This is a genomic window from Mucilaginibacter sp. KACC 22063 (assembly GCF_028736115.1).
Taxonomy (GTDB): Bacteria; Bacteroidota; Bacteroidia; order Sphingobacteriales; family Sphingobacteriaceae; genus Mucilaginibacter.
This window is the reverse complement of record NZ_CP117877.1, coordinates 4,208,361-4,266,031: the sequence shown is the minus strand read 5'-3', so window position 1 is coordinate 4,266,031 and position 57,671 is coordinate 4,208,361. Positions and strand designations below refer to the sequence as shown.

Below are 57,671 nucleotides of genomic sequence, written 5' to 3'. Positions count from 1 at the left end.
GCCCGTCGCAGCCACTTAAAGGTGCGCGTATTGCAGGCTGTTTGCACATGACCATCCAAACCGCGGTACTTATTGAAACCCTGATTGCATTAGGTGCAGAAGTTACCTGGTCATCATGTAATATTTTCTCAACCCAGGATCATGCTGCTGCTGCTATTGCAGCTGCGGGTATTTCAGTTTATGCCTGGAAAGGTATGAATGCTGAAGAGTTTGACTGGTGCATTGAGCAAACTTTATTCTTTGGCGAAGACCGCCAGCCGCTTAACATGATCCTTGATGATGGTGGCGATTTAACCAACATGGTATTTGATAAATACCCTGAACTGGTTTCTGGTATCAAAGGCCTTTCAGAAGAAACTACTACTGGTGTTCACCGTTTATACGAGCGCATGAAAAACGGCTCATTGCCAATTCCTGCTATCAACATTAACGATTCGGTAACCAAATCGAAATTTGATAATAAATATGGTTGCCGCGAATCATTGGTTGACGCGATCCGTCGCGCTACCGACGTAATGATGGCCGGTAAAGTTGGTGTTGTTTGCGGTTACGGCGACGTTGGTAAAGGTTCGGCAGATTCTTTACGTAATGCAGGTGTACGTGTTATTGTAACTGAAATTGACCCAATCTGTGCATTACAGGCAGCAATGGAAGGCTACGAAGTGAAAAAACTTTCAACCGCTATACAAGAAGCTGATATTGTAGTAACAGCTACAGGTAACTGCGATATTGTACGTGAGCAACATTTCCGTGCTTTAAAAGATAAAGCCATTGTTTGTAACATCGGCCACTTTGATAACGAGATCGATATGGCATGGTTAAACGGAACTTATGGCAACACCAAAGTTGAAATTAAACCACAGGTTGATAAATATACCATCGACGGTAAAGACGTTATCGTATTGGCAGAAGGCCGCCTGGTTAACTTAGGTTGTGCAACCGGCCACCCAAGCTTTGTAATGTCAAACTCTTTCACCAACCAAACATTGGCACAGTTAGAGCTTTGGACCAACTCAGATAAATATGAGAACAAAGTTTATACCCTGCCTAAACACCTTGACGAAAAAGTAGCGCGTTTACACTTAGCTAAAATTGGTGTGGAACTTGAAACCCTTGAGCAGCACCAGGCTGATTATATCGGCGTAGCTGTTGAGGGCCCATTCAAGCCAGAATATTATCGCTATTAATAAGCAATAATTGATACAGTAAAAAAGCGTGAAATTTTTTCACGCTTTTTTTGTTTCGGGCTGTAGCGGATGGTACTTAGCTTACGTATTGGATAATAGTTTAGTATGAAGTCCTAAAACCTTACACAATCCTGTCAATGATAAAAGGCATGCCTCCCATGTATGCCTTTTATCTTTTTTATACTTTTCAGCCGGGTTTATTAATCTGTAGCTGTCAACTTCACATTTTAATTGTAGCCCAAAATTTAAAGTTCTATCTTGCTCAGGTAACCGCTCTGACTAAAAACTTTATAAATCTGCATTAAATGAAAAAACGTTTTATCAATCGCCTGTCTTTAGCGATTATTTGTGCCGCGCCTTTGTTTTCGCAAAGATCCGATGCACAGGTAAGCAAAATGCCTGCTTATCCTTTAATTACACACAATACTTATTTCAGTATCTGGTCAAATACAGATAAGTTAAATGAATCTGTAACGCATCACTGGACGGGGAAAGACCAACCATTATTAGGCATGATAAAAGTGGATAACAAATATTACCGATTTATGGGCGAGCCGGAAAAGCAATATGAAACGATTTTAAAAGCCGGTGATGAGCAGCCTTATACCTGTAAGTTTACCAATAAAGAGCCTGAAAAGGGTTGGGAAGATCTATCATACGACGATAAGAACTGGCAGACCGGGGCCGCACCTTTTGGGGATGAGCGTGCGCTGAAAGGGACTAAGTGGACAGCAGAAAATATCTGGGTACGCCGCACTTTTAACTTGACCAAAGTCCCGCAGGATGCCATATTGCTAAAGCTTTTTTATGATGATAATGTTGAAGTTTACATTAACGGTAAAGAGGCTTTCAGCCGTGTTGGCTGGAATAACGATTATCAGAACATTCCGGTAAAGGGCAATAATCTTAAATTCGGCGAGAATGTTATTGCCATCCATTGTAAAAATACAGGCGGAGGTGCTTACATCGATGCAGGTATTGAAGCTGAAATTAAAGATCAAAAAACAGATAATGTTGAACTTGCCCAGCAAACCAGCCGTTGGGTAACAGCCACACAAACTGTTTATGGCTTTAAATGCGGCCCGGTGAATCTTAAGGTCACCTTTACGTCTCCTTTGGTGCTTAATAATCTCGATCTGTTATCCATGCCGGTATCTTACATTACTTATAATGTTAAATCGGCAGATAGCAAAAAGCATGAGGTAAGCATATTGCAAGGCGTATCGGCAAATGCGGCTGTTAACAATGCGGTGCAAACAGTAAATGTTAACGGCTACAACAAAAATGGCTTAAGCGTATTAAAGGCAGGTACTGTAGAGCAGCCTGTTCTGCAAAAACGCGGCGATGACCTGCGGATAGACTGGGGCTATTTGTATGTAGCTTCTCCATCAAATAATGGCGCCAAGCAATATATTACTACCAACGCGGGTGCCGAGCAGTCGTTTTTAAGTTATACTAAAGAAAATACTATTAGCAAAACCGGTACCCGTTTAATGCTTAATACAGTGCTGCCATTTGGTATGGTAAGCAATACTGCTGTATCTAAACATTTAATGGTGGGTTATGATGAGCTGTATTCGGTGCAGTATTTTAAAGCTAACCTTCGCCCGTGGTGGCGTAATACGCCGGGTGCAACTATGGACGGCCTACTTAAAAAAGCCGCTACCAACTACGCTGTCTATCTGGCTAAAAGTAACGCGACTGACAAAAAAATTTATAATGATGCCTTAAAGGCTGGCGGTGAAAATTACGCCCGTTTATGCGTAATGGCTTATCGCCAGGGGATAGCTGCTCACGCTTTGGTAAAAAGCCCGCAGGGTGATCTATTATTCCTGTCGAAAGAAAACTTCAGCAATGGTTCTATCAATACTGTTGATATTACTTATCCATGCGCACCGATGTACCTGGTCTACAATCCTGAATTGCTTAAAGGGATGATGAACGGTATTTTCTATTATAGTGAAAGCGGTAAATGGAAAAAGCCTTTTGCAGCGCATGATCTGGGTACATACCCTTTGGCTAATGGCCAAACTTATGGAGAGGATATGCCGGTAGAAGAAAGCGGCAACATGATTATTTTAACCGCTGCAATAACAAAGGCGCAGCACAATGCTGCCTATGCTAAAAAGCACTGGAAAACTTTAACCACTTGGGTAAACTATCTTGCTGAGGCAGGCTTTGATCCGGGTAATCAATTATGTACCGATGATTTTGCAGGTCACCTGGCGCATAATGCCAATCTTTCGGTTAAGGCTATTGTGGCTATAGGCGCTTATGCACAAATGGCACAGCAGTTGGGCGAAGCAGCTACTGCAAAAAAATATAGTGCAATGGCTGCTGATATGGCAAAAAAATGGGTAGCTAAAGATAATGCAGGCGACCATTATGCGCTGGTATTTGATAACAAAGACACCTGGAGCCAAAAGTATAATATGGTTTGGGATAAAGTTTTAGGATTGAACCTGTTTCCTAAACATGTATATGATACGGAGATCAAATACTATCTCGGTCACCAGAATGAATTTGGCTTACCGCTTGACAGCCGTAAAACCTACACCAAATCAGACTGGATATTATGGACAGCCGCCATGACGGACCAGCAAGCAGATTTTGATAAACTGGTAAATCCGGTATATAAATATGCTACGGAAACATCATCAAGGGTGCCATTAAGCGACTGGCACGAAACAACCGATGGTAAAATGGTGGGTTTCCAGGCGCGCAGCGTAATCGGGGGCTATTGGATGAAACTTTTGAGAGATAAAATGTCGACTGCCAAATAAAAGCAGTGATATGATAGTAAAAAAAGGGTTGCCCAAACGGGCAACCCTTTTCTATTTATATACTCGCAATACAATCAATTACTTAACCGGAGTTGTCGGTGTTGTAGTAGGTGTTGTTGTTGGCGGAGTGGTTGGTGATGTAGGTGATGGCGAAGGCTGCGGTGATGTTGGCACCGGGTTTGGTGATGTTGGATTCATCGGCGTTGTAGGCGATGGATTTGTTGGTGTCGTCGGCATAGGGTTAGTAGGCGACGGGTTAGTTGGCGATGTTGGCATCGGGTTGGTAGGGGTTGGCGTTGTAGGAGTTGTCGGTGTTTTTCTTGTACGTTTTTGTGGTACCGTATCCGCTACTGCTACTTTCCCATTCTCTGCTTTTACTGCATGATTACTTGCTGATGCATATTCAAAGGCACAGGCAACTGCCAGTGCGGTGATCATTAAACTTGCCTTTTTCATAACGAAATTATTTTATGGTTTATTAATTTAACCATAGAGATAACGTATTAAATGAAACGCAGGTTTTAAAAAAATGAAATTAGGTGAATAAGTAACTCATATAGGCTCTAAAGCTATTTATTTTCTGTCTCAAATTCCTGATCTATACTCTCGCGCAGGTCATAAAGCAGCCATTGCTTTTTCGTAATAGCTTGTGATTTTGTTCGAAGCAGGTTGATAAAATCATTTACACCAACAGGTTCGTTGCCGTTGCCATGTATCAGTACAATACTGCCGGCCTGTGGTTGCTGCCCTTTAGCCAGCCATGCATCGGTACCAATAGGGATCAAACCAAAATTGGTGATATCGTAAACCAATTGCTGGTCAGAAACCAGCCCCGGGAAGCGAAAGAACACAGAAGGCAGCAGCCCATTTTTAAGCATCGCTTTCTCTGTTTCCAAAACTTCATAACTGATATTGGTTCCGGGTTCTAACAAAAAGTTTTCCTTTAAAGGTTTGGTTGCGCTTACCCGATGCGTAAATGAGTGATTGATCCAGGTAATATAGATCTCCCTTTTCTGCTGCATTTGCTTTAGCCACTCCAGGTCCTGCTGGTGCTGGCGCATCCATACACCGGTAATAGATAAAGCAATGGGTACCGGTTGTTCCACCTTTTTAAATTCGGTAAAAATATCTGTAAATATTCGGCGGTCTAATGGCCGGTGCGATGGGCAAAGATCTGCCGTTAAACTGATGCCTGTTTCTTTGGGCATACCCCGCTCAATACCTGCATCCTGTATCATTACCGATTTTCTTTCGGCTTTTGTTAAGGCGCGTTCGTATGGCGTATTTTTAAATTGGTTACGCACTTGTGCAACCGTCATTGGGGTTACCTGGTAAAAATTGCTCTCGTCGATTTTAGTGACCAGCGTCTGCGGGTTCACCAAAAGAAAATAATGGCGCTGATGGTCGTCAAACTGGCGTAGTATGATCCAGTCTTGCGGGTAATGATGCGCCCATCCATAAAAAGCCTTATAGTTTGTTATCTCTGTGAAGTTAGCTTGCGCAAAAGCGCCGGTACTGCATAGTAGAAGTAGTATGATAATCCTGATCCGCATAATTGAATGATTGCAAATTTCAAAATAAAATAATCATAAATATGTTTGTGTTGTTAATGGGTAATTAGATATTTACCACCATTAAATTAAATACATACATTGCTGATATGACGCGTTTATCTGTAAACATTAATAAAATAGCTACCCTGAGAAATTCGCGTGGCGGAAATAACCCGGATCTGATACAGGTAGCAAGAGATTGCGAGGCCTTCGGCGCTCAGGGGATAACTGTACACCCACGCCCGGACGAACGCCATATCCGCTACAATGATGTTTACCAGTTAAAAGAAATTCTTACAACCGAATTCAATATAGAAGGTAACTGCCAGGAACAAAAGTTTGTAGATCTTGTATTAGCTGTAAAGCCAGCGCAGGTTACCCTTGTGCCTGATGTTTTAGGACAGATCACTTCTAATCACGGCTGGGATACTATCACCAATAAAAAATACCTGACTGATATCGTAAAAACATTTAAAGATGCAGGTATCCGCGTTTCTTTATTTGTTGACCCGGTAGCAGAAATGGTTGAGGCAGCTGCCGAAACCGGTACCGACCGTGTTGAACTTTATACCGAAGGATACGCTTCGCAATATCACAACGGAAAAGAAGCCGCTATTAAGCCTTATGTTGAAGCGGCTGAAGCTGCCAAAAAAATAGGCTTGGGTTTAAACGCAGGGCATGACCTTGACCTGAATAACCTTCGTTATTTTGCTCTGGAAATACCGTGGCTTAAAGAAGTAAGCATAGGCCATGCGCTTATTTCAGATGCCATATATTTTGGCCTGGAGAATACGATCCAGATGTATTTAAACCAGCTATCTGATATTGCAAATCCGCTTGAAGAGATCGGCATGCAGGGTAAGGTGTAAGTAAAAATAATTATTCCTGGATTTATCCCTGTAAACCCATTGTCACTATTAAGTTAATGCATTGGGTTTCCGGTAATAAAAGCGTAAATTTGCGGCACTTAAAATCTGGGTAGCCCTAATGAGCATCAACATTAATTATCAGGAGAAATTCCAGGCCCGTCATATTGCGCCAAACCCGGCGGATACGGCCAAAATGCTTACAACAGTTCATGCCGAAAGTTTAGATCAGCTGATCGACCAAACCGTTCCGGCAAAGATCAGGCTTAAAAAGCCGCTTAATTTGCCCGCGGCAAAAAGCGAATTTGATTACCTGAACACGCTTAAACAAACTGCATCAAAAAACAAGGTCTTTAAATCATACATTGGCCAGGGTTATTATGATGTAATTGTACCTGGTGTTATCCAGCGCAATATCCTGGAAAATCCGGGATGGTATACGCAATACACGCCTTACCAGGCCGAAATTGCACAGGGCCGTTTACAAGCCTTACTTAATTTCCAGACGATGGTCATTGACCTTACCGGTATGGAAATTGCCAATGCATCATTGCTTGACGAAGGTACCGCTGCTGCCGAAGCCATGTTTATGCAGTTCAGCCTTCGTAAAAATCAAAAAGCTAATACCTTTTTTGTTTCTGAAGAACTGTTTCCGCAAACTATTGATATTCTTAAAACCCGTTCTGAGCCTTTCGGTATCAACCTGCAAATCGGCGACCACCGTACTGTAGCGCTTACCGAAGATATGTTCGGTGCTATTGTACAGTACCCTGCCGGTAACGGTGAAGTATATAATTATGCTGATTTTGCAGCAGCTGCACACGCTAAAAACATTAAGCTGACTGTGGTTGCCGATATCATGAGCTTGCTGTTGTTAACGCCTCCGGGCGAGTGGGGGGCTGATATCGTTGTGGGTACTACCCAGCGTTTCGGTATACCAATGGGCTTTGGCGGTCCGCACGCAGCATATTTTGCTACTAAGGAAGAATACAAACGCTCAATGCCAGGCCGTATTATCGGTGTAACTATTGATAGTGCCGGTAACTATGCCTTACGCATGGCGCTGCAAACCCGCGAGCAGCACATCCGCCGCGATAAAGCAACTTCTAATATCTGTACTGCACAGGCATTACTGGCTATTATGGCTGGTATGTATGCAGTTTATCATGGCCCGCAAGGCTTAAAACTAATTGCCGAGCGTATACATGGTTTAACTAATCTGCTTGCACAATCATTAGAGCAGTTAGGTTATGAGCAGTTAAACAAAGCTTACTTTGATACTGTAAAATTCGACGTGGGTAACCTTGTCGGCCCATTACACGGTGAGGCTTTAAATAACGAAATGAACCTGCACTACAATGGTTCTGTTGTTACCATCTCATTAGACGAAACCACCAACGTTAGCGACATTGAAACTTTAGTGCGTTTCTTTGCTAAGGTTAAAGGCAAAACTATTAACGACGTTAGCTTTGAGGATTTAAAAGCGGGCATCGAATCAACTATTCCTGCTGATCTGCAACGCAGCAGCGAATACTTATCTCATGCTATTTTCAACACGCATCATTCAGAGCATGAAATGCTGCGTTATATTAAGTCGCTTGAGGCGAAAGACCTTTCATTATGCCACTCGATGATTGCCTTGGGTTCATGTACCATGAAACTGAATGCAACTACCGAAATGGTACCTGTTACCTGGCCTGAATTTAGTAAGATGCACCCTTTTGCACCTGTTGACCAAGTTGGCGGTTACATGCAGATCTTTAATGAGTTGGATAAATGGTTGAGCGAAATCACTGGTTTTGCGGCCATGAGCTTACAGCCAAATGCCGGTGCCCAGGGCGAGTACGCTGGTTTAATGGTGATCCGCGCTTATCATCAGGATAGGGGCGATGCTCACCGCAATATTGCATTGATCCCTTCTTCAGCTCATGGTACCAACCCTGCATCCGCAGCGATGGCCGGAATGAAGATTGTAGTTGTGAAATGCGACGAGAACGGAAACATTGACGTTGCCGACCTTGAAGCACGTGCCGAGCAATATAAAAATGAGTTGTCATGTTTAATGGTAACTTATCCGTCTACTCACGGGGTGTTTGAAGAATCAATTATCGAGATCTGCGAGATTATCCATGCTAACGGCGGCCAGGTTTATATGGACGGCGCTAACATGAATGCCCAGGTTGGTTTAACAAGCCCGGCTAATATCGGTGCCGACGTTTGCCACCTTAACCTGCACAAAACATTCTGTATCCCTCACGGTGGTGGTGGCCCTGGTATGGGCCCAATTGGTGTAGCAGCACACTTAGTGCCTTACCTGCCCGGCCATGCGGTAGTTGATATTGATAAAGGCAAATCTATCCCTGCAGTTTCTGCTGCTCCCTGGGGTTCTGCTTCTATTTTGTTGATCTCACATGCATACATCGCAATGATGGGTGGCGAAGGTTTAACTAATGCTACCAAATATGCTATTCTGAATGCCAACTACATTAAGTCGCGCTTAGAGTCACATTACCCGGTATTATATACTGGTGCAAACGGCCGTTGCGCACACGAAATGATTTTGGATTGCCGCTCGTTTAAAAACTACGGTATCGAGGTAACAGATATTGCTAAACGTTTGATGGACTATGGTTTCCACGCGCCGACTGTATCGTTCCCGGTTGCCGGTACGGTAATGGTTGAACCAACCGAATCTGAGCCTAAGCATGAACTTGACCGTTTTTGCGATGCCATGATCGCTATCCGTCATGAAATTGAGGACGTGGCCAAAGGCACCTTAGATAAAACTGATAACCCGTTGAAAAATGCACCGCACACTGCGGCAGTGGTTACCGGTAATGAGTGGGAGCATCCATACACCCGTCAAAAAGCGGCATTCCCATTACCTTATGTTACCCAGTACAAATTCTGGCCATCAGTTGGCAGGGTAAATGACACTTACGGCGATCGTACGCTGATCTGCTCTTGCCCTCCGCTTACTGAGTATGAGTTTGAAGAAAGCGAAGTAACCACACCAGAATACGGTACCTGATCTTCGAATCAGGGTTTATAAAAATATGAATGCCAGGATACTCAGTACCCTGGCATTTTTAGTTTATGTTTATGCGTCATTCCGTCCAACGGACTCCTTGGGAGAACTTGTTTCACCATCCCAATATGTATTTGTTAACTGATTGCAGATGTCAAGAGTAGAGACACAAGATCTTGGCAACTATATACTACTTTACACAAAAATCTTAAAAAATATATTTGCAATTGGTGTAATTAACTTCTATATTTATATTGTAATTCAAACGCAATGATAAATATAGAGTTTAAATCAATAAGAGAGTTAATCAAGGCATTCCCTGATGAACAAACTTGTATTAGCCATTTGGAGCAACTGCGTTGGAATGGCAATGTGGTTTCTCCTTTCGATGAGGCTTCTAAGGTCTATAAAACCGCTCGTGGTTACAAGTGTAAAAATACTGGCAAGTATTTCAATGTGCGTACACAAACTTTATTCGATAATACTAAGATTGAATTGCAGTCATGGTTTATTGCCATATATCTTGTTACAGGCCACAAAAAAGGTATCTCTTCTCTTCAGTTAGGGCGTGATCTTAATGTAACGCAAAAAACAGCATGGTTCATGTTACAGCGCATCCGTAACTGCTTCGGTATAGATGCTGCTGAAACAGATATTGATAACAATAATAAGTTAGGTGGGTCTGGAATCGCTGTTGAAGTGGACGACACTATTGTTGGCGGGAAGGTCAAAAACATGACTAATAAAAAACGTAAATCTATTGCAGAGAATAAGAACGAACGCTGGAGTAACAAAACCACTATGGTAGGTTATTTAGAGCGTCAAGGTCGGTTACGCTTACAAGCCGTTAATGGCTATCATTTTATACCCGACTTAGTTAGGGCAAACGTCGATGCCGAAAGCGTTTTAATGACCGACACCGCCAATACATTTTACAAGGTAGGTAAAGACTTCGCTTACCACGGCGTCGTTGACCACGGCAAAAAACAATATACAGACGGCATTAATTCTACTAACGGTATTGAGGGTGTATTTTCTTTATTTGACCGTATGGTAATAGGTATTTATCATTACGTCTCACCAAAACATTTGCAGAAGTATGCAAATGAATTTTCATTCCGTTACAATAGCCGTAAAACATCTGATTTAGTTCGTTTTAATACACTACTTTCAAATTGCACCAATCGTTTAACCTATAACCAATTGACAAAATGAGTGACATAATAATTAATTACCACGACAGCGAAATAAGTCTTTTTTCTGATGAACGAAATGATTATGTAAGTCTAACTGATATGGCACGGGCATTTAAGGGTCCTAAATCTATAGAAAGCTGGATGCGTAACAAAAACACCATTAATTTTTTGGGTGCATGGGAGCGATTATACAATGCGAATTTCCTACCCCTCGAATTCGAGGGGTTGCTATCAAAGGCTGGTAAAAAACATTTCAATTTATCAATCAAACATTGGATTGACACCACTAATGCAAAAGGAATATTTACAAGGGCAGGCTTAAGAGCTGGAACTTATGCCCACAAGGATATTGCTTTAAAGTTTGCCTCTTATTTAAGCCCTGATTTTGAAATATTTCTCATAAATGAAGTTCAACGTTTAAAGAAGTTAGAAGAGCAAAAAAATTCTTACGAACTACTAACTCATAATCAAATTCTTTATTTGGTTAGATTAAAAGAGGTATTCAAATATGTAGCACATCAAAATGCTGTTGAAGATGCTAATAGAGATGTATTTGCCGCTGGAAGTTCTCAGGAAAACGCATTTGCGGCCTTTCACAGATGGAGAAATAAAATCTTGGATATTGCACCTCAAACTATAAATGACCGTATTAAGCAATACTGTATTGATAACCACATAGCATTGACAAATAAAATGCTAAGCAAGCCAAAGAATGAAAAAATACTTCTTTTAGATAGTTACGAATCAGTTAGAAATGCTGTGTGGGATTTCTTACAAATTCAGGGAGAGGTGAACGCACTCAATTTGGCAAACCTCGTAGGTGATATGATTAGAACAGAAAAGGGAGAGGTTAAACGCAAAAACGAAACAGACCTTTTTCACGAGAAACAGAATTTAGGAGAATTTTCAGAGTTCACCGAGTCATTAAACAACATTCCGAAAGTTAAGACGGCAAGGGAAGTTTTAGAATTTCGTCAAAAGCAATTAGAGGCTTCAAAAAAATCTTTAAATGCAGCATCTTTATCAGATTTCAATAAGAATCTTTTAACAGCACTAAGCCACAATCCAAAAGATAAGGACAAGGAATAAAAAAATGCCCTGCGATTTACAGGGCATTTTTTTATTTTACAATTAGTGTAAACTAATATATAGTTACCAAGATCTTGTGTCTCTACTACTTTGATGATCTTGTCATTCCGAACTTATGTGAGGAATCTTAAGTAATAGGACGATCTCTCACATTCGTTCGAGATGACAAAACTAAAAGATATGTCATAGATTTAAGTTGAAATTTTAATTCTAAACGAGCATGGGGTTTCAAATCTTAAATTTAATATGCTGTTAGTAAACAAGAAAAGGAAGATATAAAGGATCGGTAATATGAGTCAAAAATATATTCTTGGAGGGGTGATAAGTTTAATTTTAGGTCTATACATTGTAATTGTTCAAATAAAAAGATTTGTTAGTGGAAAACAAGATCAGTTAGGATTTGATATCAAATTACTTAGCGGCGGAATAATGTTCTTGTTACTCGGAATATTTTTGATAGCGCAATTTTTATAGTAGAGACCTAAGATCCTGGGTCTCTAATACTTTTATGGTCTTGTATTCTGAATGAATGTGAGGAATCTTGATATGTGTATTATTAAATGATTACTTGTGAGATGCCGAAACAAGTTCGGCATGACAATTTAGCGTTTGTCAGCTAAAAGCAAGTTCTATAAATACGTGTTGCAACATGTATTTTTGTTGTATATTTGTATCATAATTTAAACGATAACAAAGAATGAAAGCTTTAAAATCAATCTTAGCCGCTGTTGCAGTAATCAGCGCATTCGCATTTACATCGGCTAAAACCGAAACTTACAAAGTAAACACAGACAAAAGTAACATTGAGTGGACCGGCAAAAAAATTGGAGGCCAGCACAATGGCAGTATCAAATTAGCTGGTGGTACTGTGGTTACCAATGGTAAAGCGCCAGTTAGCGGTAACTTTACTATTGATATGAAATCAATCTCAAACAAAGACATTACAGATGCTGATTACAACAAAAAACTTGTTGGTCACTTAACTTCTGACGATTTCTTTGGTGTTGCTCAGTATCCAACTGCTCAGTTTGTAGCTACTAAAATTACTCCTGCTGGTAACGGCGTTGCTAACGTAACAGGTAATTTAACAATCAAAGGCATTACTAACCCTATCAGCTTCCCGGTAAATTATACTATTAGCGGCAATACACTTACAGCGGTTGCTAAAGGCGTAGCTGTTAACCGTGCAAAATATAATGTTAAATATGGTTCAAAAAGTTTCTTTGAAAGCATTGGTGACAAAGCCATTGACGACGACTTTTTACTTGACATTTCGTTGGTTGCAGAGAAATAAAAACATTACAACGCAATTATTTATACAAAAAAGCCGGAATACTATTTGTTCCGGCTTTTTTATTTATCACATTTGAGAATAAAACCTTTTATTTGCGACTGCGTATAACAAATAGTATGAGTATCAATCCCCGGACAGTTAGTATTTTACTGGTTGATGATGATGAAATCAACAATTTCATCTCTATTAAGCTGATAAAGAAAGCATTAATTAGCAGTGATATAAAAGCCTGTCTGAACGGTAAATTTGCTATTGACGAGTTGTTGAAAATGAAGGAAGCAGGGCCGGAGCATTTACCCGACTATATACTTCTGGATATTAACATGCCGTTAATGAATGGCTGGGAATTTTTAGATGAATATGACCGCCAAAACATTGATCCTACCGGCAAAACCAAGATATTCATTATTTCTTCTTCGGTATTCAGTAATGATATAAACAAGGCTAAATCGTACCCATTGGTAAAAGATTTTATCTCTAAGCCTTTGAACATTGATAAAATCCGTGAATTGTTTGAGCAGGAGAAACTGGCTTAAGCCGGTACGATACTAAAAGCATCATTTTCCCATTTTACATTTCCTATAGGGTTGCGCTTTGCATGATAAAATAAGCATGTCCAGCCTTCGGCTGCAGCTTTATGGCCATATATTTCGCGCAGCTCCATTGCTTTACGCCCGTCGAAATCATATTTAGCAATAAATTTCCTGATCAGTTGTTCTGGCTCCGGCAATTCGTCGCCTCCGAAAAAGCATTTTTTGCCGTCCATGTCAATCCAGAAAACCTGGTGAAAAGGGCAGTGCCCGCCCGAAAGTTCGAAACGCAGGCCTGGAATAATCTCGCCGCTTCCTTCAATAAAATGCAGGTCTGCCGAGCGCTGTAAAACATCAAAGATATCGGTATGGTATGAGGATGATTTGCCTGAATAAGCATATTCCCATTCACCGCGCTGAATGTAATGCTGTGCTTCCGGAAAGCTCGGTTCAAAACGGCCGTTGCGTTCAACCACTAATCCGCCCGAATGGTCATAATGTAAGTGCGACATCAGCACCATAGTCACGTCTTCGGGTTCAAAGCCTGCTTTACGGATATTGTGGTGTAACACTAATTCGCCATCCTCTGCTTTAAAGCCCAAGCCGGTGTCTAATAGCATCAACTCGTTTCCGGCTTTTACCAGAAATGGGTTAACATGGATAAATAGTGAGCCCGGGCGTGAGCGGAAATCATCCTTTGCAGGGTCAAACGGAATAAATTTTTTACTCGAATCAACAGAATAAGACCCTTCGCCCAGTGCAAAAATTTCCATAGTGATGCTTATACTTTTTTGTACTTACCTTTGTTAGTTATTAAGCCCGTATTATATTTACGGTTTAAACGGACAAAGATATGCAAAAACGGTGGGCAGTAAGGGAAATGCCGGATAACGATAGTGTAAAAAAACTCGCTGCCGAATTAAATATCGATCCTGTTTTAAGCGCTTTATTATTACATAGAGGCATCACCACCTTTGATGAAGCGCGCTACTTTTTCAGGCCGGATATACGCCATCTGCATGACCCTTTTTTGATGGCAGGTATGGAAAAAGCCATAGCACGTATTGAGCAGGCAATTATTTCCAATGAAAAGGTAATGATCTACGGCGATTACGATGTAGACGGCACCACGGCTGTATCTGTCGTTTATAGTTTCTTCAAAAGCTATATCCGTAACATAGAATACTACATCCCTAACCGTTACACCGAAGGTTACGGGATATCAACACAGGGGATAGATTATGCAGCAACTAACGGGTTTTCGCTTATTGTGGCTTTAGATTGCGGCATTAAGTCGGTTGATAAAGTGGCTTATGCAAATGAACTGGGCATTGATTTCATTATTTGCGATCACCACTTACCGGGCGAACAATTACCCGACGCTGTTGCCATACTTGACCCCAAACAACTGCATTGCGAATACCCTTACAAAGAACTTTCGGGTTGCGGTATTGGCTTTAAGCTGATCCAGGCTTTTGCTGAAAAAAACAATATCCCATTTGAACAGGTAAGCAGGTATTTGGATCTGGTAGCCATTAGCGTTGCCTGCGATATTGTGCATATTACCGGCGAAAACCGGGTTTTAGCACATTACGGACTGCAAAAAATTAACAGCAACCCATGCACAGGTGTTAAAGCCCTGATGGATGTGGCCGGTAAAAAGGAGAGGCTTACAATATCCGATATCGTTTTCTTTTTAGGGCCGCGCATTAATGCTGCCGGCCGAATTGACGATGCAAAGCATGCTGTAGAATTACTGATAGCAAGTAATTTTGAAGCAGCGCAGGAAAAAGGCCTGCTTATTAATACCCAAAACCTGGAGCGTAAAGGGCACGATCTGTCAATTACGGACGAGGCGTTGAGTATCATTAAATCCGACGAAATATTGGTGAACCGCAAATCGACGGTAGTATTTAACGAGAAATGGCACAAAGGGGTAATTGGTATTGTGGCTTCACGGCTTACAGAGAAGTACTATCGCCCTACGGTGGTGCTGACACACTCAAATGGGCATATTGCAGGTTCGGCACGTTCTGTTTTGGGCTTTGACCTGTATGAGGCCTTGAGCGGTTGCAGCGACCTGCTGATACAATATGGCGGGCATAAATACGCCGCTGGTTTAACTATGCACCCTGAAAATGTGGATGCCTTTATGGATCGCTTTGAGGAAGTGGTTAGCCAAACCATTACGCCCGACCAGTTAATACAGGAAATAAGGATTGATGCCGAGATAAAGCTTGACCAGATCGATAGCAAATTTTTCAGAATACTAAGCCAGTACGGTCCTTTCGGTCCTGAAAATATGACGCCTGTATTTTTAAGCAGGAACGTAAAGCTTTGTGGGCAACCTGCTATTGTAGGTGTAGATCATTTGAAGATGAATGTGATGCAAGATGGCTCGGCGGCCTTTGATTGTATTGCCTTTAGCCAGGCGGCCTGGTTACCGCAACTGAAAAACAATATTTCTTTTGATATTTGTTACTGTATTGAAGAACATGTATGGCGCGATAAACGTTCTATACAATTAAATATAAAAGGGATCAGGCTTTCTGCCGGGTCTGTAAACTAATTATGAGATTACGTGCCGAGCACCTTATAAAAAAATACAAACAGCGTACTGTTGTAAACGATGTATCATTTGATGTTTCGCAAGGCGAAATTGTGGGATTGCTTGGCCCTAATGGCGCCGGTAAAACCACATCGTTTTACATGATCGTAGGGTTGATTAAGCCCAATGAGGGGCGCATCTTTTTAGATGAAGAAAACATCACCGGCGACCCGATGTACCGCCGTGCCCAAAAAGGTATAGGTTATCTTGCCCAGGAAGCCTCTGTATTCCGCAAGTTATCTGTAGAAGATAACATCAAAGCCGTATTGGAAATGGGTAAGATGGATAAGGTAAGGCAGGAAGAAAAGCTGGAAGAACTGATAGACGAGTTTAGCTTGCATAAGGTGCGTAAAAACCGGGGCGACTTGTTATCTGGTGGCGAACGCCGCCGTACCGAAATTGCCCGTGCCCTTGCTGCAGAGCCAAACTTTATTTTATTGGATGAACCTTTTGCCGGTGTAGACCCTATTGCGGTAGAAGAGATCCAGAGCATGGTAGCCAAACTTAGGCACCGCAATATTGGTATACTTATCACCGACCACAACGTACAGGAAACGCTTTCTATTACAGACCGTGCTTATTTGTTGTTTGAGGGTAAGATATTAGAGTCGGGCGTACCAGAAGTACTTGCAGCAAATGAAATGGTGCGTAAGGTATACCTGGGTGCTAACTTCGTGCTTAAAAGAAAAACCTTTGCTTAAACTGCACCCTGCCCATGACCTTTATTAACTCGATGTTCACCTGGTTCATGAAAAAGCGTATGCATCAGATAGAGCTTTTTATGAAATACCCCTATGAGGTTCAGGAAGAGTGGTTTGAGCAACTGATTTCAGGTGCGGAGAACACGGAATGGGGGCGAAAATATCATTACAAAAGTATCTCCAACCTTAATCAGTTTAAGGAGCGGGTACCTATACAAACTTATGATACGCTGAAACCTTACATTGAGCGTATGCTGCACGGCGAACAAAACGTACTGTGGCCGTCAGAAATTAAATGGTTTGCTAAGTCGTCAGGTACAACCAATGATCGTAGTAAGTTTATCCCCGTTAGCGAAGAAGCGCTGGAAGAGTGCCACTTTAAGGGCGGTAAGGATATGCTTACGCTTTATTGCAATAACCGCCCTGATGCACGTTTATTTACCGGTAAAAGTTTAACGTTGGGTGGCAGCCACCAGGTAAGCCAGCTGAATACAGATACCTTTTTCGGCGACCTTTCTGCCGTGATTATGAAAAACCTGCCCATTTGGGCCGAGTTTTACCGCACGCCGGATCTGGACATTGCCCTGCTCGAGAACTTTGAGGAAAAGATAGAGAAGATGGCCTTTGCCACCAAAGATGTTAATGTTACCGGCATCAGCGGTGTGCCAACCTGGAATATCCTGCTCTTCAAACGGATACTCGAAATTACAGGTAAAAGTAACCTGATTGAAGTTTGGCCTAACCTGGAGCTTTACTTTCATGGTGCAGTTAACTTTACACCATACCGCGAGCAGTTTAAAAAACTGATCCCGAATGATGAGATGTATTACCTGGAAACCTACAACGCGACAGAAGGCTTTTTTGGGATACAGGATATGGAGCAGCCCGGTGAAATGCTGCTGATGCTGGATTATGGCATATTTTATGAGTTCTTGCCTTTAGACCAGATCGGCGAAGAAAACCCCAAAACGCTGACACTGGATGAAGTGGAGCTGGATAAAAATTATGCATTGATCATTACTACAAATGCCGGTTTATGGCGATATATGATCGGTGATACCATTCGCTTTACCTCGCTTTCGCCGTTCCGTATACAGATTACAGGCCGTACACGTCATTTTATTAATGCCTTTGGCGAAGAAGTAATTGTTGACAATGCCGAACGTGCATTGGACGAAGCTTGCCGCCAAACCGGTGCCATAGTAACAGAATATACCGCCGGCCCGGTTTATTTCTCGGATAATAAGGCAGGAGGCCACGAATGGATCATTGAGTTTGAGCAAAAACCTGCCGAGTTTGACCGTTTTGTTGACCTGCTTGACGAGACGCTGCGAAGAATCAACTCTGACTACGATGCCAAGCGGTTTAAAGATATGGCCTTGGTAAAGCCGGTTGTACACATGGCACCGCAGGGTACCTTTTTTAAATGGATGAAACAAAGAGGGAAAATTGGCGGCCAGCATAAGGTACCCCGCCTGGCCAATAACCGCGAGTATGTAGACAGCATACTTCAATACATGAATTGATTAACTTGCCGGAAAGCCGCGGCATTTATATTACCATGCTTCCGACTATTAAGTTAAATATTGTGAACCTAAACAGGACCGCCGCGATCTTTTAAATATAGTAGCTATGCTCAACAAAAATTGGTAGATCAATCTTTGGTCTTCTTAATTACGCTTACCTCGCCGCTGGTTTCCATATAAATTTCGTTCACATCTTCCAGGCGGTTCACATTGCCAATATGCCGAACATCGCTTAATAGGTCATCCTCGCTCATCAGGCTTCTGGTGAGGTGTACATGGTCAAGCTTACCATCCTTGTAAAGCGGTATGGCATTCCCTTTTATCATTCTGCTAATAAAACTACTTTTAATACTTAACCAGGCTAATAGCCGATGTATGCCTACCAGCATCAGGCTTGCCGCAACGGTGGGTATAAATGGCGATGCGCCTACAATGGCACGGCTTAATATAGCGCCAAGTATAATAGCGAGCGTGTTGTCAAATGCCGAACGCTTACCGAACGTTCGGCGGCCGGATATACGGACCAGCACTAAAGCAATAAAGAAGACTACAAATGCACGGCTGCACATTTGCAAGGTATTCAGGTCTTTTCCTTCACCGAAGATTTGATAAAGTAAATAGTCCATAATGTAAAGAATTTATTATCCTATTGTTGCTGTAATATTAACAGCCTCTATAGCTTCTTTTACATCATGTACTCTTAAAATGTTTGCGCCTTTCATCAGTGCTATGGTATTAACTACTGTGGTTCCGTTAAGCGCATCGGCTGCTGCGCCGCCCGTAAGGTTGTAGATCATGCGCTTGCGCGATACACCCACCAGAACAGGAAGCCCAAGGATATTAAAGTCTTGCAGTCGGTTAAGCAAGGCATAGCTATGCTCAGCCTTTTTTGCAAAACCGAAACCGGGATCCAATATCACATCATGTAAGCCCAGCTTTTTCAATTGGAAATATTTTGCTTCAAGATCATTAAATACTTCCTGGAACACATCTTCGTATTGTGCATGCTGCACCATGTTTTGTGGCGTGCCTTTCATGTGCATCAAAATGTAAGGCACCTGTAGGCGGGCAACGGTGGCAAACATTTGCTCGTCTAAAGTGCCGCCGCCAATATCATTAATGATATGCGCACCGGCTTTAATTGCTGCTTCGGCGACCGCCGAACGAAAGGTATCTATTGATAAAATGGCATCGGGCAGTGCTGTGCTTATGGCTTCTACAACGGGTAGCAGCCGGTCCATTTCTTCCTGAACAGAAATATCCTCTGCTCCCGGGCGTGACGAGTAGGCACCCAGATCAAAAAATGTTGCCCCTTTGCTTATCATTTGTTCAGCCTGTTTTACAGCATCATCTGTAGCCGGTTTACGGCTTTCACTATAAAACGAATCGGGGGTAAGGTTGATGATGCCCATTACCTTTGGGGTGCTCAGGTCTATCAGCTTTCCGCCGGCGTTAAGGGTTGTCTTTTTATGAAAAACTGTATCTTTAACCACTTAATAACGTTGTAAAATTTATGTGGTAAAATTACATTGTTATACGCATAACGTTATATTCCAAATGGCGAAACTTCTTTTTAAAGGAGCGCAAGATGAGGCAGGGCCTCTGCACCGCCGGATAACCGAAATAAAACAGCATAACCTTGAATAATACATCAGCAGAATACGACGCGGTTATAAATACCTGCAGAACACTTTTCTTAAAAAAAACGCGTGATTACGGCACAGCATGGCGCATATTAAGGCCGCAGTCAATCACCGATCAAATATTTATAAAGGCACAGCGTATACGCACGCTTGAAGAGAAAAAGATATCAAAAGTGGGCGATGATATTACAGGTGAATATATCGGTATTGTAAACTACTGTATTATTGCCATGATGCAGCTTGATGCCGTGAATACCAGCCTGCCGCTTGAACTGGATGCCGATGTGGTTGCCCAACAGTTTGAGGAGAAAGCAAAAGAGACAAAAGACCTGATGTTTGCTAAGAACCATGATTATGGCGAGGCATGGCGCGATATGCGTATCAGCTCTTTAACAGACCTGATACTGATGAAAATACTGCGTGTAAAACAGATAGAAGACAACCAGGGGCAAACGGTAGCTTCTGAAGGTGTGAAGGCTAACTATCAGGATATGTTGAACTATTCGGTTTTTGCACTGATTAAACTGGGCGTAAAATGAGAAAAGCGATAGTTTGGTTTTGCCGCATAGCTGTAGGTCTCCTGTTCATATTTTCAGGACTGATAAAAGCTAACGACCCGCTTGGCTTCTCCTATAAATTGCAGGAATACTTCGAGGTATTTCACATGACGTTTTTTAACGGTCTTGCACTTAGCCTGGCTATTATTTTATGCGCCATTGAAATGCTGCTGGGTTTTGCATTGCTTATTGGAACAAGGGTTAAAACCATTGCATGGGGGCTACTATTGCTGATCATTTTCTTTGCCTTTCTTACATTTTATTCTGCGTTTTTTAAAGTGGTACAAACCTGCGGTTGCTTTGGTGATGCTATTCCGCTTACCCCTTGGCAGTCGTTCAGTAAAGACTTGGTATTGCTGCTGTTAGTATTAGTACTGTTTTACAACCGCGACTTAATTAAGCCGGTATTTAGCAAATCTGTAGAAAACAGCTTGCTTGTTGTAGCTATTGTACTATCTTTCGGGGTAGGGCTGTATACTTATAACTTTTTACCCGTGCTTGATTTTCTTCCTTACAAAGTTGGCGCTAACATTCCGCAGGAAATGGTTACGCCGCCTGGTGCCAAGCCCGATGAATTTGAGCTGACTTATCAGCTTAAAAACAAAAAGACTGGCGAAGCTAAAACCATGACGGATAAGGAATATCTTAAAACCGGTATCTGGAAAGATAGTAACTGGCAGGTGGTGGGCAACCCTGAGTCGAGGTTAGTTAAAAAAGGATTTACACCCAAGATCCCCGATCTGTCAATTCAGGATGCACAGGGAAATAACTACACACAGGAACTATTGGCTAATCCGTTCTATAACCTGATTATTGTGGCCTACGATCTTCAGCATACTAACGAGGCTGCTATTAACCGCATTAACGCGCTGGCGGTAAACCTGACTGATAATTACAACATCCGTACGGTGTTCCTTACCTCAAATTCGGCACCGGATGCTACGGCTTTTGCAAAGAAACATCACCTGGTATCGGAGATATTTTATGCCGACGGCGTTCCGTTAAAATCAATGGTAAGGTCAAACCCCGGTATTATGCTGATGAAAGGCGGAACCGTAATTGCCAAGTGGCACTACCATAGTCTGCCTAAATATGACGACATTGTTAAAAAGTACCTACGCCAGCAGTAAATGAGAATATTTTTAGTAGGATTTATGGGTTCGGGTAAAACCACCATTGGTCGCAGGTTAGCGTCCAAGTTGAATTATCGTTTTATCGATCTAGACGAGCTTTTCGAGTGGCAGGAATCCATGACCATTGCCCAGTATTTTACAAAGTACGGGCAGGATAAGTTCAGGGAGCGCGAATCGGAAGTGATGAGGAATGCCAACTATCCTGAAAATTGCATTGTATCTACGGGCGGGGGGCTGCCTTGCTATTTCGACAATATGGAGTGGATGAAAGCCAATGGGAAAGTAATTTATATACAGCTTAACCCTAAAACGCTTGCCCAACGTTTAGAACATGGTAAAGAAGAACGCCCATTGTTGCATGGCAAGCATGGCGACGAACTGGTAAAATTTATTACTGAAAAACTTGCCGAACGCGAGCCATTCTACTATCAGGCTAATATTGTAGCTGATGGGTTAAGCATCAGCACAGAATATCTGAGTGATATTGTGCTAAACAGTTAATCAGCCCAGATAAACCGCATCGTTTTCGCCATTCTCAGATAATATCACGGCTACATGCTCATTCAACAAGGTGGATAAAGCAATGCCTGAATAATCTGTACTTACCGGGAAGCTTTTGTGGTTACGGTCAACCAGTACTACCGTGCGCAGTTTTTTGAGCGGAACGTCTAAAAATACACCAAAGCCGTAAGCAAGTGTTTTGCCGCTGTTTAAAACGTCATCTACCAAAATCACTACTTTATTGGTGCACTCTTCAATAGCGGTATCCAGTTTAAACTGAAGGCTGCTGCCATGCTTATCAAGCTCTATATTAATCATTTTGCTTTTAAACGGCGCAATGTTATCCAATATGGCTTTTAGCCTTACTGCAATATTGCTGCCCTGCGGCAAAATACCGGCAATCACAATTTCTTCTTCCTCGAAATTATCTTCCAGTATCTGGTAAGCAATACGATCTATCTTTTGCTGTATCTGTTGCGGATTTAAAATGAGCAGCTTTTTATCAGACATAACCTGTGTGCTGTTTATGCGTAGCTAAACTACCAATTATTCTTTGTTATAAGGAAAAAATACAAAGTTTGCGCCTTCGGGCACTACCACAAACACACACATAAAATCGTGCGCGTTTTTATAGTTATCAATAAAGCGTTGTTTAAGCTCCTTTTTTACAATACCACGCTCTACAAATTCTTCCAGCGTTGAAGCATGGATGCTCCATTCCGTGTTCAGTTCGGCTTTATCTAAGATCAGCTCACCCAGCTTTAATTCATGCTGGTGAGCAATAAATATCGGATAAGCTGATAGCCCTTCCACCATTATCTCCACGGCCACTTCACGCAACGATTCGCTGAAAAGCTTCAGGTCAACCTCAAGGCTTTTTAACGGGCTTTCTTTTTTAGGCTGATTGCCTTCGTTTAATAGTTCTTCAGGGTTCATGTACTTTGTTATTTATCTTGTCATTCTGAGCGTAGGACTCCGTTGGAGAACTTGCTTCAAAGTCTCTTAGGGCAAAAAATGCCCTATATGTGAGATGCCGAAACAAGTTCGGCATGACAATTCATTTATAAATTTGTCCTGTCATTGCGAGGAATATAATGACGAAGCAATCTCGAATCATGTAGTTAAGAGATTGCCACGCTTCGCTCGCAATGACACTTGTTCTTACTTTCTTAACTGTAATAACACCACATTCTCCACATGCTGTGTATGCGGAAACATATCCACCGGCTGAATTTTTACCGTGTCATACTTCTCTTTTAAAACAAGCATATCGCGGGCTTGTGTGGCAGGGTTGCAGCTTACATAAACAATTTTTTCGGCTTCTATCTCCATCAGGCGTGCTACCACATCGGCATGCATACCTGCGCGCGGCGGATCGGTAATAATTACATCCGGTTTACCGTGGCGGGCAACAAATTCTGCATCCAGCACATCTTTCATGTCGCCTGCATAAAACTCGGTATTAGTAATCTCATTGATCTGCGAATTGATCTTGGCATCTTCAATGGCCGATGGCACATACTCGACACCTACCACATGCTTAACACTGCCTGCAATAAAGTTGGCAATGGTACCGGCACCTGTGTAAAGGTCGTATACTAATTCGTCGCCTTTAAAGCCTGCAAAATCACGGGCAATTTCATAAAGGCGTTGTGCTTGTACCGCATTGGTTTGATAGAATGATTTCGGCCCGATGCGGAACCTGATCTCATTCATGGCCTCATGGATGTATTGCGGGCCTTTCCAAGCTAATACATCCTGGTCAAATATGGTATCGTTCTTTTTCTGATTGATGATATAAAGCAATGATGTGATTTCCGGGAAACCCGCCTCAACAAAGCTCATCACTTTATCAATTTCTTCCTGACTGACGTAAGCAAACACTACAATCACCATCAGCTCGCCGGTAACCGACGTGCGGATGATGAGGTTGCGCAATGCACCCTCGTGGCGTTTGAGGTTATAAAAGCTGATGTTATTTTGTTTTGCAAAATCACGGATGCTAAGGCGTAACTCGTTTGATGGATCTGCCTGCAGGTAGCAGTGGTTTACATCGAGGATCTTGTCAAACCGTCCGGGAATGTGAAAACCAAGGGCATTCATGTCCATCACTTCATCGGTACGGTTTTCGCCGTCGGTAAGCCAGCGTTTATCAGAAAAAGTATATTCCAGTTTGTTACGGTAGTAACGGTCGGCAGGCGAGCCTACAATGGGCAGCATGTCCTGCACGTCAATTTTTGCCAAACGGCCAAGTGCATCGGCAACGGTTTTTTGTTTAAACTGCAGCTGGGCAGCATAGGTCATGTGTTGCCATTTGCAGCCGCCACAGGTGCCAAAGTGCTCGCAAAACGGTTCGGTACGGTATTCGGAAGCTTTTTTTAAAGCTGTGATCTTTGCTTCGCCAAAGTTTTTCTTCTTGCGGTAAACTTCTGCATCAACAACATCGCCAGGTACGGCTTTGTCGATAAAAAGGACAAAATCATCTGATTTGCCAACACCCTTACCTTCTTCGGCGATGTCAATTACATCGATATTTTCAAAAAATTTATTACTCGCAGGCTTATTCATTCGGGTGCAAAGTTACCCAAATATTTTAACCTGTAATAAAAAGCATAACGGCTGTAAGCGGTTATGCAAACAAGTTGATGATGAATTTCCAGAAATCTGTTCCTTCAACATCTTCCAGATCGAATACCTCATCGATCAGGATTGAAAAATCGGATAATTCGCGGCTCATAGGTGGTAAATTTTACTATGCTAACATAATAAAATTTATACCGAAAACCAAATTGGTATAGTGAATATTTTAACAAAATAAAGCCGCCTGAAAAAGGCGGCTTTACGTAACACAGACTACTTATTAAAACTGCCCGATATAGGCATAGACTTAATTGCTGTTTGAATTGGTTTAGGCAATACACTAAAGGTGGTTTGTGAATCTGACGATCCATCTTTATCTGTAAAGATTCGTGTTGAGCCGACAGGTATAATCATGTTAAGGGGATCAGCATCTTTTGATACCAGGTAGTGGCTCCAGATCAGGTTTTTCATGGCACCAGCATCTACCTGTCCGCTAATTACATCAAGCGTTACATAGTTGATGCCCTTGGTTGCGCCTTTTGATTGCGCAAACACGGTAAACAAATTGTTTTGCCCCGCTATATAAGTCGCATTATTGTCGGCAGCGGCATCCCCGCCAGACTGTACATCTTTATAAGCCAGGTTAACAGTGTATTGGGTGCTATTCTGATTTTGAAACTGAAGTTTGTAATCATCAAAAATATAGCCTTTGCGGTTATCGCCAGAATTGTCAAAAGTGCAATAAGCCGGGCTGAATAAATATATCCCGTTAATGCTTGGCGGTGTTAGGCCGCTGTTGATCACCATGCCATTCTTCTTCAGGCTATCGATAATAGCAGGCGTTACAATATTATTTAGCGCCTGCGGATAATTTGGGCCAAGCGGACCGGTAGGCGTGTTGTCGTCTTTTTTGTCTTTCTTACAAGCTGCAAACGCTAACACAAAAAGCATTAAGAATGCAGGTAATTTTAGGGATGTTTTCATATGGGTAGTTTCAGATAAAAATTAAAGTTTAAAGGCAATGCCAACATTTAGTACTGCAAGGCTTTGGTAGCCTAATTCTGCAAATACGGCTGTGTTATTTGCGAAATAATATTTGCCGCCGGCAAATAAGCCGAAGCCAACACCGCTGCCGGTAGAGCCGCTATAGCCTTGATTATCTTTTACGTTTACGATTACATATCCTAAGCTTGCGCCTCCATAAATATCAAATTTTGGGTCGAGCTCAAGCAATTCATTAAAGTGGTATGAACCGCGGGCGCCTATATAAATGGCGTTTTCTTTAAAGCTGTAGTTTCCACCCGGAAAGTTTACCTTGTATTTAGAGCTGGCAAATGCCACCTGGCCGCCCACACTTATCTCATTAGTAATGCCTTTTTCATAAGATACACTTGGATTTACAGGTAATGAGGATGAATAGCCTGAGCCAAAGAAAGGGCTGCCAATACCAATGCCAATATTCAGCAGGTTATCGCCTTTGCTGAATGCTCTTACACTGGTTGATCTTTCTGTACTGGCAGGCTTTGAATAAGTTGTTGCTTTCTGCGTAGTTTTTGCCTTTGGCGTCACCTTGTTTTTCGGCTTTGTTTGTGCTGAAGCACTAACAACAATAGCCATGGGAAGCAGCATAAAAATTAAACGTTTTTTCATTTTAGATAGGATTGAATTATTAAATAAATAGATTTTACTGGCTATAATAGCGTGTGCTATAGTCGCTTAAAAAGGGGGAAGCCAAAGATAGAAACCATACATTTATCAATCCTATACCAGTTTTTCAGTATTTTTTATGCTGCTGTAGTGCCATGTCTATCTTAATATCTATCCCAGTTAATCTTTCTGGAGAAGTACATTAATACCGCTATAATGATGAATAATAATACACTGCCTACCAGTAAAGCAAGGTCTTCCAACTGAATAATGATGTAAATAAAAGTGTAGAATAAGGACAGGATGAAGGCGAATAGGAGCGCCGCTTTTTTGTTGTGCAGTAATGATGATATAAACAACGAAATAAGCGCGATGGTGGCTATAGATGCAACAAGATAGGCCCACATATAACCGATCTGTTCTGAAAAGGAAAGCAGCAACACATAGAAGATAATCATTGCTGCGCCAATAAGCGCGTAATTAAATACGTGTACCTTTTGCTTGCCGATAAGTTCTGTTAAAAATAGTGATATAAATGTAAGGATGATGATGAGTATAGCGTATTTGCTTGTGCGTGTAGTTTGCTGGTACTGGTCTACAGGTATGCGCAGCTTAACACCGAATATGGCTTCCTCGTGCTTGCTCATGCTATTCAAAAGGCTATCATTCATGGTCCATTGCTGCGGAAACGGCCTGTTGTAGTATAGCATACGCCATTTGGCTGTAAAGCCATTCTTGTCAATTTTGCGGCTATCGGGTAAGTAGCGGCCGGTAAAGCTTGGGCTGGCCCAGTTGCTTTTCACGTCTACTGTAGTAGTTTTCCCAAGGTGCACAAAATTGAGTTCCTGGCTGCCTTTTAAATCAAGTGTAAAATTGAAAGGGAGGTCTTTATCGGTTAGGCCAGTGATATTTGTCCATGCCTGCAAGCCGTTATTAAATGCTGATGCATTATTCAGTGCAGGTTCAACTGCAAAAGATTTGCCTGCTAAATTCACTACAGGATTAGTTTTTAATCCTTTAAGATCTGATATATTAAATGTAACAATAGCTTTTTCAGGGATCAGCTGATCGGCTGTGATACCTGCCTTTTCCAGGTCGGCTTTCGGGAAATTGCCTTTAATATCAATGCGGGTATTATAAACCGTTGTATTGAATATGCCGCGGTGCAGGGTTTCAACGTTTAAGCCCGAACTGATGTGCAAGTCGTCTGGCAATACATATAAGTACTCTGTACTGGTTTTGGTTACTTCTTTCGCTGTACCCTCGTTTTCTTTATAAATGCGCTTGTATGGCATTACCAATACAGGGCCGGCAACCAGCTGTTTCCCCGACCATTTATCAGATACATCGGTTTCCATTTCCTGCTGGCGGCCGGCGCGTTCCTGAATTAGGTTTTGTACCAGGAATGATGGGATCAGTAATACCAGTACAAGTCCGGTAATGAAGATAAGTTTAAGAGTGACCGATTCCATAATACGGCCGATTGTCGATTTTGGTTCTTGTTCTGTTATCATGATTGTTTAATTAAAAGTACTTTGTATTTCAAAGTATATGTATAAAAAAATTTAGTTTGATTTCTGTTGATTAATTAATTGTTCCAGGGCATTAAGGTGATCTTTAAATGCTTTTTTCCCTTTAGTTGTTGCTTCATAAGTGGTATTAGGTTTTCGCCCTACAAATGATTTAATAGTGGAGATATATTCTTCTTTTTCCAGTCCTTTTAAGTGCGATGCCAGGTTGCCGTCGGTTACGTTAAGCAACTCTTTCAACGAGTTAAAATCGTAACGGTCGTTAACAGCCAATACGCTCATTATTTGCAGCCTGATGCGGTTTTCAAAGGCCTTGTCGAGTTTTTCAAACGGTATTTTCACGGTCGTATTTAAAGTACATTACACTGCCATAAACAATGTGCAGTATGCCAAAACCAATAGCCCACAAAACTAATCCATAACCCGGAAAACATGCCCCTATCAGGCCAATAATTATCTCGCATAAGCCCAGGTACTTAACATCGGTATAAGTAAAGTTGCCCGCATTTACCAGTGCAAGGCCGTAAAATATAAGTGTAGTTGGCAGCAGCAAACTAAGCTCGCCTTTGTTAAGCAGCACCAGCACCAATACGCCACCGGTAATAAGTGGTACAGCCATATTAAACAGCAAATTGCGACTTGTTTTACCCCACATGGGTATGCACTGTTTTCGAGCCTTACGATACGTAAGCGCAACGCCTGTAATGATTGATGCAATAAGAACACTTATTGCGATCAATACGATCTTATTAAGATCATCTATGGCAGTCATTAGTCCGCTGATAAAATCAGCAGGGGCAGGCTTGTGTAAGATGATATAAGTTGCCGCCGCACCTGCAAGCGCGTAAACACCGGCTAATATACCCGATAAGCCGCTGAGCGATAAAAACTTTGATGAGCGTTCCATCATGGAACGGATCGACAGCAGATCTTCTCTTAATTGTTTTTCTTCCACTTTAAAGTACTTTGTAATTCAAAGTAAATAATTAAATGTGAAACTTCAAAATATCGACATAAATTTTATACAGCAATAGCTGCTTTAACTAAGTAGGGTAGGATCTCCTTTTGGAAAGAAACGAAGTTTTTACGGACGTCAGAATCGCTTACCGATGTAAAGGCAAAGCTAAAAACAATGCTTTTACTGCATTTGATCAGGAAACGCAGGCGCTGGTGATAGCTTTCCATTTTGCGCATGCCGCTTAATTTGGTGAATGAGCTAAGCAGTAGTTCTTCGAGTTCGTTAGAAAGATTTTTTAGAAATTCCTGTGAATTGGTTGATTCGCGGATGAAATCCCAGCCGATAAATTCATTACAAACGGTGTAAGAGAGGCGGCTTGTTTTAAGGATAAGGTTGGTTAGGTGTGCTTCTTCATCAAGTTGATGGCTATCGCTGTTAATCAGTTCATCCACACTCACGCGGATGTAATCCATCAACAGTGCATGCAGTATCTCCTCTTTGCTTTCAAAGTATTTGTAGATGGTTGCCTTGGCTATTTTAGCACGTTTGGCAATCTCATTAACGCTGGTTTTATGGTAGCCGAATTTGCGGAAAAGTTCCTGAGCGGCGCGCTTTATACTTTCTTTGATTTTATCAGCTTCCATTCACTAATTATTCACAATAATACTATTATTCACAACCTGAACATAATATGATCTTAAAGACTTGCTGGCCGGTCCCTTTACAGGCGAGCCGTCAGTAAGTGCAAACTTCGAGCCACTGCAAGGGTCAACCGCCTGCGATGACAGGTCTGGATCAATATTTACGGCACATTTTTTTTCAGGCTGATAACTGCTGCAACGGTCATAAGCGGCAAAGCCGCCGCTTGGATTATGAAATATAACCAAGCCTGCTACGCCATATCCGTTTACTACTACCGAACCACCTATACTGTTCAGTCTGCTGAGATTAGGGTCAGATAACTGGCCCTGAAAATTTACAGCTACATAAGGTATGCCAGATGTATCGCCTTTACCGCACGATAACAAACCCACCATCATCAACAGCAATACACCTAACTTAAACCTCATATCATTTCTGTTTTAAACTGTTTCAGGAAGCGTACGTCGTTTTCTGAGAACAAGCGCAAGTCGCGGATCACATATTTAAGGTTGGCAATACGCTCAACACCCATACCAAAAGCAAAGCCTGTGTATTTAGCGCTGTCGATGCCACAGTTTTCCAGAACGTTAGGGTCAACCATACCGCAGCCTAAAATTTCTACCCAGCCGGTATGCTTACACATGTTACAGCCAGCGCCCTTACAAATGGTACATGAAATATCCATCTCTGCTGAGGGCTCGGTAAACGGGAAGTACGAAGGGCGAAAACGCACCTTGGTACCTTCGCCGTAAAGCTCCTGCACAAAGTGATATAAAGTCTGCTTTAAGTCGGCAAATGAAACGTTCTCGTCAACGTATAAACCCTCTACCTGGTGGAAGAAACAATGTGCACGTGCCGAAATAGCTTCGTTACGGTAAACACGGCCTGGCATAATGGCACGGAACGGTGGTTTGCCATTCTCCATCATGCGCACCTGTACCGATGAGGTATGCGTACGCAGGGCAATGTCATCCTTACCTGTGTTTTTCTTAATAAAGAAGGTATCCTGCATATCGCGGGCAGGGTGCTCGTCCGGGAAGTTAAGCGCCGAGAAGTTATGCCAGTCATCTTCAATCTCTGGGCCTTCGGCTACTACGAAGCCCAGGCGTTTAAAGATATCGACGATCTCGCTTTGTACTAAAGAAAGCGGATGGCGTGAACCAACTTCAAGCCCGCTGCCAGGCAAGGTTAGATCAATGTCTGATTTTGTGCTTACCGTTTGCGAGTCAAATTGCTCTTTAAGTTCAGTGTACTTAGCTTCGGCCATTTGCTTAAACTGGTTAAGCACCTTACCATAAGTGCGCTTTTCTTCGGGTCCTACACTTTTAAACTGCTCAAATAAATCTTTGATCAATCCTTTGGTGCCTAAATACTTTATGCGGAATGCTTCAAGCTCGTCGGCATTTGCCGGGCTAAAAGCATTAATCTCTGCGGTGTATTGATCTATTTGTTGTTGCATTATATTATCGTCTTTAAAAGTTGCTCGGCCGTTAAAACCGGTAATGCCGAGTGCTTATAATCTTTCAAATTTCTTGTGATAATAACATCACAGTTGTTTTTAAGTGCTATAAAGTGTTGTATGCCATCTTCAATGTCACCAAACTTGCTATCTAAGGCTGATTTAAAAGCCTCTGCTTCAAAAGGCAGCACATCCAATATTTCGAGTAAAGCACTTAAACTCTTTTTCGCCTGTGCTTTTCCAATCCTGCCGGTTATTACATAATTAATATTTGCCATAACCAATGCCGACGTTGTAAGCACCAAACCATACTTACTGTATTCAGATAGCAGGTACTTTGTAAAATGAACATATGGCTCTCGTTCCAACAGCAAATCCAAAAGGATATCGCTGTCGATAAACAATTTTTTATAAGCCATATTTCTCTTTCATGTATTGATCCTTTGCGCTGTCAGTATCAAAATTGTCAGGCACTTTAATAATACCTGTAAGCGATTTTACTGTATCAGAAATTTCTGCTTCTTTAATTTTGTTAAGCAGCGGATCAGTACCTTTTTTGTTATCCCTGGCAACACTTTGTAAATATCCCTGAATTAGTTTCGACAAGCTGGTATGCTGCTTTTTTGCATATTGCTTGGCTTGCTCTATGGTATCAGTTTCTATACTTAATGTCAGTTTCGATGTTGCCATGATCTTTTAACTATACGTACAAATATAATTAAAGCATACGTATTATTTAATTACGCCCAGCTCTTTGCCCACTTTAGTAAAGGCTGCAATTGCTTTGTCTAAATGTTCGGTATCATGCGCTGCTGAGATCTGTACGCGGATACGTGCTTTGCCTTGCGGAACAACCGGGTAATAAAAACCGATCACATAAATCCCTTCTTCAAGCATTTTAGCGGCAAACTGCTGTGCAAGTTTAGCATCATAAAGCATAACCGGCACAATAGGGTGCACGCCCGGTTTTATATCGAAACCTGCTGCGGTCATTTTCTCACGGAAATACTGCGTATTACGCTCCAGCTTATCGCGCAGGTCGGTAGTTTCGCTCAGCATATCCAGTACTTTGATGGAGGCACCTGCAATTGAAGGTGCCAAAGTGTTTGAAAATAAATATGGGCGCGAACGCTGGCGCAGCATATCAATAATTTCTTTACGGCCCGATGTAAAACCACCAGATGCACCACCTAATGCTTTACCTAAAGTACCGGTGATGATATCGATACGGCCCATCACGTTGTGGTGCTCATGTGTACCGCGGCCTGTTTTGCCCATAAAGCCAGAGCAGTGGCTTTCGTCGATCATGACCAATGCTTTGTATTTATCAGCTAAGTCGCAAATTTTATCTAATTGTGCAATGGTACCATCCATTGAGAATGCGCCGTCGGTTACAATAATACGGTGACGAAGATCCTGTGTAGCTTTCAGCTTTTCTTCCAGGTCAGCCATATCATCATGTTTATAACGATGGCGTTGTGCTTTGCATAAACGTACACCATCAATAATAGAAGCGTGGTTTAACTCGTCAGAGATAATAGCATCCTGCTCATTAAACAATGGTTCAAATACACCGCCGTTAGCATCAAAAGCAGCTGCATACAAAATGGTATCTTCTGTACCCAGAAACTCTGCCAGCTTTTTCTCCAGCTCTTTGTGGATATCCTGCGTGCCGCAAATAAAACGCACTGATGATAATCCGTACCCATGCGAGTCAATGGCTTCCTTAGCAGCCTCAATCACTTTGGGGTTCGATGATAAGCCCAGGTAGTTATTGGCGCAAAAGTTAATCACTTCTTTGCCACCCTGAACCTCGATATCGGCTCCCTGTGGTGAAATGATGATCCGTTCGCGTTTGTAAAGCCCGGCTTCTTCTATTTGTGCAAGTTCTTGCTGCAGTACAGGTTTCAGTGTATCGTACATCGCTTAATTATTGTAAGATGTCAAAAATAAGCAATTACAAGCCCTTTAAAAAGTATAAAGTACCGCTGTATTAAATATTTGACACTTAACTAAAACATTTTCACGCTTTAAACCTATTATCAGTATTGCATGAAGAAATCATTACTCTTTTTAACATTGTTGCTGATATCGGTATGGGGATATGCCCAAACCTATACGCTGTCTGGAAAAACCACCGATAAGCAAGGTAATCCTATTGGCTTTACATCTGTTTATATCCGTAACTCTACTTACGGCAGTACAGCCAATGAAGAGGGTTTTTATCAGTTTAAACTTTCACCGGGTACTTATGATGTTATTTACCGCTTTGTTGGCTATGTAGAACACATAGAGAAGGTAACCATTAAAAGCCAAAACACTGAGGTAAACGTACAGCTTGAACCCGAGGTGTTTAAGCCGAAACAGGTAAATGTGGTATCCCGTAAGCGCGGACCTGCCGATACGATCATGAAGCAGGTAATTGCCAAACGCAAATTTTACCTGGAAGAGGTAAAAGGTTATTCCTGTGCGGTATACGTAAAGGGTGTACAAAAACTAATAAGTGCGCCTAAAAAGCTAATGGGGCGCGATGTAGCCCGTGCATTGGAATTGGATACCAGCAGAAAAGGCATATTATACCAGTCAGAATCTCTGTCTGAATTTAATTTTCAAAGGCCCGATAAAGTAAAAGAGGTAATGATTGCCTCGCGCATTGCAGGTCAAAATACGGCATTCAGCTACAACAAGGCATCAGACCTGCAGGTTAATTTTTACAACAACTTATTTGAGATAGAGGGTTTAAGTGCGCGTGAGTTTATTTCGCCTATAGCTGATAATGCCATGCGCTATTACCATTATAAACTGGCGGGTGTATCGGTTGAAAATGGACGTACTATTGACAAAATCGAAGTGATTCCGCGCCGTGAACATGACCCGGTTTACAGGGGATACATTTATATTATTGATGGCGAATGGCGTTTATACAGCGTTGACCTGAAACTTACCAAACAGGACAACCTTAACCTGGTTGATACACTGAGCATCAGCCAGCAGTATATTCCTATTGAAGATAATAAATGGCTGCCGGTATCAGTACAATATACCTTTAACGGCAATGTACTGGGCTTTAAATTTGATGGTTATTACGCGGCTATTTATAATAACTACAAGATCAACCCGCAATTTCCTGAGCACTTCTTTACCGGTGAGGTAATGCGGATAGATACTGCTGCCAATAAAAAAGATAACAGCTATTGGGACGTTACGCGGCCTGTGCCACTTACAGCACAGGAAGCAAGGGATTATCATCGTAAAGATAGTATAAACGTCATTAGGCAATCGGTTGAATATCAGGATTCGTTAGAAAATGCTAAGAATAAATTTTTGCCGTTGCCTTATCTTGTTTTTGGCTATGGCCATACCGACAGGCATAACGCAAGGAGCTATTATGTATATCCATTCAATCAAACCCTGTTTTACAATACGGTTGAAGGTTGGGGTTTAAACTTAAAAACTGCATTTACTCATTTTTATGCCAATAATCAATCGCTTACGGTTACACCGGCGGTGCGCTATGGCTTCGGTAATAAAATGTTTAATGCCAATGTGCATATTACTTACAGCTACAACCCGCTTAAACAAGGCTATTGGTATGGAACCTTTGGTACTGATGTGCTTGATTTAAGCAACGTCGGTACGCGTTCGCTTTTCTTTAACACCTTAAGCAGTTTGCTTAGCGAAAACAACTTCGTAAAATATTACCGCTCTAAATTTGGTCTGGTAGGTTATCAGCGCGAACTGGCCAACGGCATCTTGCTTTATGCACAGTTGTCATACGCAGACCGTGAGCAGCTTTACAATACTTCGTTCAATCACATATTTGACGATAAAAACAAGCATTATACATCAAATAATCCTTTAACGCCTGATGCGCCCGAAACACCAAATTCATTATTTCCGCAAAACCAGGCGTTGAGTTTACGTACATCACTGACGTTTACATTTGACCAGCGGTACACCACACGTCCGGATGGCAGGTATCTCGAACCATCGAAGTATCCTAAAATCCGTGTAAATTACCGTAAAGGGATCAATGCCTTTGGTTCTGATGTAAATTATGATTTTGGTTCGGTAGATATTTTTGATGACCACGTATCATTGGGTACCATGGGCTATTCGGCGTTTAAAGTAACAGGTGGTGCATTCTTCAACAGGAAATCACTGTACTTTATGGATTACAACCATTTCCAGGGCAACCAGGGTACTGTGTTTGATCCAACCATAGGCAGCTTCCACTTCCTGCCTTTTTATGATTACAGCACCAGCAAGGCATTTTTAGAAGCACACTATGAGCATAATTTCACCGGCTCATTATTTGGCAACATTCCGCTGTTGAGAAAGCTTAAACTTGAAGAAATTATCGGCGGTAATTATTTGACCGAGCAGCAATATCATCGTAATTATTCGGAGTTTTATGTAGGCGTAAAGCGTTTCTTCTTCCGTGTTGATTATGGCTTTGCCTTTAATGATTCACATAAGCTGATCAATGCCTTCAGGATATTTTATGGTATAAAATAGTGCCTTACATAGCTTAACAGTTATTTTACTAAAAGGGAAATTTTGTATCTTTGTAGCTCATTTAACGCTGTTTGCAGCAGCATCGATGATTTTATGAAGAAGTACCAAACCCTTTTGTACTATTGTTATTCAACAATAGCAGATGCGGAGCAATTTGCCGCAGACCATCTTAAATTTTGTAAAAGCCTTGGCTTAACCGGTCGAATCATTGTTGCCGATGAAGGCCTTAACGGAACTGTATCTGGCACGCCTGAGGCATGTAAAGCCTATATGGATGCCGTACATGCCGATGAGCGCTTTGCCAAAACGGAGTTCAAGATCGATAATGTAGACGAGCCTTCGTTTGTAAAAATGCATGTGCGTTACAAAAGCGAAATTGTGCATTCGGGCTTACGCGACCCTCAGATGATTAACCCGCAGGTTAAAACCGGCAAGCACCTGGAACCACAGGAGTTTCTGGCCATGAAAGATGATGAGGATGTGGTGATACTTGATGTGCGTTCTAACTACGAGCATTCTTTAGGCCGATTTAAAAATGCCGTAACCCTTGATATAGAAAACTTCCGCGATTTCCCTTCAAAGATTAATGAGTTGGCTAAGTATAAGGATAAAAAAATCCTGACGTACTGTACAGGCGGTATCAAATGCGAAAAGGCTTCGGCTTTGCTATTGCACGAAGGTTTTGAAAACGTTTACCAATTGCATGGTGGCATCATTAAATACGGCAAGGAAGCAGGAGGAGAAGATTTTGAAGGCAAGTGCTATGTGTTTGATAACCGTTTGGCGGTAGATGTTAACAGTGTGAATCCGGTTACTGTTTCCACTTGTTTTAACTGTGGCAAAAAAACCGAGAAAATGATCAATTGTGCTAATCCCGAGTGTAACGAGCATTTCACTCAGTGTGACGAATGCGGCTGGCAAATGGAAGGTTGTTGCAGCGATGCCTGCAAAGAACATCCGCGCAAAAGGGTATATGATGGAACTGGCTACTATGTAAAAGTGCCGCAGCCAGTTGCACCTAAAAAAGCGAAAGTTCAATTAGCAGAATAATATGAAGCCCTTCAAAAAGGGCTTTTTTTGTTTGTTATTGTCATGCTGAACTCGTTTCAGCATCTCATATCTCGATGAAATTAATATAAGTCATGTACTTTCTTTTTTTCTCCAAAAAGAAAGTACCGCCGTTCATAATTTAGCACTACCTGTGCCTGCCACAACAAGCCCGATGTCACATTTAAAAATAGCTTATATTAATGCACTACAGGCATAATGTTGTTTATGGACAGCATTTTTATGTTTCCTCGTGTAGCCTGCAATTATCGCCTGCGCTGAGGCGACATTTTAAGGTATGTATAGTCTCTGCAAGCGATTATTTTCTTTTAAGTCTTAGTATGCCTGATTTTTTTAACCCATAGGTAAATGCTTTTATCTAAAAAATTATGCTTAAAACAAATCAGTATAAATCGCAGTATATCATACATATAGTACTTGTTTAAGGTAAAATCCGTAAATTTTAACAAAACCTAAGCAAACAACCACACCTAAAGGTTGTTGCTCATTCCATCCATACACCCTAACATTTCATTTATGAATAGAATCCTTACTTTCACAGGGTATGTACTTTTGTTTCTTTTTTTTACTTCAGCAGCATTTGCACAAAATGTTACTGTTAAAGGTAATGTTACAGATGCCACCAGTGGCGAAACCCTCATCGGCGTTACTGTAACTATTAAAGGTACTACCGCAGGCACTCAAACAGATGTAAACGGCGCGTTTACACTAAGTGCACCGGGCACGGCAACATTGGTTTTTACCTATGTTGGATATGCGTCTCAAGAGGTTCCGCTTAACGGACAAACAGCAATAAACGTAAAACTTGCACCGCAGGCCAAAGAATTACAGCAGGTAGTTGTGGTGGGTTACGGCGTGCAGCGTAAACGCGATGTTACTGGATCTATCGGTAACGTAAGCGGCGAACAATTAGCCAAGCAGCCGGTACAAACGCCTACCCAGGCATTACAGGGCAGGGTATCAGGTGTGCAGGTACTTTCTTCGGGGCAGCCAAACTCGGCTCCACAATTACGTATCCGTGGTACAGGCTCTATACTTGGCGGTGCAAACCCTCTTTATGTAGTTGACGGGGTTTTAACCAATGATATCCGTAACATTAACAACGCCGACATATTAAGCGTCGATGTATTAAAAGATGCATCTGCCGCTATTTATGGTGTGCGTGGTGCAAACGGTGTGGTGATCATCACTACCAAAAAGGGTAAAAAGGGGCCGCCTTCTGTTAGCTACGATGCCAACTTTGGTTTCCGCGAAGCAGCTAATACCATTAAAATGGCCAACCGCGATCAGTATCTTTCTTATGAAACTGATGTAAACCCAAGTGCGCTTGCGGCAAATAGTGCGCCGTTAACTTATGGCGGCACCACCAACTGGTGGGATGTTGTTTTACGCAAGGGTTTCACCATGAATCACAACGTTTCATTATCTGGAGGCGGCGACAACAATACCTATTTTGTAAGCGCCAGTTACCTGGATGATCAGGGTATTGCTAAAACCAATGATTTCTCACGTTTTACGTTACGTGCAAACAATGACGTAAACATCACTAAGAAATTAAAATTCAGCGAACAGTTATCATTAACCCGCTCAATAGAAAACCCGATTACGGCATCCAGCATCTTCGGTAACGTTTACAGGGCTGCGCCAATTGTAATTGGCCAGGCAGATGACGGCCGTTACGGTAATACATCGGCTTGGGGTAACGTTGGTAACCCGCTGTTACAATTAGACAAGGCAAACAACTTTACAGGTGCTAACCGCGTACAAGGCAACGTTGCTTTAGATTACGACATTGTAAAGTCGCTTAAGTTCCACACCGCATTTAATGTTGACGGTGTTTGGGATAACCAGCGCAACTACCTGTACCAGTTTGGTGCAAATTCCTCAACCTTTACAACAGGCGGCGGTAACCAGCGCCAGGACAATAGCTCGCTTTTCATCCAGCAGGATAATGCGTATAACTTCAACTGGGATAACACCTTAACATACGATCACCGTTTCGATAAACATCACGTTACAGTATTGGGTGGTTACACCAGCGAGAAATTCCGCTACAGCTATCTGAATGGTACACGCCTGAACGTTCCTCCAATATCAGATCAGTGGTATCTGGCATTAGGCGATCCAAGCTTGCAAACATCATTAGATAACAATGGTGATAAATACACCCGCCAGTCGTTAATTGCACGTGCGAACTATGATTATGCCGGCAAGTATCTGTTAACAGGATCGTTCCGTCGCGACGGCAGCTCTAAGTTTGCTCAAAAATGGGGTAACTTTTATACCGTAGGCGGTGGCTGGGTTGTAACCGAAGAGGACTTTATGAAAGATCAAAAGGTTATTAATTATTTAAAACTACGTGCCAGCTACGGTCAGCTAGGTAATGATAATATTCCGTCGAGCCTTTATATTGTAACTGCTACTTCAAACCTGCCTTATTATTACAATGGACAGCTTACAAATGGCACAGCAATACAGCAAATCAAAGATCCTAACTTAAAATGGGAACTTACCGATCAGTTAGATTTAGGTTTCGAGTATGCTTTTTTAAATAACCGCTTAACCGGTGAGTTTGATTACTATCGCAAAAAGGTAAAAGATGCACTTACCCAGGTAACTATCCCAGCTATATTAGGGTCAAATGAGGATACTTATACAACCAATGCGGCCTCATTTCAAAATACAGGTTTTGAGTTTGGGTTGAAATGGAGTGACAAAATCAACGATAAGTTTTCTTACTATGCAGGTGGTAACTTCAGTTTCAACACTAATAAAGTTATTGGGCTTAATGGCGGTCAGTATTTGCAGGATGGTAGTGTTAACGGCCAGTTTGTAACCCGTACCGATAATGGCCAGCCAATAGCAAGCTATTATGTATTAAAGGCTGTAGGGGTTTTCCAAAACCAGGCAGAGGTTAATGCTGCACCACCTAATACCTTTGGTGAGGCAAACCACGTAGGTGGCTTACGCTATGCTGATGTTAATGGCGATGGTAAAATTGATGCCAATGACCGTATTTATGCAGGCTCATACCAGCCTAAATATTATGGTGGTTTTAACCTTGGTTTTACCTATACCAGCTTTGACCTGAGCGCCGATTTGTATTACAATTTTGGTAACAAGATTTACAACGGTAACAGCAACGCACGATCTGACCTGCGCGACAATATAACATCAGATTATGCCGATAGCCGCTTTACTACAGCAAGGCCATCAACCACAGATCCTAATGTAATTACATCAAACACGCCACCGTCAACTTACTTTATTCAATCGGGCTCATTTGTAAGAATGAACAATCTTACTTTAGGTTACACTATTCCCGCAAATGCTTTAAAAAGATTATATATTTCAAGGCTGCGCATTTTTGCAACTGCACAAAACCTGTTTACCATTACCAAGTACAAAGGCATATCACCAGAGTTGATACCAGCCACCAATAACACTGCTAATGGCTTGGTTAACGTGGTTTCATCATCTGGTATATTGGCCCAGGGGGTAGATCAATCAGTTTATCCGGTAGCCCGCACCTTTTCGTTCGGTGTAAATGTTCAATTCTAAAAAGCTTGAGATCATGAAAAAGAAATTTAACATAAAAATTGCAGCTGCGGGCGTAGCTGTTGCATTGGTTTCAATGACTTTTACCGCCTGCAAAAATTACCTTGATGTACCGCCGCAAGGGCAGGTTACCCAAGGCCAGATTATTACCGACCCAACACAGGCAGCAAACCTGGTTACCGGTATTTACAATGTATTTTATATAGGTGGTTTTGATCCGGATATCGACAGTTTCCAGTTTGTAGTAGCAACAGACATTGCCTCTGATGATGCAGATAAAGGAAGTACACCCTCAGATTTTGGTGACGCAGACCAGATTGATAAACTGCAAGCTACATCAACAAACGGAGTAGCAAATAACCTGTGGAGTGGCTACTATCAAGGCGTAGGCCGGGCAAACCAGGCAATCGGGGTTTTGCAAAATGCCCAGTTTGATGTTGCCACAAAAAACAAGCTGATAGGCGAAGCTCGTTTTTTAAGAGGGTTATTCTATTTTAACCTCGTGCGTTTATTCGGAGGTGTTCCGTTGCTTAACCGTGTACCGGCAGCAAGCGAAGCAAATAACGATGAGTTCCAAACCCGCGCTACTGCCGATGCTATATATGCCCAAGTCATCAGCGACCTTGATTTTGCAGTTGCCAATCTGCCGGATAAAGGCCAAACAGATGTAGGCCGTGCAACTAAAAGTGCAGCACAGGCATTAGAGGCTAAAGTTTACCTGTACCGCAAAGACTATCAAAAAGCTTACGATCTTTCACAGGCTGTGATATCAGGCGGTAAATATTCGTTGGTTAAAAACTATGCCCTTATCTGGCGTGAGAATGCGGTTAACGGCGATGGCGGTATCAATAACTCAGAATCAATTTTTGAAATCCAGGCTGGCGTAAACCAGGATTGCAGCGCTGGTCCCAACCTTTATGTAGTATCACAGGGCCCGCGTGCCGGTGGTAAATTCGGCTGGTCTGATTTGGGTTTTGGTTTCAATAATCCATCACAAAGTTTAGTTAATGCTTATGAAGCTAATGATACCCGTAAAGCAGGTACCATCATCTTCATCCAACCTACAGGTACTGTTTTATTCGACGGTTTCCGCATACCTGGACAAGATTCTGTTCAAAACTCTACCTATAGCTATAAGGCATATCATAGCCGTACGCAGGAACGAAATTGCGGTGGTAATACAGACCACCTGCCAAAACAGCTACGCATTATCCGTTATGGCGAAGTGTTGCTGATCCATGCCGAAGCTGCGTTCCAGTTAGGTAAATCTGGTGAGGCTGCCAGCGATATTGCCGCATTGCGTACACGTGCAGGCTTGTCCCCAACGCCTTCTGGTGGTATTACTTTGAATACGATCTGGCATGAGCACCGTATAGAAATGGCAGAAGAGCATGACCGTTTCTTTGACCTTGTTCGTCAGGATGCGGTACAGCCAGGTACTGCTGCTGCTGCGTTTGCTGCAGATGGCAAAACATGGAGCTCGACAAGGGCATTATTCCCGATACCTCAGCAACAAATTGATTTGAGCGGAGGCCGTTTGAAACAAAATCCTGGATATTAATTACTATTTGTACTTAAACAAAAGCCACCCTATGGTGGCTTTTGTTGTTAAATTATATAGAGATTTGTAAACGCATTTATCTCTGCATAACATCATGAAAAACGTCTTCTTTACATTGGCATTTATTGCCGCTTTTTTATGTGCAAGTGCGCAAAAGAAAAAAGCCGTATCTACAGAAACAGGGATTAAGCCGGTAGGCATTATTAAAAACCTTTCTGATAGCGCATTGCTTGATGTAGTGCAACGTCAAACATTCAGGTATTTCTGGGACTTTGGCCACCCCACAAGCGGTCTTGCCCGCGAACGCAGTAATGTGGCTTTTGATTACGGCAACGAGGTAGTAACAACAGGTGGGTCGGGCTTTGGCATCATGGCGCTTATTGTTGCCGATCACCGCAAGTGGATCAGCCACGATCAGGCTGTTGCACGTATGGTTAAAATCGTTGATTTCCTGTACAAAGCCGATTCATTTCATGGGGTGTTTCCGCACTGGTTAAATGGAGAAACCGGTAAGGTGATCCGCTTTAGCCGTAAAGATGATGGTGCAGACTTGGTTGAAACCTCGTTTCTTTTTCAGGGTCTACTGTGCGCAAAGCAATATTTTACAGCCGATAATCCGCAGGAGCGCCGCATACGTGATGTAATCAGCTGGATGTGGGGCGAAATAGAATGGGATTGGTTTACCCGTGGTGGGCGCGATGTGTTGTACTGGCACTGGTCGCCAAATAATGGCTGGGCCATGAATTTTCCTTTGCGGGGCTTTAATGAGTGCCTCATTACGTATGTACTGGCTGCTTCGGGTCAGCGGTATCCTGTGTCGGCAGACGTGTATCACCGTGGCTGGGCGCAAAGTGATTTCTTCAAAAACGGGAAGACCTTTTATAACCATGTGCTGCCCTTAGGCTTTGATTATGGCGGTCCGTTATTTTATACCCATTATTCGTTTATGGGTTTAAACCCTAAAGGCTTAAAGGATCGTTATGCTAATTACTGGCAGCAAAACTTAAATCATACACTGATTAATCACGACTACTGTGTTGATAATCCAAAGCACTTTAAAGGCTACGGGGCAGATTGCTGGGGCTTAACAGCCAGTGATAATTACGAAGGTTATAATGCCCATTCGCCTACTAATGACCTGGGGGTAATAACACCAACAGCAGCTTTATCAGCATTTCCGTATACACCTGAGTTTTCCATGAAAGCACTTCGCCATTTTTATTATGATCTTGGCGATAAAATATGGGGTGAATATGGATTTACAGATGCATTCAGCGAGAGTAATAATTGGTATGCAAAATCGTATCTTGCCATCGATCAGGGGCCTATTGTTGTAATGATAGAAAATTACCGTAGTGGCCTGATCTGGAACTTGTTTATGAGTTGCCCGGAAGTGCAGCAAGGCTTAAAAAAGCTCGACTTCCAGAGCAGCACTTACCATATCAATCAACAATAACGTCAATATATATACACCATGAATTACAAGAAAATCAGCTGTGCGCTATTTTTTGCCGCGCTGACAGTAAATGGCTTTTCACAAAGCAAGCCGGCTCCAAAAAGTAAAATGGATCAATACATCAGTAGCCTGATGTCGAAAATGACATTGGAGGAAAAGATCGGCCAGTTAACGCAATACACAAGTGACATGGCGCTTACGGGTCCAAGCATCCGCGCCGGTTATAAAGATGATATTCAGAAAGGGCTGGTAGGCTCTATCTTCAACGCCTATACACCCGCTTATACGCGCCAGTTACAAGAAATGGCGGTTAAAAATACCCGCTTGCATATCCCGTTAATTTTCGGGTATGATGTAATCCACGGGCATAAAACTATTTTTCCTATTCCGCTTGGCGAAAGCTCGAGCTGGGATCTGGCTGCTATGGAAAAAAGCGCTCACATTGCTGGTGCAGAAGCATCGGCAGATGGTTTGCACTGGACCTTTGCCCCAATGGTTGATATTGCCCGCGACCCACGCTGGGGCCGTGTTGCCGAAGGTGCAGGCGAAGATGTTTGGCTGGGCAGCCTTATTGCCAAAGCACGTGTAAAAGGTTTTCAGGGTGATAAATATGATGGTACCTCGGTAATGGCTTGTACCAAGCACTTTGCCGGTTACGGTTTTGTACAAGGCGGCCGCGATTATAATATTGTTGATGTAAGCCAGCGTACGCTCGTTGAAACCATTTTACCGCCGTTTAAAGCAACGGTTGATGCGGGTGTAGGCAGTTTCATGACCTCATTTAACGAACTTGCCGGTGTGCCTTCAACTGCTAATAAATGGTTGCTTACCGACCTGCTTAAAAAACAGTGGGGCTTTAAGGGCTTTGTGGTAACCGACTATACCGCCATTAACGAAATGGTTAACCACGGTAATGTGGCTAACGATAAAGAAGCAGCTGAAGCCGCTTTAAATGCAGGTGTTGATATGGACATGCAAGGTGCCGAGTTTGCTCGTTACACCAAACAATCTGTAGCAGAAGGCAAAGTAAGCGTAAAAACGATTGACGAGGCTGTTCGCCGTGTGTTGGAAGCAAAATATAAATTGGGCTTGTTCGACGATCCTTACAAATATTGCAATGAAGACCGTGCGCGTACCGAGATCATGAGCCAGGCTAATCTTGATGCCGCCCGTGATATTGCACGTAAATCATTTGTGTTGCTGAAAAACTATCAGCAAGTATTGCCGCTTAAAAAATCTGGTTCTGTTGCAGTTATTGGCCCGTTGGGCGATGATAAACGAGATATGATCGGCAACTGGTCTGGCGCAGGCGACTGGAACAAAGCCGTGTCATTAACAGAAGGTATTAAGAATGTAGCAGGTAACAGTGTACAGGTTACTTATGCTAAAGGTGCCAACATTACTGATGATGCCAATATCTTACGCCAGTTAAATAACTCGGGTGGAGATATTTCTGTTGAGGATCCTGAGAAACTCTTGAAAGCAGCAAAGGATGTAGCTTCAAAAGCTGATGTAATTGTATTGGCAGTAGGCGAATCGCAAGGTATGACTGGCGAAGCTGCAAGCCGTTCAGATATCAGCATCCCCGAAAGTCAGAAACGCCTGATGCGCGAAATTTATACTTTAGGTAAACCGGTAGTGCTGGTATTATTCAATGGCCGCCCATTGACTTTAGAATGGGAAGATGCACATTTCCCTGCGATACTTGAAACATGGTTTGCAGGTACCGAGGCAGGCAATGCCATCGCCGATGTGTTATTTGGCAACTATAATCCTGCAGGAAAATTAACTATTACGTTCCCCCGCAGTGTTGGTCAGATCCCGGTTTATTATGGCATGAAAAATACAGGACGCCCTGCAAGCCCTGAAAATAAATACTCATCAAAATATCTTGATATTCCTAACGATCCATTGTATCCTTTCGGTTACGGTTTAAGTTATACTACGTTTACTTATCGCCGCCCTGTTTTGGATAAAACAACCATTAAAACAACTGATAAGCTGAATGTATCAGTAACGGTGACTAACAATGGTAATTATGATGGCGAAGAAGTTGTACAGCTTTACATCCGTGATATGGTAGGTTCTGTTACCCGCCCGCTCAAACAGCTGCGCGGCTTCCAGAAAGTTTTTCTGCGTAAGGGTGAATCAAAAGAGATCAAGTTTACGTTAACAAATGAAGACCTGAAGTTTTACGATGTAAACATGAAGTACACCAGCGAGCCTGGCGACTTTAAAGTATTTGTGGGAACAAACTCACGCGATACCCAGGAAGCAAGTTTCAAGTTAACTATATGATCAAAATAAAATTCATAATCGGAATGCTGGGCCTGTGCCTGGCATTTCCTGTTTTTAGCCACGCCCAAAGCACTACTTTTGATAAGGGCATGTATGTTAATAAAACGGATACATTGCCTTACCGCATACTGATGCCGCGCGATTTCGATCCGAAAGTTAAGTATCCGCTAATAATTGTACTTCATGGTTCAGGCGAACGCGGGACTGATAACGAGGCGCAGCTTAAATATGGTACCGGTTTATTTTTGAGTGATGGTACGCGTACCAATTTCCCCGCCATTGTGGTATACCCGCAATGCCCTAAGGATAGCTACTGGAGCAATGTGAAGATACAGCCCGACTCGGTTACGCATAAAAGGACCTTCAATTTCCAAGAGGGCGGCGAGCCTACCAAAGCGATGCATGCTTTAATGGGATTAATAGATAACCTGCTTGATAAGCCCTACGTAAATAAGCACCAGGTATATGTTGGTGGTTTATCAATGGGCGGCATGGGCACTTTTGAAATACTACGCCGCGAGCCAAAAGTATTTGCCGCTGCCTTTGCCATTTGCGGTGGCGATAATACTAATAACGTAAAGATTTATGCTAAGAAGGTGCCATTGTGGATCTTCCACGGAGCAAAAGATGAAACGGTTCCATTAGATCATTCGCAGGTGGTTGTGGAGGCGTTGAAAGCAGCAGGCGCGGATCCGAAATTTACCATTTATCCTAACGATGGCCATAATAGTTGGGATGACGCCTTTGCAGAGCCGGAATTATTGCCCTGGCTGTTTTCGCACAAGAAGTAATTAATCAAGCTTGTCATTTCGAATGAAGTGAGGAATCTAAATCTATATTATTGAGAACGTAATAGATTCTTCCTTTTTGCTCGAAATGACAAGCTTATATAATCCTTTTTAGAAAGGGCTTACCAGTTCATCAAAAGTTGAAAGCAGTTCGTCTTTTGGCGATAGTAGTATTTCAGCTTCATTAACGCCCCAGCCAATACCTAAAGTAGGGTCGTTCCATATAACGCCAATCTCAGAGTTTTTGTCGTAATAGTTTGTCACCTTATACATAAAGATGGTGTCATCTTCGAGCGTTACAAAGCCATGTAAAAAGCCGGCAGGTACCCAAAACTGCTTCTTATTTTCGCCGGTTAATTCAACAGTATAATGTTGGCCATAAGTAGGCGAATTTTTGCGGATATCAACGGCAACATCCAGTACGCTGCCTTGTAATACGCGTACCAGTTTGCCTTGTGCAAACGGATTAGCTTGTGCATGTAAGCCCCTTAAGGTGCCTTTTTGCGAAAACGATTGATTGTCCTGTACAAAGTCAACATCAATGCCGGCATCGGCAAATTTCTTTTTGTTGTAGCTTTCGTAAAAGTAACCGCGGCTATCCTGAAAAATCTGCGGCTCAATAACTAAAAGGCCTTCAATAGGGGTGGTAGTAACGTTCATAAGTAGTTAGTTTATTTTCTCCATAAGCGTGTTGAACAGCACAAACCTGTTTTCAAATGCCTGGTTATGTGCTATGTGTAACGGATTTAGGTGGTAAAGCATGAAGTGCTCATACTTTTCAATATCATCTGTGAAATACTGTATGCAGTAGGTAACACCTTCGTTAGGCGAATTAAGCACACGTAAAATCTGATAAGAATCGAAGTCTTTGGTAGCTAAGAAAGCCGGTATATGATTTTCTTTAATCCAGCTAAACCATTGCTCGTGTATATCTTCTTCAACAACGTAGGTTTCGTTATATACTATCATGCCGCAAAGGTATAAATATTATGAAGATGTGTCGGGTTGGTCGCCGCGGAGTATACGGAAGCGTTTACGCGCTTCGTTGATCCATAAACTACCCGGATAATTGGTAATTATTTTCTGATAATAACTTTTGGCCTGTACCTTATCGTTCAGCTTGTTCTCATAAATATCACCCAGCATAAAATTTGCATCATCAGCCCACAAGCTATAACTATGTAGTTCGGCAATAGTTTTCAAGGACGTTATAGCCGCTTGATAATCCTGCTGCTGAATGTATATCCTCGCTTTCGACATCATGATATCATCGTCGAGTGGGTTGTTAGGATATTTTTTAGCAATACTATCAAGTGTTAACAATGCCTTTTCAGGTTGTTGTTTGAAAATGAGCAGATCAGCACGTGCATACATTTTCAATGCTGCACCGGTAGTGTCAAACGTTATATTATCGCTGATCAGCAATGAAAGATTTAGCGCATCATTGGCAATCAACTGCGAAGTGGCAGCTTTAAGTACATCCAATTGCCCTTTAGCCCAGTTAAAGTCGCCTGTGTAGTAAGCCAGCTTTGCGTTCCTGTATTGTGCTTCCTGCCCAATGGCTGTTCCGGGGTTGGCCTTTTCAACCTGGCCGTAAATTAAGGTAGCATCCCAGGGCTGATTACTCATCAGGTAAATATCGCCTAAGTCAAGCTTGCATTGTGCAAGCAAGTTGGGGCGTATCAGTTGTATATTGATCGCTTCTTCCAGTAATTCCTTAGCCTTAATAAGGTTATGCAGTTTAAATGCTTCCAAGTTAGCAAGCCTTTGCATGGCAAATGCAGTGCTGGCATTGCGGCCAAACTCGTTTAGCAAATTAATATAATCCTGCTCAAGGCCTGTAAGGTCTGCTTGTGTAAATTTCCCCGATGTGATCTTTATATTCTTGGCATCCAGGATATCAATTTTCGACGGGATATAGAAAGGATCGGTTTTGGTGGAATGCTCAATGATAAATTCATAACCTCGGATGGCCTCATCATAAGCACCATTACCAATAAGTGTGCGGCAAAGGTCGTAAATACTGCTGCCTTTGTCGTCAATACGCCTGCTTAATGCCAATGCCTGATTAAGCGCCAGCCCGAACTGTTTTTGTTGCAGGTACTGCCAGGTAAGCAAATCGGCATAAACGGTAGCATCAGGGTCTTTTTGTATGCGCTTTAGCAATTCAGTTTTTAGGTAATTGTAATCCTTGTCGTCGTTGTAAACGGTAGACAGTGTATTCTCTGCCTGGTTTAAATAGCCGGGATTTTCGGGTAAAAAATTAACATACTCATTAGTAAGGGCCACGTTATCCCGCTTAAAGCGGTAAAGGCTGATTAGTTCGAGCGAATAAAGCCGGTCGTTTTTTAAAAGCTTACGTCCCTGGAGAAAGATCTTAATGGCATAGTCAGTATTCTCTGCCTGGTAAAATCCTGTAGCAAGACTACTGATCAGGGCCTGATCGGGTGGCAGGTTCTTGATCAGGTTGTCATACACCTCATCAGCTTTGCTGTTATTACCTTCTTCGCGATAGATGCGTCCGAGTGTGATAGTGTATTGATAATCGTTAGGGTGCTTACGCTGAAGTTTTTTGGTAATACTTTCGGCTTCGTCGAATTTCTTCAGCCCGATGAGGCTGTTAACATAATAACTGTAGTAGTTTTCGTTGTCCTGTTTGTAAAGTTTTTGATAGATATCAAACGCTTTCTGCGCTTCTCCGTTCATGGTATATTGCTGTGCCAGTTGCAGGTCGTTAACCTGTGCAAAAAGCCCGGCAGCAGTAAGCAAACACCATAATAGCAGAACACAAAATCGCTTCATCTATCCAAAATTACTCAATAATTATCAATCATTTGTGTTGTTTTTACAACGTAATTAACGGGTAAAATTGTAGTGACAATTTTGTCAGGAACAATTAAATTTAACTACTTTGACCTAATTGATTAAGCGCAGAAGTAGGGTAGAACCATGTTGAATCATTTGAAAATATTTTTGCTGAGCCTGTTCGTTTTAGTGCTGTGCGCCTGCCACCGTCAGGATGTAAGGCAGATCCCTGTGCTTGATTTTTTTAAGACGCCGGAAAAGAGTTATTATAAAATTTCGCCCGACGGCAAATACATCTCGTACCTTAAACCATACAAGGAAAAACAAAACCTGTTTATTCAGTCGCTGGCTGATGGGAAAGAGGTAATGTTAACATCTTTTAATGATTATCCTGTAAAAGATTACTTCTGGACCTATAACAACCAAATTGTTTTAAGCCAGGACATTGTTGCCGAAGACCAGTTTAAGATGTTTGCCTTAGATGTGGCTACGATGAAATTGCGTGATATACTTTCGCTGGGTAAAGTGCAGTTACGCATGCTTAACCGCAGCCGTATCAATCCGGATATTGTAACTGTGGCATTAAATAAACGCGACCCTGCCAACTTCGACGTTTACCGTTTAAATATACGTACCGGTGAACTGAAAATGTACATTCAGAACCCCGGAAACTTTACCTGGTGGTTCCCTGATCAGGATGGGAAGATTCGTTTGGTAAAATCATCAGACGGTGTTAACGAGGCCATACTTTACCGTAAAGATGATAATGTACCGTTCAGGCCAATCATCGTTAATAATTTCAAAAATCAGGTGCAACCTATAGGTTTTACCGCTGATAAGAAGGTTTTTTATGCATTGTCAAACATCGGCCGGGATAAATCAGCCCTGGTAGAGATCAATGCTGAAACAGGAAAAGAAGAAAAGACCCTGTACTCAAGTGATGACAGCGATATACAGGATTGGGGCTACTCAAAAAAGGAGAGTAAGATTGAATATGCTGCCTGGAATGATGAGAAACCGCAGATACATTTTTTGAACAGCGGCGCCGAACATATTTATAATGACCTGATACAGCAGTTGCCGGGTAACGAGGTTAAAGTAGCCGACCGTGACAGCGCGGAGGTGAAATTTATTATTTACAGCAGTAACGACCGTAATCCCGGGTCATACTATCTGTATCAAAGCAATACAAAAAAGCTGACCAAACTTGCCGATATTAATGCAAGTATTAAGCCCGACGAATTATGTGCTATGCAGCCGATCAGTTATAAGGCCAGCGACGGGCTTACTATTAATGGATATCTCACATTACCCAAAGGCAATAAAAAAACTAATTTGCCAGTGGTGGTGCTGTTGCATAATGGCCCCTGGACCCGTACCACATGGGGCTATAATGCCGAGATGCAGTTTTTGGCTAATCGCGGCTATGCGGTGTTCCAGGTTAATTACCGCGGATCGGTAGGTTATGGCAAGGCTTTTTACAGTGCAGGCTTTAAGCAGGTGGGCGGTAAAATGCAGCAGGACATTACAGACGGTGTGCATTGGCTTATTGATCAGAAGATAGCCAACCCTAAAAAGATAGCCATTTTTGGCAGTGGTTTTGGCGGTTTTTGTGCATTGTATGGCATGTCTTTTCACCCCGAGTTGTATAACTGTGGTGTGGTGCAGTATGGGCTGATTAACTTTTTTAATTATATTAAAGATGCGCCTCCATTTTTTAAGCCAAAGCTTAAAATGACCTATGAGATGGTTGGCAACCCCGAAACCGATGCAGATGCCCTGCGTGCCATTTCGCCGGTTTTTCATCCGGATAAGTTTAAATCACCGCTTATTATTTTTCAGGGCGCAAAAGATCCGCGCGCAAACATCAGTGAGTTAAACCAGTTTGTACGTGAGTTGAAACGACACAATGTGCCGGTTACTTATGTGCTGAAAGAAAATGAGCGTACTTACTTTAGGAGTGAGCATAACCGTACGCAGATGTACCAGCAGATTGAGGAGTTTCTGGCTAATAATATGAAAGTAAAACAGTAGCCGCAGTTTATGAAACCAGCACAGCAGGGCTACCGGAAAAACTTTTTACTCATCATCTTTTTCTTTATACTGGTATCCGTATTACTGGTTGCAGGGCTTATTATAGCGCATTACTTTACCTCTAAATATGTAGAAAACGAGTTTACCTCCAAAAAGATCGACGTTTTGGAGCAAACGCTTAAACCTTATAATGACCTGTATCTGAATAAGGTTTACGAAATCACTTCTTACCAGGGTTTCCTTGATTCATCTTCTGCGGGTAAGTATTCGGCTTCGGTGTTTAAAGATTATCCGTTTGTAAAACGTACTTTCTTTTACAATATCCAGATCGGCCAGCGCCCGGCGAACAAAAAGCGGCGTTTGGGTATCTCACTTAAAAATGTTTATGAGTATGTTTATCGGCAGGGTAAAGTAGTTGGCACAAAAAGGCCTGTTATTGAAGACGCCGATTTCAGGCAGATGGCAGAAAAGTTCAGGAGTTATGTGCTACAGGCAGATACTTCCATGCTGCCTAACCAGGATGAGGTATTCAGGACCTTTTATGATATTAAGCCTGATAAGATCAGTTATTTAAACATACCTCGCCGCGAGGAAATAAAGGCATACAAGGCTATGCAGCAGGGTACAAGGCCGTCGTCATTTTATCCGCAAAATATGATGACCTTTTACCTTGATCCATACGCTTTACAAGTTAAAAATACCCATCCCGAACTTTACCAGCATATCAGTATTAAGCCGGTGGTCTATTATCCGCTCGATGCAGAAAATCAGGGCTATGTGACGGAACTGGCGTTCCCGGGTGCATTCTCAGATTTTAAACTGTATTTCAGTTCAAAGCCCGATTATTTGCAGGGAGAGATCAATCGCAGGTTTATGCCTACAGCTGCCATTGTGCTGCTGGTGTATTTGTTCCTGTTGCTGATCGGCTGGCTTATTTACCGCAACCTAAGTATCAATTTACGACTGTTTAAACTGCAGTACGACTTTATAAACAACTTTACCCACGAATTTAAAACGCCGGTAAGTGTGATAAAAATTGCCGGATCGAACTTGCGCAGCGAAAATGAACTTACCGAAAGGCAGCGCAAGCATTACGGCCGTATATTGGACGAGGAAGCCGACCGCCTGAATGAACTGATGAATAAATTGTTATCATTTACGCAGATTGAAAACCGGTCGATCAGGTTAAAAAAAGAAGAGATAAATATTGAAGAGTTTGTAAAAGGATTTATCGAAACATTCAGAATAAAATATCCGGACTTTAAAATGGACTATAGCGTAGATAAGGTCTACAACTTTTATTCGGACCCGGTGCTGCTGGGCAGCTTGTTCCAAAACCTGATTGAAAACGCTTATAAGTATTCAAACCCCCACCATAAAGAACTTTTTATAAATGTTACACACGAAAAGCGCGACATTGTGTTTACATTTATTGATAAAGGAATAGGGATACCTAAAAACGAGATCAAAAATATTTTTAAGAAGTTTTACCGGATAGAAAATAAATATAACCAAAATGGCAGCGTCGGTTTAGGTTTGGCTTTTTGTAAAGAACTGGCTAATTTTATGAACGGCGATATAACAGTAAAAAGTGAAGTAAACCACGGATCAGAATTTACGGTTACGCTGCCTTACGAAAACTAATATATGAATCAGGAAATAAAAATCGCGCTTGTTGAGGATGATGAAAATTTACGCTTTCTGGTAGCAGAACGTTTAACATCAGAAGGATATAAAGTACTGGAAGCATCAAATGGGGATGATGCAGAAAAAATGATCATGGCAGAAAATCCGGACATTGTACTGCTCGATTGGATGCTGCCCGGTAAACAAGGCTCTGAAGTTTGTGAAGGCATCCGTAAAAGCGGTTTTGAAAAGCTGGTGATTATGATGACCGCCAAAGCACAGGACCTGGATAAGATAGAAGCTTATAATTTTGGTGTTTCTGACTACATCACCAAGCCATTTAATATGGATGTGCTGGTTGCCATGATTGACAGCAAGATCAAATTCCAGCTGAATAATGATAAGCCCGAGACTTATCGTTTTGCAGGTATGGAGCACCATCCTAATACCCACCTTTTAATAAAGGATGGCAAAAAGATAGAGCTTACCATATTGGAAAACCGTATCCTGTTATATTTCCTTAAAAACCGCAACAAGGTAATTAACCGCGAAGAACTGATGATGGAAGTTTGGGGTTATAATACCGATGTAAATACCCGTACGCTGGATATGCACATTGTTAGGTTACGCAAAAAAATTGAGGATAATCCGGATTCGCCACAATACCTGCAAACCGTAAGGGGCATAGGTTATAAGTTCGCTAACGATTAAGTTGCCTGCTGCCTGTCAAATTTGATTTGGTATGTAACCTTTTGGTGGATAAGTGCGTCTAATCCCTAAACAAGACTTGACCATGAAATCACTGACCACAATCTTATTTGCCTTTTTATTTATTACAGGCATTAATACTGCATTTGCCGATAGCCAGGTGCGCAGCATAACAGGCTTTAACGGTGTAACGCTTAGCTGCTCTGCCGATGTTTATATTACACAAGGTAATACAGAGTCTGTAAGGGTAGAAGCACCGTCTAATGTAATTAACCGCATTAAAACAGAAGTAAAAGATGGTGTATTAAACATTTACTCTAAAGGTGATTGGGACTGGAACTTAGGCGACCTGTTTGGCGGTCACAAAAAAATAGCGGTATATATTTCTGCCAAGCAGCTAAACAGCCTAACTGTTAGTGGCTCGGGAGATATGTCTTTTAAAGACGGTATTACAACCAATTCTTTGCGTTTGCGTGTATCAGGCTCGGGAGATATGACCGGACGTTTACAAACAAAAGATTTGGAATGCACCGTAACAGGATCTGGTGATATGAAATTAAGCGGCCGTGCAGAAACCTCAGCTGTACGTATAAGCGGGTCTGGCGATTTTAGCGGACGCGACCTTGTTACCTCAATTACAAGAGTGCATATCACAGGTTCAGGCGATGCTACGGTTAATGCCAATAATACAGTAGATGCATCTGTAACCGGCTCTGGTGATATACGATATACAGGCAGTGCAAAAAACGTTTCCTCATCAGCAACCGGCAGCGGAAGCGTACACAAAATATAATTATGAGTTGTTGAATTAGTGGGTTATGAATAATAAGAGATCAGAGTGATTAATATTAAAATGAGTGAGTTATAAATAAATTATCTATAATTCACTCATTCACTAACTCAAAATTACTTATCATCTCGCACCTCAGACACCCGTAACTCAGAACTTAATTATCATTCCATTTTACCAGTTTTTTTCTTCCAAGGTCATACGTTATCCTGAAAGCTTCCTGGTTGTCATTAAACTGACCGGGTGAAAAGTGAAGGCTTAAAATGAATTGCCCTTTAATGTTGTGGAACAGGAAAGGCGTGTATATGATGTCTAACCTGTTATACATTTTCTTTTCGTAATAAGAGTCGCCATAAGTAACCATGTGGCCCTGACCTGCATAAAACTCATCAAAAAATGCAAAACGGCGATAACCTAAGTATGCGCTTGCCACAAAGCCTTTCGGAGTTTTAAAGCCTCCGCCGTCATTTTCACGTGTGCGCTCCAGTGAAAGCATTCCACCAGCCTCGAACGATAAAGAGTCGAGCGAGGTGTGCTTGGTTAAGTCGAGCCCCAGGCGTACCTGTGCAGCGCCATTATCGCGTATATGATCGTTAGGGATGGATACTGCCGGGCCTGCATCATGCAGCATCATAAAATAATCTTTGATATAAAAATCGCCATTTACTGAAGGCGTATATTTCATGGATTGGCCAAAGATAAACTGCTCGCGATCGGTAGCTGTTTGGCGGCTTACCCAATCTAAAAAGCCTGTAAAGCTGATATGCGCATTCTGATAGCGGGCTAATAATCCTTCGATATTTGGCCGATAGTACATCAGCGTATCATTTAGCATAGCTCGCGGAAAGTTGTCTATCAAGCCTGCACGCGGGAACATACCGGCACTAAATAACCAGCTATGGCTTTCAAATTTGTAATAAGCAACCGGATCAACCTTTAAAAAGTACGGCTTAGCACCAAACTCGTGTATACCGTTAACACCTACCACAAAATGGTTAAGGCTATCAAGGTTTAAACCAAGATCAAGTGCTGTACGTGCACCCGAATAGGTACGCGAGCGGGGAATGAAAGCCTTGTATTCGCGGTTATCTAAAAAGCCAAAGCCATTAAAATGGATATCAAGGCTGCCTTGTGCAAACGAGCTAATGCTGGTAATAAGGCAAAAACTGAGTAAGAGGTAGAATTTTTTGTTCATCTATTCAACGGTAAAATTAATGATACGGCTATTGTGCCCTCCCTGGAAAGGAGTGGTCCTTAAAGAAAATATTAAATCGTAATGCCCTTTTTGCGGCGGTGTTTTTACTGTAAATGTATAGTTAGCAGATTGATGCGGCTGTAACTTAATGCTGTAAAAAGAGGTATCGGCACGCTGCGCAAAAGGCTGTGCATCATCCTGCATAAAACAAGCGCCTAAAACCAGCTCATGCAATTTGTTCTTATTGCTGAAATCAACCGCACGTTCTGTGGGGTTAGTCACCTTTAAGTAGAAAACATGCTGCTGTCCCGGTGCTGCGCTCACCTTGTACTGATCGCTTTCAATTTTTATACGTTGATAAGTGCGTGTGCTATCTATTTGTACCAGGTAAAACTTTCCCTGTGGTGTAAAAATGGAATCTGTTTTTAGTTTTATAGAAGGCTTGGTTTCCAAATAAAAGGTACGCTTGTTTTGCAGGCTATCTTCAAGCGGCCAGATATCAAATTGTGTGCGCCGGTAAAAGCGGGAATCATAGCTAAAGCCCTTGATGGTATGGGTGTAAAAGCTGTATTTTGATGGATCCTGAAAGCTATTCGGGAAGATGACATAAGCGTCGCCTGCCTTTTGCTTAATTTCCTTTGCCCATTTGTCGTAATTATAAAAGCTTTTTACCGCGCCTAATTTGGTAACAAAAGGCAGGTTACTAATGAGCAGCAGGCGTATCAAAACAACAAACACCAGGTTGGCTACAGCCAGTTTCTGATACCATGCAGGTATGGCCGGTTTCTGGTTAAAATAGATCAGCACCAGCATGGCTAAAGGTGCAAAGGCAATAAGTGTCCAATGCGGTTGTACGTTGCCCTTAAGCGTATTGATCAGGAAAAAGATCAGCGTGCCTACACAGTTAACCAATAAGGTACGGATAAAGGCATCCTTGATTTTAACGCGGCCTAAAAGGTAAAAAAACAACCAGCCAATAAGCGGCCCTGCCATTAGCAACTGCCCCGGAATAAACAGATAGGTATGGGCAAAGTCGTAAACCTCGGATGACCGCTCGAAAAGGTGGTAATTAACCGATGGATAGCCATGACTGATCTGCCAGTAAATATGTGGGATATAAAGAGTGGCTGTGATTGCCGGTATCAGCCAGAAAGTGCCGCGTTTAAGCAGTTTGATATTTGCCGCAACCGTAAAGCCGATGAGCAGCACTGCATGGTACTTACTGTATAAAAGGCAAGCTAAGATAATGGCTAATAAAATGGCTGTTTGCCACTTATCTTCTTTAAGGTATCGCTGAAAGCAGTAGTAAAATAATATGGTAAAGAAGAATAATGGTGCATCGGGCGTGGTAATGAAGCCATAGATGTGAAAAATAAATGTGCCGCCTGCAACAAGTATAAACCACCTGGCATCGGGGTTGTAATTGCGGATAGTGAGCCACAACACACGGAGCGCAACGGTACTGCTTAAAATTGTGATCAGCCGCAGCCCGAATTCGTTAGCAAAAAGCGAATAACCTATGCGTATAAAAACGGCCACCATCGGTGGGTGGTCATAATAGCCCCAATCTAAAAAACGTGAATAAAGCCAGTAATATGCTTCGTCTGAGTGAAGGCCCAGTGTGGCTGCCTGTACAGCGTTTAGTAAAGTCCATCCCAGCAGAAAAAGCCAGATCAGTTTTTCGGGGTTTTGTTTTACCGGGGATAGTGTTGTAGCCATACAAGCAGATGCGCTGCAAAAATAAATGAAAAACGCCTGTTTAACGTTATAAACAGGCGTTAAGTATTGTTAAAATTGAATTTAGGCAGTGATCTCAAATTTTGACAGGTGCACAAACTCCTGAACGCGTGCATTTACCTCTTCGTCGGTAAGATTTTTAATTTTTTCGGTACCGAATTTTTCAACGCAGAATGATGCCAGGGCCGAGCCATAAATGATGGCATTTTTCATGTTGTCGAAGTTGACCTCGCCAGCTTTAGCCATATAACCGATAAAGCCGCCTGCAAATGTGTCGCCTGCACCGGTTGGGTCAAATACTTCGGCAAGCGGAAGGGCAGGCGCAGAGAAGATTTTGCCTTCGCCAAATAACAAGGCACCGTGTTCGCCTTTTTTAATGATCAGGTATTTAGGGCCCATGGTAAGGATCTTGTTAGCCGCTTTAACCAATGAATATTCGCCCGAAAGCTGGCGGGCCTCGGCATCATTAATAGTTAAAACGTCGATCATTTTCAGGGTGTCCAGCAAATCGTTTAATGC

At 42.2% G+C, this 57,671-nt stretch carries 50 protein-coding genes (2 of these 50 cut by a window edge); 25 read left to right on the top strand and 25 right to left on the bottom strand.

Annotation, left to right across the window (positions count from 1 at the left end):
- Window positions 1–1,187 carry the 3' portion of an adenosylhomocysteinase gene (gene ahcY, locus PQ461_RS18650; RefSeq protein WP_274207048.1) on the top strand. It extends 133 nt beyond the left edge of the window, so 1,187 of the gene's 1,320 nt are visible here — the last part of the coding sequence; its start codon lies beyond the left edge, outside the window; the stop codon is at window positions 1,185–1,187.
- A gap of 305 nt (window positions 1,188–1,492) precedes the next feature.
- Window positions 1,493–3,970 carry a glutaminase family protein gene (locus PQ461_RS18645; protein ID WP_274207047.1) on the top strand — a complete coding sequence of 826 codons (2,478 nt, stop codon included), beginning with the start codon at window positions 1,493–1,495 and terminating at the stop codon, window positions 3,968–3,970.
- Window positions 3,971–4,048: 78 nt separating this feature from the next.
- On the opposite strand, the gene PQ461_RS18640 is transcribed toward PQ461_RS18645, so the two are convergent.
- Together PQ461_RS18640 and PQ461_RS18635 are read right to left on the bottom strand one after the other, a co-directional pair.
- Complete coding sequence (locus PQ461_RS18640) at window positions 4,049–4,426, bottom strand: hypothetical protein (protein WP_274207046.1); 378 nt, start codon at window positions 4,424–4,426, stop codon at window positions 4,049–4,051.
- A 113-nt stretch (window positions 4,427–4,539) separates the two neighbouring features.
- The gene (locus PQ461_RS18635; protein WP_274207045.1) at window positions 4,540–5,523 is read right to left on the bottom strand and encodes a polysaccharide deacetylase family protein; all 984 of its coding nucleotides are present in this window, start codon (window positions 5,521–5,523) and stop codon (window positions 4,540–4,542) included.
- Window positions 5,524–5,630: 107 nt separating this feature from the next.
- Between PQ461_RS18635 and PQ461_RS18630 the strand changes: the two genes are divergently transcribed.
- The 6 genes from PQ461_RS18630 (at window position 5,631) to PQ461_RS18605 (ending at window position 13,532) form a co-directional block, all read left to right on the top strand.
- Window positions 5,631–6,392 (top strand): pyridoxine 5'-phosphate synthase, encoded by a 762-nt coding sequence (locus tag PQ461_RS18630; protein WP_274207044.1) that lies wholly within the window; start codon window positions 5,631–5,633, stop codon window positions 6,390–6,392.
- A 118-nt stretch (window positions 6,393–6,510) separates the two neighbouring features.
- On the top strand, window positions 6,511–9,420 hold the full coding sequence (gene gcvP, locus PQ461_RS18625) for an aminomethyl-transferring glycine dehydrogenase (RefSeq protein WP_274207043.1): 2,910 nt from the start codon (window positions 6,511–6,513) through the stop codon (window positions 9,418–9,420).
- A 342-nt stretch (window positions 9,421–9,762) separates the two neighbouring features.
- Window positions 9,763–10,632, top strand: coding sequence for an IS1595 family transposase (locus PQ461_RS18620; protein WP_274207042.1), 870 nt, complete (start codon window positions 9,763–9,765; stop codon window positions 10,630–10,632).
- On the top strand, window positions 10,629–11,702 hold the full coding sequence (locus PQ461_RS18615) for a KilA-N domain-containing protein (protein WP_274207041.1): 1,074 nt from the start codon (window positions 10,629–10,631) through the stop codon (window positions 11,700–11,702). Before PQ461_RS18620 ends, PQ461_RS18615 begins: the two co-directional genes overlap by 4 nt.
- A 697-nt stretch (window positions 11,703–12,399) precedes the next feature.
- On the top strand, window positions 12,400–12,996 hold the full coding sequence (locus tag PQ461_RS18610; RefSeq protein ID WP_274207040.1) for a YceI family protein: 597 nt from the start codon (window positions 12,400–12,402) through the stop codon (window positions 12,994–12,996).
- A 116-nt stretch (window positions 12,997–13,112) separates the two neighbouring features.
- A complete protein-coding gene (locus tag PQ461_RS18605; RefSeq protein ID WP_274207039.1) occupies window positions 13,113–13,532 on the top strand; it encodes a response regulator in 420 nt (139 codons plus the stop codon).
- Here PQ461_RS18605 and PQ461_RS18600 read toward each other — a convergent pair.
- Entirely contained in the window at window positions 13,529–14,299 is a 771-nt protein-coding gene (locus PQ461_RS18600; RefSeq protein ID WP_274207038.1) for an MBL fold metallo-hydrolase, read from the bottom strand. The genes PQ461_RS18605 and PQ461_RS18600 overlap by 4 nt on opposite strands.
- Window positions 14,300–14,379: 80 nt before the next feature.
- Here PQ461_RS18600 and recJ point away from each other — a divergent pair, with 80 nt between their 5' ends.
- Genes recJ through PQ461_RS18585 form a run of 3 tightly spaced genes read left to right on the top strand, consistent with a single transcriptional unit; the run spans window position 14,380 to window position 18,361 of the window.
- Window positions 14,380–16,095, top strand: a complete 1,716-nt coding sequence (gene recJ / locus PQ461_RS18595) for a single-stranded-DNA-specific exonuclease RecJ (RefSeq protein ID WP_274207037.1) — start codon at window positions 14,380–14,382, stop codon at window positions 16,093–16,095.
- Window positions 16,096–16,097: 2 nt separating this feature from the next.
- Entirely contained in the window at window positions 16,098–16,835 is a 738-nt protein-coding gene (lptB, locus tag PQ461_RS18590; RefSeq protein ID WP_337993481.1) for an LPS export ABC transporter ATP-binding protein, read from the top strand.
- 14 nt (window positions 16,836–16,849) lie between these two features.
- The gene (locus tag PQ461_RS18585) at window positions 16,850–18,361 is read left to right on the top strand and encodes a GH3 auxin-responsive promoter family protein (RefSeq protein ID WP_274207036.1); all 1,512 of its coding nucleotides are present in this window, start codon (window positions 16,850–16,852) and stop codon (window positions 18,359–18,361) included.
- Between the two features lie 128 nt (window positions 18,362–18,489).
- Here PQ461_RS18585 and PQ461_RS18580 read toward each other — a convergent pair whose 3' ends face one another.
- Entirely contained in the window at window positions 18,490–18,987 is a 498-nt protein-coding gene (locus PQ461_RS18580) for a DUF421 domain-containing protein (RefSeq protein WP_274207035.1), read from the bottom strand.
- A 15-nt stretch (window positions 18,988–19,002) separates the two neighbouring features.
- A complete protein-coding gene (folP, locus tag PQ461_RS18575) occupies window positions 19,003–19,854 on the bottom strand; it encodes a dihydropteroate synthase (RefSeq protein WP_274207034.1) in 852 nt (283 codons plus the stop codon).
- Between the two features lie 146 nt (window positions 19,855–20,000).
- On the opposite strand from folP, the gene PQ461_RS18570 reads away from it, so the two are divergent.
- Genes PQ461_RS18570 through PQ461_RS18560 form a run of 3 tightly spaced genes read left to right on the top strand, consistent with a single transcriptional unit; the run spans window position 20,001 to window position 22,195 of the window.
- Window positions 20,001–20,543: a DUF1599 domain-containing protein gene (locus PQ461_RS18570; RefSeq protein ID WP_274207033.1), complete on the top strand. Its 543-nt coding sequence runs from the start codon at window positions 20,001–20,003 to the stop codon at window positions 20,541–20,543.
- Window positions 20,540–21,691: a BT_3928 family protein gene (locus tag PQ461_RS18565; RefSeq protein WP_274207032.1), complete on the top strand. Its 1,152-nt coding sequence runs from the start codon at window positions 20,540–20,542 to the stop codon at window positions 21,689–21,691. The genes PQ461_RS18570 and PQ461_RS18565 overlap by 4 nt, the downstream gene beginning before the upstream one ends.
- Window positions 21,692–22,195, top strand: coding sequence for a shikimate kinase (locus PQ461_RS18560; RefSeq protein ID WP_274207031.1), 504 nt, complete (start codon window positions 21,692–21,694; stop codon window positions 22,193–22,195).
- Here PQ461_RS18560 and PQ461_RS18555 read toward each other — a convergent pair whose 3' ends face one another.
- The 14 genes from PQ461_RS18555 to kbl all read right to left on the bottom strand — a co-directional run bounded on the left by PQ461_RS18555 (window position 22,196) and on the right by kbl (window position 32,933).
- The gene (locus PQ461_RS18555) at window positions 22,196–22,705 is read right to left on the bottom strand and encodes a phosphoribosyltransferase family protein (protein ID WP_274207030.1); all 510 of its coding nucleotides are present in this window, start codon (window positions 22,703–22,705) and stop codon (window positions 22,196–22,198) included.
- 36 nt (window positions 22,706–22,741) lie between these two features.
- Window positions 22,742–23,131, bottom strand: coding sequence for a hypothetical protein (locus PQ461_RS18550; RefSeq protein WP_274207029.1), 390 nt, complete (start codon window positions 23,129–23,131; stop codon window positions 22,742–22,744).
- Between the two features lie 225 nt (window positions 23,132–23,356).
- On the bottom strand, window positions 23,357–24,763 hold the full coding sequence (gene rlmD / locus PQ461_RS18545; RefSeq protein WP_274207028.1) for a 23S rRNA (uracil(1939)-C(5))-methyltransferase RlmD: 1,407 nt from the start codon (window positions 24,761–24,763) through the stop codon (window positions 23,357–23,359).
- A 285-nt stretch (window positions 24,764–25,048) separates the two neighbouring features.
- Complete coding sequence (locus PQ461_RS18540; RefSeq protein WP_274207027.1) at window positions 25,049–25,759, bottom strand: hypothetical protein; 711 nt, start codon at window positions 25,757–25,759, stop codon at window positions 25,049–25,051.
- Window positions 25,760–25,780: 21 nt separating this feature from the next.
- Window positions 25,781–26,425, bottom strand: a complete 645-nt coding sequence (locus PQ461_RS18535) for an outer membrane beta-barrel protein (RefSeq protein ID WP_274207026.1) — start codon at window positions 26,423–26,425, stop codon at window positions 25,781–25,783.
- Window positions 26,426–26,586: 161 nt separating this feature from the next.
- Window positions 26,587–27,936, bottom strand: a complete 1,350-nt coding sequence (gene creD / locus PQ461_RS18530; protein WP_274207025.1) for a cell envelope integrity protein CreD — start codon at window positions 27,934–27,936, stop codon at window positions 26,587–26,589.
- Window positions 27,937–27,987: 51 nt separating this feature from the next.
- Window positions 27,988–28,293, bottom strand: coding sequence for a winged helix-turn-helix domain-containing protein (locus tag PQ461_RS18525; protein ID WP_274207024.1), 306 nt, complete (start codon window positions 28,291–28,293; stop codon window positions 27,988–27,990).
- On the bottom strand, window positions 28,277–28,906 hold the full coding sequence (locus tag PQ461_RS18520; RefSeq protein ID WP_274207023.1) for a hypothetical protein: 630 nt from the start codon (window positions 28,904–28,906) through the stop codon (window positions 28,277–28,279). Before PQ461_RS18520 ends, PQ461_RS18525 begins: the two co-directional genes overlap by 17 nt.
- Window positions 28,907–28,971: 65 nt before the next feature.
- Window positions 28,972–29,553 (bottom strand): TetR/AcrR family transcriptional regulator, encoded by a 582-nt coding sequence (locus tag PQ461_RS18515; protein ID WP_274207022.1) that lies wholly within the window; start codon window positions 29,551–29,553, stop codon window positions 28,972–28,974.
- A 3-nt stretch (window positions 29,554–29,556) separates the two neighbouring features.
- Complete coding sequence (locus PQ461_RS18510) at window positions 29,557–29,979, bottom strand: Rieske (2Fe-2S) protein (protein WP_274207021.1); 423 nt, start codon at window positions 29,977–29,979, stop codon at window positions 29,557–29,559.
- Window positions 29,976–31,010, bottom strand: coding sequence for a phenylalanine--tRNA ligase subunit alpha (gene pheS, locus PQ461_RS18505; protein WP_274207020.1), 1,035 nt, complete (start codon window positions 31,008–31,010; stop codon window positions 29,976–29,978). The genes PQ461_RS18510 and pheS overlap by 4 nt, the downstream gene beginning before the upstream one ends.
- The gene (locus PQ461_RS18500; protein WP_274207019.1) at window positions 31,010–31,429 is read right to left on the bottom strand and encodes a PIN domain-containing protein; all 420 of its coding nucleotides are present in this window, start codon (window positions 31,427–31,429) and stop codon (window positions 31,010–31,012) included. Before PQ461_RS18500 ends, pheS begins: the two co-directional genes overlap by 1 nt.
- The gene (locus PQ461_RS18495; RefSeq protein WP_274207018.1) at window positions 31,419–31,700 is read right to left on the bottom strand and encodes a DUF6364 family protein; all 282 of its coding nucleotides are present in this window, start codon (window positions 31,698–31,700) and stop codon (window positions 31,419–31,421) included. The genes PQ461_RS18500 and PQ461_RS18495 overlap by 11 nt, the downstream gene beginning before the upstream one ends.
- Before the next feature lie 42 nt (window positions 31,701–31,742).
- Window positions 31,743–32,933 (bottom strand): glycine C-acetyltransferase, encoded by a 1,191-nt coding sequence (gene kbl / locus PQ461_RS18490; protein ID WP_274207017.1) that lies wholly within the window; start codon window positions 32,931–32,933, stop codon window positions 31,743–31,745.
- 129 nt (window positions 32,934–33,062) lie between these two features.
- Here kbl and PQ461_RS18485 point away from each other — a divergent pair, with 129 nt between their 5' ends.
- From PQ461_RS18485 to PQ461_RS18455, 7 genes are all read left to right on the top strand, one after another.
- A complete protein-coding gene (locus PQ461_RS18485; RefSeq protein WP_274207016.1) occupies window positions 33,063–35,528 on the top strand; it encodes a DUF5686 family protein in 2,466 nt (821 codons plus the stop codon).
- Between the two features lie 93 nt (window positions 35,529–35,621).
- Complete coding sequence (gene trhO / locus PQ461_RS18480) at window positions 35,622–36,578, top strand: oxygen-dependent tRNA uridine(34) hydroxylase TrhO (RefSeq protein ID WP_274207015.1); 957 nt, start codon at window positions 35,622–35,624, stop codon at window positions 36,576–36,578.
- Between the two features lie 534 nt (window positions 36,579–37,112).
- Entirely contained in the window at window positions 37,113–40,157 is a 3,045-nt protein-coding gene (locus PQ461_RS18475; RefSeq protein ID WP_274207014.1) for a SusC/RagA family TonB-linked outer membrane protein, read from the top strand.
- A gap of 13 nt (window positions 40,158–40,170) precedes the next feature.
- On the top strand, window positions 40,171–41,715 hold the full coding sequence (locus PQ461_RS18470) for a RagB/SusD family nutrient uptake outer membrane protein (RefSeq protein ID WP_274207013.1): 1,545 nt from the start codon (window positions 40,171–40,173) through the stop codon (window positions 41,713–41,715).
- A gap of 94 nt (window positions 41,716–41,809) precedes the next feature.
- Window positions 41,810–43,171 carry a glucoamylase family protein gene (locus tag PQ461_RS18465; protein ID WP_274207012.1) on the top strand — a complete coding sequence of 454 codons (1,362 nt, stop codon included), beginning with the start codon at window positions 41,810–41,812 and terminating at the stop codon, window positions 43,169–43,171.
- An 18-nt stretch (window positions 43,172–43,189) separates the two neighbouring features.
- Window positions 43,190–45,469, top strand: coding sequence for a beta-glucosidase BglX (bglX, locus tag PQ461_RS18460; protein ID WP_274207011.1), 2,280 nt, complete (start codon window positions 43,190–43,192; stop codon window positions 45,467–45,469).
- Window positions 45,466–46,260, top strand: a complete 795-nt coding sequence (locus PQ461_RS18455) for a carboxylesterase family protein (protein ID WP_274207010.1) — start codon at window positions 45,466–45,468, stop codon at window positions 46,258–46,260. The genes bglX and PQ461_RS18455 overlap by 4 nt, the downstream gene beginning before the upstream one ends.
- 108 nt (window positions 46,261–46,368) lie before the next feature.
- On the opposite strand, the gene rfbC is transcribed toward PQ461_RS18455, so the two are convergent.
- Genes rfbC through PQ461_RS18440 form a run of 3 tightly spaced genes read right to left on the bottom strand, consistent with a single transcriptional unit; the run spans window position 46,369 to window position 49,059 of the window.
- Window positions 46,369–46,917, bottom strand: coding sequence for a dTDP-4-dehydrorhamnose 3,5-epimerase (gene rfbC / locus PQ461_RS18450; RefSeq protein WP_274207009.1), 549 nt, complete (start codon window positions 46,915–46,917; stop codon window positions 46,369–46,371).
- A 6-nt stretch (window positions 46,918–46,923) separates the two neighbouring features.
- Entirely contained in the window at window positions 46,924–47,226 is a 303-nt protein-coding gene (locus PQ461_RS18445) for a DUF4286 family protein (protein WP_274207008.1), read from the bottom strand.
- Between the two features lie 18 nt (window positions 47,227–47,244).
- On the bottom strand, window positions 47,245–49,059 hold the full coding sequence (locus tag PQ461_RS18440) for a tetratricopeptide repeat protein (RefSeq protein WP_274207007.1): 1,815 nt from the start codon (window positions 49,057–49,059) through the stop codon (window positions 47,245–47,247).
- 147 nt (window positions 49,060–49,206) lie between these two features.
- Between PQ461_RS18440 and PQ461_RS18435 the strand changes: the two genes are divergently transcribed.
- The 4 genes from PQ461_RS18435 (at window position 49,207) to PQ461_RS18420 (ending at window position 54,223) form a co-directional block, all read left to right on the top strand.
- Window positions 49,207–51,096: an alpha/beta hydrolase family protein gene (locus PQ461_RS18435; RefSeq protein WP_274207006.1), complete on the top strand. Its 1,890-nt coding sequence runs from the start codon at window positions 49,207–49,209 to the stop codon at window positions 51,094–51,096.
- Between the two features lie 9 nt (window positions 51,097–51,105).
- Window positions 51,106–52,740: a sensor histidine kinase gene (locus PQ461_RS18430; protein ID WP_274207005.1), complete on the top strand. Its 1,635-nt coding sequence runs from the start codon at window positions 51,106–51,108 to the stop codon at window positions 52,738–52,740.
- A gap of 3 nt (window positions 52,741–52,743) precedes the next feature.
- On the top strand, window positions 52,744–53,433 hold the full coding sequence (locus PQ461_RS18425; RefSeq protein ID WP_274207004.1) for a response regulator transcription factor: 690 nt from the start codon (window positions 52,744–52,746) through the stop codon (window positions 53,431–53,433).
- 82 nt (window positions 53,434–53,515) lie between these two features.
- Complete coding sequence (locus tag PQ461_RS18420; RefSeq protein WP_274207003.1) at window positions 53,516–54,223, top strand: head GIN domain-containing protein; 708 nt, start codon at window positions 53,516–53,518, stop codon at window positions 54,221–54,223.
- Window positions 54,224–54,377: 154 nt separating this feature from the next.
- Here the strand turns inward: PQ461_RS18420 and PQ461_RS18415 are convergent, their stop codons facing one another.
- The 3 genes from PQ461_RS18415 to PQ461_RS18405 form a co-directional block, all read right to left on the bottom strand.
- Window positions 54,378–55,415, bottom strand: coding sequence for a lipid A deacylase (locus PQ461_RS18415; protein ID WP_274207002.1), 1,038 nt, complete (start codon window positions 55,413–55,415; stop codon window positions 54,378–54,380).
- The gene (locus tag PQ461_RS18410; RefSeq protein WP_274207001.1) at window positions 55,416–57,134 is read right to left on the bottom strand and encodes a glycosyltransferase family 39 protein; all 1,719 of its coding nucleotides are present in this window, start codon (window positions 57,132–57,134) and stop codon (window positions 55,416–55,418) included. It lies immediately after the preceding gene.
- Window positions 57,135–57,215: 81 nt separating this feature from the next.
- Window positions 57,216–57,671: the 3' end of a PfkB family carbohydrate kinase gene (locus tag PQ461_RS18405; protein WP_274207000.1), read on the bottom strand. 465 nt of this gene lie beyond the right edge of the window; 456 of the gene's 921 nt are visible here — the last part of the coding sequence; the start codon falls outside the window, past its right edge — the gene reads right to left on this strand; its stop codon occupies window positions 57,216–57,218.

What these genes read in the sequence shown, in the direction of transcription:
- PQ461_RS18645 (WP_274207047.1), top strand. Translation starts at nt 1,493, where the DNA reads ATGAAAAAACGTTTTATCAATCGCCTGTCTTTAGCGATTATTTGTGCC.
- PQ461_RS18640 (WP_274207046.1), bottom strand. Translation starts at nt 4,426, where the DNA reads ATGAAAAAGGCAAGTTTAATGATCACCGCACTGGCAGTTGCCTGTGCC.
- PQ461_RS18635 (WP_274207045.1), bottom strand. Translation starts at nt 5,523, where the DNA reads ATGCGGATCAGGATTATCATACTACTTCTACTATGCAGTACCGGCGCT.
- PQ461_RS18630 (WP_274207044.1), top strand. Translation starts at nt 5,631, where the DNA reads ATGACGCGTTTATCTGTAAACATTAATAAAATAGCTACCCTGAGAAAT.
- gcvP (WP_274207043.1), top strand. Translation starts at nt 6,511, where the DNA reads ATGAGCATCAACATTAATTATCAGGAGAAATTCCAGGCCCGTCATATT.
- PQ461_RS18615 (WP_274207041.1), top strand. Translation starts at nt 10,629, where the DNA reads ATGAGTGACATAATAATTAATTACCACGACAGCGAAATAAGTCTTTTT.
- PQ461_RS18610 (WP_274207040.1), top strand. Translation starts at nt 12,400, where the DNA reads ATGAAAGCTTTAAAATCAATCTTAGCCGCTGTTGCAGTAATCAGCGCA.
- PQ461_RS18605 (WP_274207039.1), top strand. Translation starts at nt 13,113, where the DNA reads ATGAGTATCAATCCCCGGACAGTTAGTATTTTACTGGTTGATGATGAT.
- PQ461_RS18600 (WP_274207038.1), bottom strand. Translation starts at nt 14,299, where the DNA reads ATGGAAATTTTTGCACTGGGCGAAGGGTCTTATTCTGTTGATTCGAGT.
- recJ (WP_274207037.1), top strand. Translation starts at nt 14,380, where the DNA reads ATGCAAAAACGGTGGGCAGTAAGGGAAATGCCGGATAACGATAGTGTA.
- lptB (WP_337993481.1), top strand. Translation starts at nt 16,098, where the DNA reads ATGAGATTACGTGCCGAGCACCTTATAAAAAAATACAAACAGCGTACT.
- PQ461_RS18585 (WP_274207036.1), top strand. Translation starts at nt 16,850, where the DNA reads ATGACCTTTATTAACTCGATGTTCACCTGGTTCATGAAAAAGCGTATG.
- PQ461_RS18580 (WP_274207035.1), bottom strand. Translation starts at nt 18,987, where the DNA reads ATGGACTATTTACTTTATCAAATCTTCGGTGAAGGAAAAGACCTGAAT.
- PQ461_RS18565 (WP_274207032.1), top strand. Translation starts at nt 20,540, where the DNA reads ATGAGAAAAGCGATAGTTTGGTTTTGCCGCATAGCTGTAGGTCTCCTG.
- PQ461_RS18560 (WP_274207031.1), top strand. Translation starts at nt 21,692, where the DNA reads ATGAGAATATTTTTAGTAGGATTTATGGGTTCGGGTAAAACCACCATT.
- PQ461_RS18555 (WP_274207030.1), bottom strand. Translation starts at nt 22,705, where the DNA reads ATGTCTGATAAAAAGCTGCTCATTTTAAATCCGCAACAGATACAGCAA.
- PQ461_RS18550 (WP_274207029.1), bottom strand. Translation starts at nt 23,131, where the DNA reads ATGAACCCTGAAGAACTATTAAACGAAGGCAATCAGCCTAAAAAAGAA.
- rlmD (WP_274207028.1), bottom strand. Translation starts at nt 24,763, where the DNA reads ATGAATAAGCCTGCGAGTAATAAATTTTTTGAAAATATCGATGTAATT.
- PQ461_RS18540 (WP_274207027.1), bottom strand. Translation starts at nt 25,759, where the DNA reads ATGAAAACATCCCTAAAATTACCTGCATTCTTAATGCTTTTTGTGTTA.
- PQ461_RS18535 (WP_274207026.1), bottom strand. Translation starts at nt 26,425, where the DNA reads ATGAAAAAACGTTTAATTTTTATGCTGCTTCCCATGGCTATTGTTGTT.
- creD (WP_274207025.1), bottom strand. Translation starts at nt 27,936, where the DNA reads ATGATAACAGAACAAGAACCAAAATCGACAATCGGCCGTATTATGGAA.
- PQ461_RS18515 (WP_274207022.1), bottom strand. Translation starts at nt 29,553, where the DNA reads ATGGAAGCTGATAAAATCAAAGAAAGTATAAAGCGCGCCGCTCAGGAA.
- PQ461_RS18510 (WP_274207021.1), bottom strand. Translation starts at nt 29,979, where the DNA reads ATGAGGTTTAAGTTAGGTGTATTGCTGTTGATGATGGTGGGTTTGTTA.
- pheS (WP_274207020.1), bottom strand. Translation starts at nt 31,010, where the DNA reads ATGCAACAACAAATAGATCAATACACCGCAGAGATTAATGCTTTTAGC.
- PQ461_RS18500 (WP_274207019.1), bottom strand. Translation starts at nt 31,429, where the DNA reads ATGGCTTATAAAAAATTGTTTATCGACAGCGATATCCTTTTGGATTTG.
- PQ461_RS18495 (WP_274207018.1), bottom strand. Translation starts at nt 31,700, where the DNA reads ATGGCAACATCGAAACTGACATTAAGTATAGAAACTGATACCATAGAG.
- kbl (WP_274207017.1), bottom strand. Translation starts at nt 32,933, where the DNA reads ATGTACGATACACTGAAACCTGTACTGCAGCAAGAACTTGCACAAATA.
- PQ461_RS18485 (WP_274207016.1), top strand. Translation starts at nt 33,063, where the DNA reads ATGAAGAAATCATTACTCTTTTTAACATTGTTGCTGATATCGGTATGG.
- trhO (WP_274207015.1), top strand. Translation starts at nt 35,622, where the DNA reads ATGAAGAAGTACCAAACCCTTTTGTACTATTGTTATTCAACAATAGCA.
- PQ461_RS18475 (WP_274207014.1), top strand. Translation starts at nt 37,113, where the DNA reads ATGAATAGAATCCTTACTTTCACAGGGTATGTACTTTTGTTTCTTTTT.
- PQ461_RS18470 (WP_274207013.1), top strand. Translation starts at nt 40,171, where the DNA reads ATGAAAAAGAAATTTAACATAAAAATTGCAGCTGCGGGCGTAGCTGTT.
- PQ461_RS18465 (WP_274207012.1), top strand. Translation starts at nt 41,810, where the DNA reads ATGAAAAACGTCTTCTTTACATTGGCATTTATTGCCGCTTTTTTATGT.
- bglX (WP_274207011.1), top strand. Translation starts at nt 43,190, where the DNA reads ATGAATTACAAGAAAATCAGCTGTGCGCTATTTTTTGCCGCGCTGACA.
- PQ461_RS18455 (WP_274207010.1), top strand. Translation starts at nt 45,466, where the DNA reads ATGATCAAAATAAAATTCATAATCGGAATGCTGGGCCTGTGCCTGGCA.
- rfbC (WP_274207009.1), bottom strand. Translation starts at nt 46,917, where the DNA reads ATGAACGTTACTACCACCCCTATTGAAGGCCTTTTAGTTATTGAGCCG.
- PQ461_RS18445 (WP_274207008.1), bottom strand. Translation starts at nt 47,226, where the DNA reads ATGATAGTATATAACGAAACCTACGTTGTTGAAGAAGATATACACGAG.
- PQ461_RS18440 (WP_274207007.1), bottom strand. Translation starts at nt 49,059, where the DNA reads ATGAAGCGATTTTGTGTTCTGCTATTATGGTGTTTGCTTACTGCTGCC.
- PQ461_RS18435 (WP_274207006.1), top strand. Translation starts at nt 49,207, where the DNA reads ATGTTGAATCATTTGAAAATATTTTTGCTGAGCCTGTTCGTTTTAGTG.
- PQ461_RS18430 (WP_274207005.1), top strand. Translation starts at nt 51,106, where the DNA reads ATGAAACCAGCACAGCAGGGCTACCGGAAAAACTTTTTACTCATCATC.
- PQ461_RS18425 (WP_274207004.1), top strand. Translation starts at nt 52,744, where the DNA reads ATGAATCAGGAAATAAAAATCGCGCTTGTTGAGGATGATGAAAATTTA.
- PQ461_RS18420 (WP_274207003.1), top strand. Translation starts at nt 53,516, where the DNA reads ATGAAATCACTGACCACAATCTTATTTGCCTTTTTATTTATTACAGGC.
- PQ461_RS18415 (WP_274207002.1), bottom strand. Translation starts at nt 55,415, where the DNA reads ATGAACAAAAAATTCTACCTCTTACTCAGTTTTTGCCTTATTACCAGC.
- PQ461_RS18410 (WP_274207001.1), bottom strand. Translation starts at nt 57,134, where the DNA reads ATGGCTACAACACTATCCCCGGTAAAACAAAACCCCGAAAAACTGATC.